Annotated in this window: 51 protein-coding genes and 1 pseudogene (1 of these 52 only partly in view); 23 read left to right on the top strand and 29 right to left on the bottom strand. The window is 44.4% G+C overall.

Features of this window, described 5'->3' with window-relative positions:
• Positions 1-315 precede the first annotated feature (315 nt).
• Positions 316-561: a hypothetical protein gene (locus tag CWO08_RS06875; protein WP_004737054.1), complete on the bottom strand. Its 246-nt coding sequence runs from the start codon at positions 559-561 to the stop codon at positions 316-318.
• Positions 562-584: 23 nt separating this feature from the next.
• Positions 585-1,454: a GyrI-like domain-containing protein gene (locus CWO08_RS06870; protein ID WP_102426003.1), complete on the bottom strand. Its 870-nt coding sequence runs from the start codon at positions 1,452-1,454 to the stop codon at positions 585-587.
• Between the two features lie 115 nt (positions 1,455-1,569).
• Here CWO08_RS06870 and CWO08_RS06865 point away from each other — a divergent pair, with 115 nt between their 5' ends.
• The 3 genes from CWO08_RS06865 to CWO08_RS06855 all read left to right on the top strand — a co-directional run bounded on the left by CWO08_RS06865 (position 1,570) and on the right by CWO08_RS06855 (position 4,481).
• Positions 1,570-2,718, top strand: coding sequence for a PLP-dependent aminotransferase family protein (locus tag CWO08_RS06865; protein WP_107898608.1), 1,149 nt, complete (start codon positions 1,570-1,572; stop codon positions 2,716-2,718).
• A gap of 314 nt (positions 2,719-3,032) precedes the next feature.
• Positions 3,033-4,022, top strand: a complete 990-nt coding sequence (locus CWO08_RS06860; protein WP_108020150.1) for a rhodanese-related sulfurtransferase — start codon at positions 3,033-3,035, stop codon at positions 4,020-4,022.
• A 201-nt stretch (positions 4,023-4,223) separates the two neighbouring features.
• Positions 4,224-4,481 carry a YdcH family protein gene (locus tag CWO08_RS06855; protein WP_009846137.1) on the top strand — a complete coding sequence of 86 codons (258 nt, stop codon included), beginning with the start codon at positions 4,224-4,226 and terminating at the stop codon, positions 4,479-4,481.
• Positions 4,482-4,555: 74 nt separating this feature from the next.
• Here CWO08_RS06855 and CWO08_RS06850 read toward each other — a convergent pair whose 3' ends face one another.
• Together CWO08_RS06850 and CWO08_RS06845 are read right to left on the bottom strand one after the other, a co-directional pair.
• Positions 4,556-5,833: a HAMP domain-containing sensor histidine kinase gene (locus CWO08_RS06850; RefSeq protein WP_108020149.1), complete on the bottom strand. Its 1,278-nt coding sequence runs from the start codon at positions 5,831-5,833 to the stop codon at positions 4,556-4,558.
• Positions 5,805-6,473, bottom strand: coding sequence for a response regulator transcription factor (locus tag CWO08_RS06845; protein WP_108020148.1), 669 nt, complete (start codon positions 6,471-6,473; stop codon positions 5,805-5,807). The genes CWO08_RS06850 and CWO08_RS06845 overlap by 29 nt, the downstream gene beginning before the upstream one ends.
• 84 nt (positions 6,474-6,557) lie before the next feature.
• On the opposite strand from CWO08_RS06845, the gene CWO08_RS06840 reads away from it, so the two are divergent.
• Positions 6,558-7,733 carry a DUF5666 domain-containing protein gene (locus CWO08_RS06840; protein WP_108020147.1) on the top strand — a complete coding sequence of 392 codons (1,176 nt, stop codon included), beginning with the start codon at positions 6,558-6,560 and terminating at the stop codon, positions 7,731-7,733.
• A 167-nt stretch (positions 7,734-7,900) separates the two neighbouring features.
• Positions 7,901-8,356, top strand: a complete 456-nt coding sequence (locus CWO08_RS06835; protein WP_102432146.1) for an N-acetyltransferase — start codon at positions 7,901-7,903, stop codon at positions 8,354-8,356.
• Positions 8,357-8,400: 44 nt separating this feature from the next.
• On the opposite strand, the gene CWO08_RS06830 is transcribed toward CWO08_RS06835, so the two are convergent.
• Positions 8,401-11,316 (bottom strand): alkaline phosphatase family protein, encoded by a 2,916-nt coding sequence (locus tag CWO08_RS06830; protein ID WP_108020146.1) that lies wholly within the window; start codon positions 11,314-11,316, stop codon positions 8,401-8,403.
• A 398-nt stretch (positions 11,317-11,714) separates the two neighbouring features.
• Here CWO08_RS06830 and CWO08_RS06825 point away from each other — a divergent pair, with 398 nt between their 5' ends.
• Positions 11,715-14,396, top strand: coding sequence for a hypothetical protein (locus tag CWO08_RS06825; RefSeq protein WP_102480485.1), 2,682 nt, complete (start codon positions 11,715-11,717; stop codon positions 14,394-14,396).
• A gap of 116 nt (positions 14,397-14,512) precedes the next feature.
• On the opposite strand, the gene manA is transcribed toward CWO08_RS06825, so the two are convergent.
• The 6 genes from manA to CWO08_RS06795 form a co-directional block, all read right to left on the bottom strand.
• A complete protein-coding gene (manA, locus tag CWO08_RS06820) occupies positions 14,513-15,718 on the bottom strand; it encodes a mannose-6-phosphate isomerase, class I (RefSeq protein ID WP_102480483.1) in 1,206 nt (401 codons plus the stop codon).
• A 298-nt stretch (positions 15,719-16,016) separates the two neighbouring features.
• On the bottom strand, positions 16,017-17,357 hold the full coding sequence (locus CWO08_RS06815; RefSeq protein WP_102432099.1) for an MFS transporter: 1,341 nt from the start codon (positions 17,355-17,357) through the stop codon (positions 16,017-16,019).
• Positions 17,358-17,365: 8 nt separating this feature from the next.
• Positions 17,366-18,862, bottom strand: a complete 1,497-nt coding sequence (uhpB, locus tag CWO08_RS06810; protein ID WP_048663903.1) for a signal transduction histidine-protein kinase/phosphatase UhpB — start codon at positions 18,860-18,862, stop codon at positions 17,366-17,368.
• The gene (uhpA, locus tag CWO08_RS06805; RefSeq protein ID WP_108020145.1) at positions 18,862-19,470 is read right to left on the bottom strand and encodes a transcriptional regulator UhpA; all 609 of its coding nucleotides are present in this window, start codon (positions 19,468-19,470) and stop codon (positions 18,862-18,864) included. The genes uhpB and uhpA overlap by 1 nt, the downstream gene beginning before the upstream one ends.
• A 189-nt stretch (positions 19,471-19,659) precedes the next feature.
• Positions 19,660-21,054: a hexose-6-phosphate:phosphate antiporter gene (uhpT, locus tag CWO08_RS06800; RefSeq protein ID WP_048660632.1), complete on the bottom strand. Its 1,395-nt coding sequence runs from the start codon at positions 21,052-21,054 to the stop codon at positions 19,660-19,662.
• A 394-nt stretch (positions 21,055-21,448) separates the two neighbouring features.
• A complete protein-coding gene (locus tag CWO08_RS06795) occupies positions 21,449-21,787 on the bottom strand; it encodes a DUF1840 domain-containing protein (RefSeq protein ID WP_108020144.1) in 339 nt (112 codons plus the stop codon).
• Positions 21,788-22,102: 315 nt separating this feature from the next.
• On the opposite strand from CWO08_RS06795, the gene CWO08_RS06790 reads away from it, so the two are divergent.
• Positions 22,103-23,293 (top strand): GGDEF domain-containing protein, encoded by a 1,191-nt coding sequence (locus CWO08_RS06790; protein WP_108020189.1) that lies wholly within the window; start codon positions 22,103-22,105, stop codon positions 23,291-23,293.
• Positions 23,294-23,318: 25 nt separating this feature from the next.
• Here the strand turns inward: CWO08_RS06790 and CWO08_RS06785 are convergent, their stop codons facing one another.
• Complete coding sequence (locus CWO08_RS06785) at positions 23,319-23,603, bottom strand: hypothetical protein (protein ID WP_048614058.1); 285 nt, start codon at positions 23,601-23,603, stop codon at positions 23,319-23,321.
• 158 nt (positions 23,604-23,761) lie between these two features.
• Here CWO08_RS06785 and CWO08_RS06780 point away from each other — a divergent pair, with 158 nt between their 5' ends.
• Complete coding sequence (locus tag CWO08_RS06780) at positions 23,762-24,634, top strand: pirin family protein (RefSeq protein WP_108020143.1); 873 nt, start codon at positions 23,762-23,764, stop codon at positions 24,632-24,634.
• A 231-nt stretch (positions 24,635-24,865) separates the two neighbouring features.
• Here the strand turns inward: CWO08_RS06780 and CWO08_RS06775 are convergent, their stop codons facing one another.
• Complete coding sequence (locus CWO08_RS06775; RefSeq protein WP_017057600.1) at positions 24,866-25,147, bottom strand: pyrimidine/purine nucleoside phosphorylase; 282 nt, start codon at positions 25,145-25,147, stop codon at positions 24,866-24,868.
• A 307-nt stretch (positions 25,148-25,454) separates the two neighbouring features.
• Between CWO08_RS06775 and CWO08_RS06770 the strand changes: the two genes are divergently transcribed.
• Together CWO08_RS06770 and CWO08_RS06765 are read left to right on the top strand one after the other, a co-directional pair.
• Positions 25,455-25,919: a DUF2850 domain-containing protein gene (locus CWO08_RS06770; protein ID WP_102480479.1), complete on the top strand. Its 465-nt coding sequence runs from the start codon at positions 25,455-25,457 to the stop codon at positions 25,917-25,919.
• A 394-nt stretch (positions 25,920-26,313) separates the two neighbouring features.
• The gene (locus CWO08_RS06765) at positions 26,314-28,860 is read left to right on the top strand and encodes a glycosyl hydrolase family 18 protein (protein WP_108020142.1); all 2,547 of its coding nucleotides are present in this window, start codon (positions 26,314-26,316) and stop codon (positions 28,858-28,860) included.
• A 138-nt stretch (positions 28,861-28,998) separates the two neighbouring features.
• On the opposite strand, the gene CWO08_RS06760 is transcribed toward CWO08_RS06765, so the two are convergent.
• Together CWO08_RS06760 and CWO08_RS06755 are read right to left on the bottom strand one after the other, a co-directional pair.
• Complete coding sequence (locus CWO08_RS06760) at positions 28,999-29,847, bottom strand: alpha/beta hydrolase (RefSeq protein ID WP_108020141.1); 849 nt, start codon at positions 29,845-29,847, stop codon at positions 28,999-29,001.
• Between the two features lie 221 nt (positions 29,848-30,068).
• Positions 30,069-30,662, bottom strand: coding sequence for a TetR/AcrR family transcriptional regulator (locus tag CWO08_RS06755; protein WP_008216752.1), 594 nt, complete (start codon positions 30,660-30,662; stop codon positions 30,069-30,071).
• Positions 30,663-30,822: 160 nt separating this feature from the next.
• Here CWO08_RS06755 and CWO08_RS06750 point away from each other — a divergent pair, with 160 nt between their 5' ends.
• Complete coding sequence (locus tag CWO08_RS06750; protein ID WP_048663911.1) at positions 30,823-31,779, top strand: AEC family transporter; 957 nt, start codon at positions 30,823-30,825, stop codon at positions 31,777-31,779.
• Positions 31,780-31,901: 122 nt separating this feature from the next.
• A complete protein-coding gene (locus CWO08_RS06745) occupies positions 31,902-32,942 on the top strand; it encodes an acyltransferase (protein WP_102432107.1) in 1,041 nt (346 codons plus the stop codon).
• A gap of 96 nt (positions 32,943-33,038) precedes the next feature.
• Here CWO08_RS06745 and CWO08_RS06740 read toward each other — a convergent pair whose 3' ends face one another.
• Positions 33,039-33,917, bottom strand: a complete 879-nt coding sequence (locus CWO08_RS06740) for a 6-carboxytetrahydropterin synthase (protein WP_102432108.1) — start codon at positions 33,915-33,917, stop codon at positions 33,039-33,041.
• 230 nt (positions 33,918-34,147) lie between these two features.
• Positions 34,148-34,972, bottom strand: coding sequence for an AraC family transcriptional regulator (locus CWO08_RS06735; protein ID WP_048663918.1), 825 nt, complete (start codon positions 34,970-34,972; stop codon positions 34,148-34,150).
• Positions 34,973-35,082: 110 nt separating this feature from the next.
• Between CWO08_RS06735 and CWO08_RS06730 the strand changes: the two genes are divergently transcribed.
• Complete coding sequence (locus CWO08_RS06730; protein ID WP_048610296.1) at positions 35,083-35,559, top strand: YHS domain-containing (seleno)protein; 477 nt, start codon at positions 35,083-35,085, stop codon at positions 35,557-35,559.
• Between the two features lie 188 nt (positions 35,560-35,747).
• Positions 35,748-36,383: an START domain-containing protein gene (locus CWO08_RS06725; RefSeq protein ID WP_048663921.1), complete on the top strand. Its 636-nt coding sequence runs from the start codon at positions 35,748-35,750 to the stop codon at positions 36,381-36,383.
• 42 nt (positions 36,384-36,425) lie between these two features.
• Here CWO08_RS06725 and CWO08_RS06720 read toward each other — a convergent pair whose 3' ends face one another.
• The 4 genes from CWO08_RS06720 to CWO08_RS06705 form a co-directional block, all read right to left on the bottom strand.
• Positions 36,426-36,950, bottom strand: coding sequence for a hypothetical protein (locus tag CWO08_RS06720; RefSeq protein WP_060980902.1), 525 nt, complete (start codon positions 36,948-36,950; stop codon positions 36,426-36,428).
• A gap of 8 nt (positions 36,951-36,958) precedes the next feature.
• Positions 36,959-37,345 (bottom strand): MAPEG family protein, encoded by a 387-nt coding sequence (locus CWO08_RS06715; RefSeq protein ID WP_102432110.1) that lies wholly within the window; start codon positions 37,343-37,345, stop codon positions 36,959-36,961.
• Between the two features lie 619 nt (positions 37,346-37,964).
• Positions 37,965-38,432, bottom strand: a complete 468-nt coding sequence (locus tag CWO08_RS06710) for a YjiG family protein (protein ID WP_004737023.1) — start codon at positions 38,430-38,432, stop codon at positions 37,965-37,967.
• The gene (locus CWO08_RS06705; protein ID WP_102432111.1) at positions 38,432-39,169 is read right to left on the bottom strand and encodes a nucleoside recognition domain-containing protein; all 738 of its coding nucleotides are present in this window, start codon (positions 39,167-39,169) and stop codon (positions 38,432-38,434) included. The genes CWO08_RS06710 and CWO08_RS06705 overlap by 1 nt, the downstream gene beginning before the upstream one ends.
• A gap of 526 nt (positions 39,170-39,695) precedes the next feature.
• On the opposite strand from CWO08_RS06705, the gene CWO08_RS23945 reads away from it, so the two are divergent.
• Complete coding sequence (locus tag CWO08_RS23945) at positions 39,696-39,872, top strand: hypothetical protein (RefSeq protein WP_017061524.1); 177 nt, start codon at positions 39,696-39,698, stop codon at positions 39,870-39,872.
• Between the two features lie 228 nt (positions 39,873-40,100).
• Positions 40,101-41,540, top strand: a complete 1,440-nt coding sequence (gene nhaD, locus CWO08_RS06700) for a sodium:proton antiporter NhaD (protein ID WP_108020140.1) — start codon at positions 40,101-40,103, stop codon at positions 41,538-41,540.
• Here nhaD and CWO08_RS06695 read toward each other — a convergent pair.
• From CWO08_RS06695 to CWO08_RS06685, 3 genes are all read right to left on the bottom strand, one after another.
• The gene (locus CWO08_RS06695; protein WP_102432112.1) at positions 41,537-41,923 is read right to left on the bottom strand and encodes a hypothetical protein; all 387 of its coding nucleotides are present in this window, start codon (positions 41,921-41,923) and stop codon (positions 41,537-41,539) included. The two genes, nhaD and CWO08_RS06695, sit on opposite strands and share 4 nt — an antisense overlap.
• Before the next feature lie 171 nt (positions 41,924-42,094).
• Entirely contained in the window at positions 42,095-42,577 is a 483-nt protein-coding gene (locus tag CWO08_RS06690; protein WP_102432113.1) for a methylated-DNA--[protein]-cysteine S-methyltransferase, read from the bottom strand.
• A 62-nt stretch (positions 42,578-42,639) separates the two neighbouring features.
• On the bottom strand, positions 42,640-44,016 hold the full coding sequence (locus CWO08_RS06685) for an AlkA N-terminal domain-containing protein (protein WP_102480396.1): 1,377 nt from the start codon (positions 44,014-44,016) through the stop codon (positions 42,640-42,642).
• A 236-nt stretch (positions 44,017-44,252) separates the two neighbouring features.
• On the opposite strand from CWO08_RS06685, the gene CWO08_RS06680 reads away from it, so the two are divergent.
• Positions 44,253-44,456 (top strand): hypothetical protein, encoded by a 204-nt coding sequence (locus tag CWO08_RS06680; protein WP_048660610.1) that lies wholly within the window; start codon positions 44,253-44,255, stop codon positions 44,454-44,456.
• Between the two features lie 190 nt (positions 44,457-44,646).
• Here the strand turns inward: CWO08_RS06680 and CWO08_RS06675 are convergent, their stop codons facing one another.
• The gene (locus CWO08_RS06675; protein ID WP_102432115.1) at positions 44,647-45,537 is read right to left on the bottom strand and encodes a LysR family transcriptional regulator; all 891 of its coding nucleotides are present in this window, start codon (positions 45,535-45,537) and stop codon (positions 44,647-44,649) included.
• 154 nt (positions 45,538-45,691) lie between these two features.
• Here CWO08_RS06675 and CWO08_RS06670 point away from each other — a divergent pair, with 154 nt between their 5' ends.
• On the top strand, positions 45,692-46,045 hold the full coding sequence (locus CWO08_RS06670; RefSeq protein WP_019819999.1) for a DUF413 domain-containing protein: 354 nt from the start codon (positions 45,692-45,694) through the stop codon (positions 46,043-46,045).
• A gap of 580 nt (positions 46,046-46,625) precedes the next feature.
• Positions 46,626-47,426, top strand: a complete 801-nt coding sequence (gene nagB, locus CWO08_RS06665; protein ID WP_008216780.1) for a glucosamine-6-phosphate deaminase — start codon at positions 46,626-46,628, stop codon at positions 47,424-47,426.
• 298 nt (positions 47,427-47,724) lie between these two features.
• On the opposite strand, the gene CWO08_RS06660 is transcribed toward nagB, so the two are convergent.
• The 3 genes from CWO08_RS06660 to CWO08_RS06650 form a co-directional block, all read right to left on the bottom strand.
• A complete protein-coding gene (locus CWO08_RS06660) occupies positions 47,725-48,261 on the bottom strand; it encodes an MltR family transcriptional regulator (RefSeq protein WP_196303849.1) in 537 nt (178 codons plus the stop codon).
• A 50-nt stretch (positions 48,262-48,311) separates the two neighbouring features.
• The gene (locus tag CWO08_RS06655; RefSeq protein WP_102432116.1) at positions 48,312-49,460 is read right to left on the bottom strand and encodes a mannitol-1-phosphate 5-dehydrogenase; all 1,149 of its coding nucleotides are present in this window, start codon (positions 49,458-49,460) and stop codon (positions 48,312-48,314) included.
• Positions 49,461-49,645: 185 nt separating this feature from the next.
• Positions 49,646-51,538, bottom strand: a complete 1,893-nt coding sequence (locus CWO08_RS06650; RefSeq protein ID WP_102432117.1) for a PTS mannitol transporter subunit IICBA — start codon at positions 51,536-51,538, stop codon at positions 49,646-49,648.
• Between the two features lie 576 nt (positions 51,539-52,114).
• Here CWO08_RS06650 and CWO08_RS06645 point away from each other — a divergent pair.
• From CWO08_RS06645 to norW, 4 genes and pseudogenes are all read left to right on the top strand, one after another.
• Positions 52,115-52,981, top strand: coding sequence for a glycerol kinase (locus tag CWO08_RS06645; RefSeq protein WP_108020139.1), 867 nt, complete (start codon positions 52,115-52,117; stop codon positions 52,979-52,981).
• A gap of 291 nt (positions 52,982-53,272) precedes the next feature.
• Positions 53,273-53,929, top strand: coding sequence for an NAD(P)H-dependent oxidoreductase (locus CWO08_RS06640; RefSeq protein WP_102432119.1), 657 nt, complete (start codon positions 53,273-53,275; stop codon positions 53,927-53,929).
• A gap of 293 nt (positions 53,930-54,222) precedes the next feature.
• A complete protein-coding gene (gene norV, locus CWO08_RS06635) occupies positions 54,223-55,722 on the top strand; it encodes an anaerobic nitric oxide reductase flavorubredoxin (protein WP_108020138.1) in 1,500 nt (499 codons plus the stop codon).
• Position 55,723: 1 nt separating this feature from the next.
• Positions 55,724-56,903: pseudogene (gene norW / locus CWO08_RS06630) on the top strand (NADH:flavorubredoxin reductase NorW).
• A 113-nt stretch (positions 56,904-57,016) separates the two neighbouring features.
• Here the strand turns inward: norW and gltS are convergent.
• A protein-coding gene (gene gltS, locus CWO08_RS06625; protein ID WP_102480387.1) for a sodium/glutamate symporter crosses the window boundary here: on the bottom strand, positions 57,017-57,671 show its 3' portion. It continues 572 nt past the right edge of the window; only the last 655 of its 1,227 coding nucleotides appear in the window; its start codon lies beyond the right edge, outside the window; its stop codon occupies positions 57,017-57,019.

Raw genomic sequence — 57,671 nt, 5'->3', positions numbered from 1 at the left:
CAACATGAGTTGTATCAGTGCGGCCAAAATGGTTGTTTTCTTCATTACTGTTTTTCCCAATGTATACTGAAACAGAGAGCCCTTAAAATTTAAGTATATTAAAGCTGGCTCACTCCGAAGAACCATACTATTCAGAACTTTAAACATGAATGCCCATTTCTTAAAAAAGACAATGGAAGACTCAAAGCCGCATGAACTTTCTTTGAATAATGACTACCAGTCCGAACCAAGCTAAGTTTAGTGATAAGCGATATTAAGGATTTTCAATATGTTACAATGCACTTTGTTTAAACGAGACCATACTCATCGCTATGGTTACGCACTAATGAGTGTCGCTAACTCTTGCGCAGAATAGTGCTCAGCCTCTTGACCTCTGCTGACCAAATCAATCACTTGAAGTTCACTCATATCACCAAACTCTTTGGCCAAGTAATCACGAAACGCTTTTTCGTTCGGCCATTTTCCTCGCACGATATAACCCTCTTCTTTGTCGAAATCTTCCGTTTCAAAGAAAGAAAAATCAGTCATACCAATATTGTGACAATACAAAACTAGATACATGTTTACTCCTCAAAATGGGTGGATTAATAAAAACTTACCGGAAGATAGAAATCAAGTTCAAACACTTCATCACTATTTAGGAAATGATTCTGATGATAATGCACATAGGCGGGAGTTGAACGCTGCTTGAAGCCTGATGTAGGTAACCATTTTTCTAATACCATACTGATTTGTGGTAGCAACTCTCCATAACGGCCATTGAGTCGAAACACGGCATGCAAACCACCGGGAATCACCATCTGATTAACCACGCTACGGTACTTAATCGGTTCACTGATCGCGATACACGCCACATAGCGACACTGGTCCATCTCGACCCAAGCAGGGTTTGAATGGTGCAAACCAAACTGGGTCGAAAAATCACGTTGCTCAGAGTTCGCCCACGCTTTCAATATCAACCACGCATTGCGAATAGAACGGTTATAGCCAGTGTGGCGAACATAGGCTGCCATACGTTCAGGTGTTTCCACTATTTTGGGTTCGGGTAGTATCCGCTGTGCGACATTTTGATAACCCGCCGCCACTTCAGGATCTTTCAAATAAGGCTTTTCGGCGATCTGTAAATCGTGTTTGCGCCACTCGCCCGGAGACATATTAAAGGTCGCTTTAAACGCTCGGCTAAACGAAGACACCGAACTGAAACCACATTTATTGGCTATCTCAACCACCGACGAGCGGGTATCGAACATCAACTGATTAGCGGCATACTCCATTCGGGTACGTCGAATGTATTGATGTAACGACTCCCCCACCACACTTTTGAACGTGCGATGAAAATGTTGCTCTGAGTAAGCCGCAATCTCAGATAGCGCTTTGGCAGACAACGGCTGACTGATGTCTTGATGAATATGGAACAGAACATCATTGATTCGAGATATATGTTGACGTGACATCGTTTAAATAGCATAAATGGACATGTTTAAGAGCATAAATGGACACGCTAGTTTTTACAATTGCCGTGTAATATCAAGCGATAGAATAAAAACGGAAAACGACGAGACACAACACATGGAAATCGCACAGTCATTACAACAAATTCAATCTTCATATATTCGAGAGATCCTCGCTGCAGCAAGCGATCCAAACGTCATCTCACTGGCCGGTGGTCTGCCGGATGAGAAAACATTCCCAATCGATTTAATGAAGCCAACGCTAGAAAATCTAGCGAACATGCCTGAAGTTTTCCAATACGGCTCTACGGCTGGTTACGGCCCATTGCTTGACCATCTAACGCAAAGCTACCAATTGCCAGAAACTCACACAGCGATGATCTGTACAGGCTCTCAGCAAGGTCTAGATTTGATTGCTCGTGCATATGTTGACCCGAATGATGTAGTTGTGATGGAAGCGCCGAGCTACTTAGGTGCGATGCAAGTGTTTGGCTTGGTTCAAGCAAACATTGTGACTGTGTCTCAAACTGAATTTGGTCCGAACTTAGACGAACTAGAAACGTGCTTTGCACAGCAATCTCCGAAGATGTTCTATGCGGTGCCAGATTTCCATAACCCGACTGGCGTTTGTTGGACAACAGAAACTCGTCAAAAAGTAGCTGAGCTTTGTATCAAATACAACGTGGCATTTATTGAAGATGCGCCTTACCGTGAGCTACGTTTCACAGGTACGGAACTGCCGTTGGTCTCTTCATTCTGCCCTGATAACTCTATCGTTCTTCGTTCATTCTCTAAGATTGCATCGCCAGGCTTACGTATTGGTGCTGTGACAGGTAAACGCAGCTACCTTGAACCACTGATTAAAGTGAAGCAAGGCGCGGATTTGCACTCAAGCGTTCCTATGCAAGCATTGCTTGTTGGTCTTCTAAAACATGAAGATTTCAACCTGCACATGGAAAACATTCGTACTTTGTACAAGTCTCGTTATGAGGTGCTGTTCTCAGAACTAGAGAAACAGCTGCCTGCTGACTGTGTATTGAAAGCCGTTGATGGCGGGATGTTCATTTGGGTTGAGATCCCTGAGTGCGACACCTTCGAATTGGCTAAAACTCTACTATCGAATGGTGTGGCGGTTGTACCAAGCCCAGTATTTTATCCAAAGGCCGATGAAGCGAAAGCCGCACTGCGCCTAAACTTCACTAACGCCAACCCAGAAGAGTTGACTGAAGCGGTGAAACGCTTAGCTGAAGTACTTAACCAAGCGTAATCACCGATTAAGTAAAACGGACTAGATACCAAGGCCCTGCTGTATTGTTACAGCAGGGCCTTTTTGGTTTGGGAATACGTGTTGTAATTCGAAGCAGATAAAACGGTTTCATTGCATTTTCTAGCCCATAAACCACACAAATAGAAATGATAAATAGCCCTACTTTTGGTTGGTTTTTGTCCATCCTTGGCTTGGTTATACTGCGGCGGATTTTAATAAGCCAATATGAGCAAACCTGAGTGAATTAAACTCAGTCTGCATCATAAAAGGCAACCGCTCTGGATTTACGTTCCAGCTCGCAGAAAGGAAAAACCATGTCTCAATATGTTGTATGTGCTCTGTATAAATTCGTAGCACTTGATGATTACCAAGAAATTCGCCAACCACTCACTGACGTGTTAGAAGCTAACCAAATCCGCGGTACTTTGCTACTTGCAAGCGAAGGTATCAACGGTACTGTTGCAGGTAAGCGCGAATCTATCGACGCTCTTCTTCAATGGTTCAAACAAGATTCTCGTTTGGCTGATGTTGTTTACAAAGAGTCGTTCAACGAAGAACAACCATTCAACCGCACCAAGGTTAAGCTTAAGAAAGAGATCGTAACCATGGGCGTTGAAGGCATCGACCCTCGCCACGTCGTCGGCACTTACGTGAAGCCGAACGAATGGAACGACCTTATCTCTGATCCAGATGTGATCTTGGTTGATACTCGTAACGATTACGAAGTCGATATCGGCACATTCAAAAATGCCGTAAACCCAAACACGGAAACCTTCCGTGAATTCCCTCAGTACGTTGAAGAAAATCTTGATCCTAAGAAGCACAAGAAAGTCGCGATGTTCTGTACTGGCGGTATTCGTTGCGAAAAATCAACAGCCTACATGAAAGAGCAAGGCTTTGATGAGGTTTATCACCTTGAAGGCGGCATTCTTAAGTACCTAGAAGAAGTACCAGAAGAAGAGAGCATGTGGGAAGGCGACTGCTACGTATTTGATGGTCGTGTTGCAGTTAACCACCAGCTAGAGAAGAGCGGTTACGACGTGTGTAACGCTTGTCGCCTGCCAATCACAGACGAAGACAAAGCGTCTGAGCACTTTGAGAAAGGCGTAAGCTGCCCTAAATGTTTTGACAAGCACAGTGACGAGCAGAAAGCGCGTTTCCGTGAACGTGAAAAGCAAGTTCAGCTATCAAATGCACGTGGCGAAACCCACGTAGGTGGCGAAGCTGCTCACCTTATCGAGCAACGTAAAAAAGAGAAGCTTGCACACAAAGAGCAGCAACGCTCTGGCAAGAAAGCAAAGTAAACTTTCTGCTTTAAACTCTTATAGTTCTAAACATATAACTATAAATAGTTAGCTATATACATACAAAAGGGCGCAAGTTCGAGGATGATCCCTCGAGTTTGTGCCCTTTTTTGATCGCTTTACGGCTTTGTGTTTTGAACCACATTTATCTTCAAAAATAGGCTCTATACTGAAGTTAATTAGACAAGTGAGGAAGTGCCAATGCTCAATGAAAACCATGCCTTTATCTTAGATTTCCCAGATCTTAAATTAGACATTGTTCAGCTCAACCACGACGACGAAAAATTCAAAGCAGACATGCAGAAGTACCACCAACTCGACTACGACATCCGTCAGCTAGAAATCTCTGGCAGCCCTATCGATGACGACAGCATGCACAACCTCAAAGTAGAACGCATGGAGCTCAAAGACTCGCTACACAAACAGCTCACGCGCCATCACGCGCTTAAGATCGTATAACAACTCATATGCTAGTGTGGCTAACTTAGCCACACTACTCTCCTTCTCAATGGGTTCATTTTTTGTAATCGAAACTACCTGCTACCCACCTGATTATTCACAGAGAAATCTAAGTAAGTACTGAATTGAAGCCCATCATCTTGAGTTTCAAAACTCCAACCCATTCGCTCACAAATTCGTTGCACAATCACTAGGCCACAACCATAGCCAGCATTGTAAGTCTCATTGCCATCATGACGGTTAGTGATCACTAATTGAGAACCTGTCACCACAATTCCAACATCGCCAACACTGTAGCTAAACGCATTTTTAATTAAGTTATTCAATACAATAGTAATAAAGCTCTCTGGCGCATACACAGTGACAGTCCCTTTTACGTCTAGGTTATAACTCGCATCCTGCTTGGCAAACAAAGGCGCCATTTCAAGCAGCTGATTCTGAACTTCGACTTCCAGGTCATAGTGACCGAAATGGTGCTCATCGATACTCTCTTTACCAAGCAGCAAAAACATTTCAGTCAGCACTCGCATCTGTTCACTCGCTTCTTGCAAGCGATTAATCGCTTTTAACGCAACAGGAGGTTGATTGGGTACTTTAGTTAGCAGATCAGCCGACCCTTTAATCACCATAATCGGGGTTCTAAGTTCATGAGAGGCAAATCGATTGAACTCCTCTTCCCGCTGAAAAAAACCTGAAATGTGATTCTTTGAATCTAAAAGCGTTTGCTCAATGTGTCGTGTTTCAGCGTAAGACGTCTCGACTTCAAAACTTGGCTGCTCAGGGTGCATTTGCCTAATTTTCTTTTCTATCTGATTGAGTGGCTTCGACAGCGATCGCACAACATAGATTCCATACAAAACCATAAAAATGGACGTTAAACCGCCAAGTATGAGGGTGTAGTTGTGGAGGCTCCATTCATACTCGTCGAGGTAGTCGTCAGCGTCATCTTGAAACAAGATATACATCAACCCTTCGCCTGATGGGTGCTCGAATACGTAAAAGTGTTTATCTTCCGTACCCAACAGATGTTCATAGAAGCCGGGCTGTTTGTATCGAGCTAACCAATTGGGCAGTTCCGCCTCACTCCAATAACTCGAAAACTCGTTTTGATTCGGCAACAACGCATCTTCGCCAAGCAACTGATATTCAGACGTATAACGGTTAGCTTCAGTGTCTAGCCAGTGATGGAGGCTGATCACTTCCATCTGGTTTTCAGCGATATAAATCACTGTCCAAAAAAGCCCGAACATGACCAAGGTCATCAAGCCAAAACTACGGCGGATTTTTCGGTAGATGCTCGGGTAATCGCCGTGGCTTGAGCCGTTATGCTTTGAGTCGGTAACCTTGTCCATGAATAGTCTCTAATCGTGAATGTTCAAACCCTTTATCGAGCGCGTTACGCAGGCCATAAATATGACTTCGCAGTGCATCACTGCTTGGCGATTCATCACCCCAAATAGAATCAATCACTTCAGTTCTTGAAACAATCGCTGGTGCATGACGCATAAGGACTTTTAGTATCTTGAGCTGAATACGACTCAACTTAATAAGCCTACCTTCTCGGTATACCTCGTCGGTCTGCGAGTTGAGAGAGATATCGGCAAAACTCAGGTTTCCTATATCTTGGCGTGGCCCTCGGCTTGCCAATGCGTTGAGCCTTAAACTGAGCTCTTGCATGGCGAAAGGCTTAACCAAGTAATCATCTCCGCCCGCTTGAAAGGCCGCAATCTTGTCGTCCAACCTATCTTTAGCGGTTAAAAAAAGAATTGGCGTAGGGCATTGCACTTCTTCTCGTAACTTTTTGACAGCAGAAATACCGTCCAATTTAGGCATCATGATGTCCATGATAATCACGTCATAATGATTCTCAGACGCTAACTTCAATGCCGCTTCACCATGATAAGCACAATCGATCACCATCCCTTCCAGCTCTAGGTAATCGGCAATGGTTTCTGCAACATTGTGGCTGTCATCAACGATCAAAACTTTCATCGATTTATTTCACCTTTCTTCACGAGTGCTTCACGTTTGAGTTTATAAGATACACCCTCAATAAACTAAATAAAGAGTATATAGATGAAAAAGTTAGCGCTGATTTCAGCTGTCGGTTTAATTCTAACTGGCTGTGGCGGTAGTGACAGCAATAGCAATGGAAGCAACGATAACAACACGCAAGCTCCATCAGCAGTTCAAGGTACCATTGACTCTGTTTCTGGCAACACCATTGTTGTGAATGGCTATAGCTATCAAGTAGACAGTGCGAACTATGCAGGCGAAGACGTGGCAATTGCAGACCTAGAAAAAAACATGATGGTCTCTATTTCATCTATTGCTCGCAGCGCTTCAACTCACACTGGCGGGACTCAAGTTGGCCTTGAGCCGACCATCGTTGGTCTTATTTCAGACACCAACCATAATAATGGTACATTTAAAGTCAATGGCATCGCATTGACCTTTACAAATCTGTCAGGTGAAATTGAAAATGGCGATTGGGTTATGGTCTCTTCTTTACCGACAGCGAATGCAGGTTACAAAGTACTTTCTGTTGTTAAGTTTGAGCACTCTAACTTAACTGAATCGGTTGAAGTTGAAGGGCTAATCAGTGATTTAAATGAATCGAATTTCAAACTCGGTGCAAACCTCAGCGTTGACTATTCCAATGCTCACATCGATAACGACGATAGCAACACAGGGTTGTCGAATGGTCTTTGGGTTGAAGTGACAGGCTCAATGGTTGACTCTATATTGAAAGCAGAAGAAGTGGAAGTCGAAGACTTTAGCGAAGTAAGCAATGACACGGAAATCGAAGGCATTATTACTTGGGTAGCTAACGACAAATCAACATTTGATTTAAGCTACAAAGGTCGCTTTGTTGTCAATGACAATACTCGTTACGAAGACGGCAACAAGTCAAATTTAACTGTAGGTACAGAAGTCGAAGTAACAACGAAACAAGCTAACGGCGAAAATGTTGCTACCGAAGTCGAATTTGAACACGACGATGATTCACAAGATTGGAATGATAATGACGTTGATTTTGAAGGCACAGTGCAAGATATCAACCTAGAAGACAACAACTTTGAAATGACATCACTACATGGTAATAAGATTATTCATGTAAACAAAAACACTCAATTTGAAGATGGCCTAACTTTTGAGAATCTTACTATTGGAGACCTTATTGAGGTTGAAGCCTACAAGGTCAACAGTCAGTACATTGCAATCGAGATCGAAGCTGAAGACAATGACTAACGCATAGAATATTCTTGATATTAAGTATAGAAGCCACGCACTACGCGTGGCTTTTTTGCATCAAAACAACCCACACCTAAAGTGCAGCCTACCTTTTCAATTATGTTACTGTTTGCTTATTCAAAAGGCGTTTAAAAAGGAAGTAAAGTGGCAAGAAAGAAGAGAATATACAACTCCAACTCGTTTCCAGTTCTGAATTCGAGGAACTGTTTGCGTGTGTGAAACAAGGCATATTCATACACGTAGATGACGTTTTCGGCTGGGATGACGACTTCCAACGCCAACGACTTTTAAACGATTACCGTCCCTCTTGGTTTCATTGGGTATACCTAGGAAAACAAAGGGTTGGACTTGTGTGTTTTAAGCCTTATGACAACGCATACCATGTTCATTTGCTGATCATTTTCCCTCAATACCAAGATCAGTCTCTTGGTAAAAAAGTCATGTCACGCATCCACGAAAAAGCCCATCAAGAACAACGAAACCAAGTCACTCTGTCGAGTTTTAGAAGTAACACTCGCGCCATTAGTTTTTATCAGTCACTTGGCTACCGAGTTGTTGATGACAACGATGATGATTTTGTGGGATTGGCTCTCACCCTAGCTAACTCTCAGCCTCGCTAACCATAGAGAAAATACAGATAGCGAGTAGGTAGAGAGCGCTTACTTTAGCGCGCGCTTGAAATATCTAGTTTCTCAATCAACGACGGAAAACCCCAACCGTTCTCGCCTTCGACCACAGGTTCTCCGGTCAAATACTCAAACAGCGTTGGCGCTAAAGATCCATTAGCTTCGATTTTCAATTGCTGAGAGTTATCGCCAATTGGCGCTCCCCAGAATCCGATGAAGGCATCTTTCTCTAAGTAATCCTCACCAGCATGACGCCCCGGTACCTTGGTGTTGTAACCAATGCCGGCTTTAGGGAACAAGTTAACCGTACCAGCCCTATCTTCAAGGTAGATATTAGCCAGTTGATTAACTGAATCTGGTCGAGGTGTTGGTTGCGTTAATACGGTCCATTCTGCACTGCTACACCATGTTGTCACATCCGCCTTAATCGCTCGGTTAATACACTTCTCTACCAATTGAGAATACCGCGCAAAATCAACTTCGCTTGGCGATGCAAGATATGGATTGAGCCTTTGGGTATTAAGCAAAATCGGCGCTCGGTTGTCTTCCAATGACTCATAAAAAAGCTTGTCACCTTCACGTGTGATCAATTCATCGACCCGTTTTAAATCACGATTGCCAATCACACGAACAGCGCAGCGTTGTTGATCACATGTACTTTCTCTTACGACCATATAATCAAGACTTTCAGGCAAGCGCTGCGCTATCTGATTAATGATGTCTATATTCTGACCATCTGGCGCTGCAATCGGAGACCACTGCGTGAGTTCTTGGTAAACCGGCTGAACCTGCCACCCGTGAGCCGAATTAAAGAAGTCCATCATGAAATTACCACCAGCAGTAGAAGCAACCACAACATCCAACGCCTTTGAACTTGGGTAGCTTAGTGCATTGGTAATTTTAGGCCCTTCCCCCTCGTCTGAAGATATCTTCTTAACCACAATTGGATACGCTAGCTCTGCTTGTAAGCCTTCAAATACCTGCTTTTCGGGGTTGAGCGCGTAGAACACCGGCGTTAAACCATGATCCCCTGCCATGCCCCATAGCGTTTTATCGTAAACGCCGGCACTGCGGTAGGTCGCTTCAATCTGGCGAATCCAATAGTCCAGTCGATTGAGCTCTCCCGTCGGCATCAGAATTTCGTCACTAAAAGGACCCGTGAAGTGTGCGAAGTGATCCGGCCATGGGTTATACACCAAGGTGTAGTCTGGCATTCCTTTTCCATCTAACTCGGCAAACTGAGTGATCGACTGTTTAACCTGAGCTCTCTTTGAAAACTTAGTAAAAAAATCAAAGCCAGATATAGACTGATACGCTTCAATATCTTCAATCAAAGCTTGACGCTTTTCTTGCAAAACCACTTCGACTTCTGAACGTTCTTGAAGCTCTTTAACGCAGCGTTTCTCACCATAATCACGCAGTGACTCACCCAAACCTAGGTTTACTAGCCCGTCGTAAGTGGTGTGAGCATTCCAATCATATTGAGCGTTGCAGTTCAGCGTTTTAAGGTAATCAAGGCGATCAAACATGGTCTGCACCTTGTTGTTTTCCATCAACACATCCAACTGCAGGGCATCATTACCAAAGAAGTAATACGCTCGGTCGATCTCTCGGTCGACAAAGTGGAAATTAGGAATGCCAGTGCCACCTTGCCCCGATACTTTCGCGCCCGTTTTAATGATCGGTAGATTGCGTACGCTGATTGTTGGAGTTGAAGAGATACCAACTCGGCTAATATTGTCTCGATGCTCTTGATAGAGATTTTTGAAGAACGGAAGATAATTCGGATCACGGTAGGTTTGTTCAGACAGAACTTCCATGAACCTCACCTGCTGTTGATGTTCAGGTTCAATCACTTCTTCTAGCTGAGGTTTATATTGCGCTCGGTTTTTATGATTCTGATAAGCAACCGAAATGAAAGGTGAATCTTCATCAACCAACCCCTCAATCAATCCTTGCTGTAAACCATCGACGGTCACTTGAACCGCAAAACGTTTGTGCTGTTGGGATTCTAAGAATTGAATGAGCGCATCAGGCTGGTCACTGAACGCTTGCTGCATCCAATCATCAAGCGCTTCTGCACGTTCTTCTTTAAACACAAACTGTCGGTAGGCTTTCAGCAAGTTTAAGCGCACAAAATCAATAAGCGTGATGGTAAGAGCTTGTGCTTTATTGTTCGGCTTATCAGCGTTTTCTGGTTTACCATCTTCTGCAATCGCCAACATTGCAGACTTCATGTCGCCGTCATCCATTCCCAATGCCGCTTTACCGATCAAATCAACGATGATCGGTTGAATCTGAGCGATGATCGCTAGATCTGCAGAGCTATTGGTTAAGTATGTGTAATTCGCAGGGAGCGTGTCCATATCCTGCCAAACACCAATTTCGAATAACGCATCATAGATAACCACCATATTGGCAATGAACTGTTCATCGATGCGAATACCTTCATGATGTCCCGTCGCTTCAGTCGAGGTATCTGGCTCGTGATGCTCTGAGGTTGGCTTATCTCCAACATGATAGAGGCTATGTTCAAAGCCCTTTAGTGTCTGCTTATCATAAACCGTCGACAAGTAAGATTTGAACACATCTTCACTGCCCAAGCCTGAATAGCGGTCGTAATAACTATAGAGAAAATAACCCAAAGGAATTGAGTACGTCGGGTTGGATAACTGAGCGATGACTCGAGCTTTGGTTTTAGCATCTAATGGAAGTGCGAGAATATACGCATCTAATGTAACGCCACCAATGGTGAAAAGAGCCGCATCACGAGTGAGTTTGGCAGAATAACTTAGGCTTGAAAGCACCTGATTTTTCAACACTTCACTGGAGCTAAACACGCCACCAATGACGGGCGTTGTTGATATATCAGCGACACTCGGAGCTGACGCAACCGCCAACGATAAGGCACTGAACAAACTGGCGTAACTGCGAACGTGAGAATAAGAGCTCATCAAATTTCCTTTAGATCAACACACTTCTATAAATACGACTTATTGTTTCAGTTTAAACTGATTAGTCAACTTATGGTCACCTCTGGGTTTTATACAGACAATCAGCACCTATAAATCATACATGAATCTATAAATAACAACCACTTACCCAAAAGATCAATTGACAATAACATCAATTACAAATACCAAACATTCACCATAGATATCACTCGCATATATAACTCCACCAATTAGATATGTCTCTAGAATAAATACACCCGCTATTTCCACTACATTCCGTTTTGATACATTTCTCACCAATGGCATTCAATTTATAAATAGTCATATTTATCAATGACATTCTCCCAATTGATTCCAGAGTAGTAAATTTTTATCAATAACTTAATAGGAGAACTAACATGAATGGTCAACGTTCACTGTTAGCAGTGGCAATAGCCCTAGGGATAGCAGGTTGTGGTAGCGATAGTTCGGATAGCTCTACAACTGATACTGGCGGTTCAACAGCAACTTCAGCGTCTTTAACAGCAAAGGCCGCTGATGGCTATCTGGTAGGTGCTAATGCATGCTTGGATCTAAACAGCAATAAGGTGTGTGATAAGGATGAGCCAAATGCAGTAACCGGCGACAATGGTGAATTTACCATTGAGAACTTAACTCAAGAGCAACTAAAACAGAGCACTCTGTTGATTGAAGTTGTAGCAGGACAAACCATCGACACTGATAACCCTGGTGTTGTGTTGAACAAAAGTTACCGCTTAACGGCTCCGCCACAATCAGAGTTTATTAGCCCGTTAACCACACTTATACAAAATGAAATTGAAAGTGGCGCATCATTAGATGAGGCCAAAGCAACTATTCAAGAGAAGTTAGGTACAACGCTCGACTTAACTCAAGATTACATTGAGGCCAAAAATAACGACAAGCTAGCAGACTCACAAAAAGCAGCTTTTGAGAACCTACACCGCGTTGCTCAAGTCACCGCATCGGTCATGGCAGAGAATACTGACGCCCTATCAGAAACTGCAGCGGGTGCTGGTATTTCTGTAGAAGCGCTCACGGCGTTGATCAATGAAGAAGTGACTCGAGTCCTAGATGAAGTCGTCAAAAATATTGAAGCAGCGGGAGAGAACTTCAACCCGAGCGACATTGCTGGCAGCATTAATCGCGATCACATCGCCATTGATGACTCTAATCTTGAAGATAAAATTAAAGAAAACGAGGCAAATAAAGGCTCTAAGAAAGCCGACCTTGCGAAGCTCATTAAAACGGATGGCATCAATTGGTTTGGCGGTGCGAATGAGGAAAATACAGACTTAGTGGTCGCTTATGGGACACTAAAAGCAGATTCCGATAATTCAGTCAGCGAAATCAGCTACATCTATGACTACTTTGCAGAACAGTTTGTTGAAGTTAAAAGCACTCCTGACGCTAATGACATGGTTTTGGGTCAAAGCGGTTGGGAAACAAGTAATGACACCTTAACTAGCATCAAGCCAAATAAAGATGGTAGTGTCATTCTCGAGTCGAACAGCTCAATTTTTAATGAAATTGCTAGCGCTAAGCAGTTGGATATCAGTGGTCTTAATGTTCGCTCAATCATGGACCAAACCGATGGTGAGAACGTTTGGTCTCTAATTATGCCTGCAGGATTAAAATTCCCTGACAACACAACGGCATACAAATTATCTGTAGAAGACATCAACGACAACATTTATACCTTTTACAAGGGTGATTGGTGTGCGGAACACGATTCAGACCGCTACCAAGCACTTAATAACTCGTGTAACGGAATTAGCGCCTTCAAGAATGGCAGCGATACGTGGCTTGCGACTTTAGCATCGACCATCGCTGAAGATGAATCGGATCGTCATGACACGGCATATAACAACCATGCAGATCTAATTCCAATGGCAGGAATAGAGGGTGCTGAAATATTTGCACAGCTTCTGCCCGACGGTACCGTGGTTTATTATTCGAGAGCCTGGGAGCTAGACTCTACATTCTCCAGATTATCAGAACTCGGTTCGTGGGAAGATCAATCAGTGAATGGCGAGGTATTACGTCAAGTAACAATTCCTGAATCCATCCACTCGCAAACCACATGGTCAAACTATCAAAGACAAGATAACTCTGCTTACCTATCTGTTGTCGACGGGTTTGTACGAATTACCTACAAAGAGACCGAAGAGATTGATAGTGAGGCCTATATCTTTGATGAAGCGACTAAACAGTTCATTTTGGATAACGCATTAACACCACAGCCTCTGCACCCTCTTAACCTACAGGCTTGTCTTGATTCATTGCCGGATGCTGGGTTCATTGCGACGGCTAATGACGTCACGGTTTACGATGTACAGCGCACACCGATATGGGATCCTGAGCCAGTAACACAGAACCTAACTTATGAGTTTATCTATCTTGGGAATACTTTCTCTTGGCTGAATGACGTTCCGTTGGTCACCGGGCTACCAAGTTGGATTTCGGACTTAGCAGGTAGCTTAGAAAAAACGCGTATCGATATCAAAGATCCGGAAGGTACTTTAATGGGGTATGAGTATTCATATAGCTCTGAAGATCACTATCTAGGTCAAGAGGGCTTTAATTCTGATGACTCACTAGGTTGGGGGTCGGCTAAAGCATTATTACCACTGACGATTACTGACAACCAGAAAATCATCAATCAAACGGTAGACTTTGGAACGTCAACTAACGCACCACTTGCCTCTCAGTTTGATTATTGGTTTGACGAGATCAGCGGTGAAGAGTTCGTAACTGAGTACCCTGGATTAAGAACCGTTTCTGTAGAGACCTCACTAAACGATATTATCAACGGACAACCTTACTTTCTGCCCACTTTCAACTACCAAGAAACCTACCTAGGTAAAGAAGAAGTTACTGTGCCTGCGGGTACCTTTGCTGCATGTAAAGTAACAAGTGAGACACAATTCGAAAATGACGGACCTCGTGACACTCAAATAACTTGGCTTACAAACCGAGGATCAATTAAATCCATTCGAGAGGAGTCCTCTTGGGGTATGTCGATTAATATGGAAGCGACAAGCTTACCGACTATTAAGTAATCGATAGGCAACATGAACAAGCCAATATCTTATTGGCTTGTTTTTTTTCGTATTAGTTCTTTAAGCCAATATCTCCATTCCCAAAACTTGATAGCATTTCAAGCTCATCACTTCCCCTAATTAAACGCCCTAGCCACTCGTCCTTTACTGCTCAATTCATAATGACCAATATAGGCTGGGATAAATACCGATTGCCCTTTCGTAAGGGTTAAGTGCTCACCTCTTTGGCTCACTAGCGTTAAATCATCATCTATTGCCATTAAGATTTCAGCGCCACTTGTGATGACTTCTTCTTGCTTGGGGCTATGAAAGATATTGAAATTAAAGTCACTGACCGGGATATCATAGCTATCACATTGACCCAGCTTGGAGGGCGCCAATAACAAGTGTTTAAACGGAATTGGCGTAAACTCTGTGCAAGCGACCAATTCAGGGACATCAATGTGTTTTGGCGTTAAACCGGCTCTTAGCACGTTGTCTGAATTTGCCATGATCTCGAGCCCGGTTCCCTTAATGTAAGCATGCGGAGTGTTCGCATTCAAATACATCGCTTCACCCGGCTTCAATGTGATCAAGTTCAGCAACAGAGCACAAAACAGACCGATGTCGTTCGGGTACTGATGGCTAAGCTCAACAACCAAAGCAAACTCAGATTGATCTTGGTGAGCGACTGCATAAGTCAGAAGTTGCTCTAATGCTCGGTGTTTATGTTGGTCATCTAGAGTTAAAAGGTCACGGAAAAACGTTTCTAAACCTAGAGAATCAAGATTGTTACCAAACTCATCGACCAAACCAGCCAGCTCGCTCGAATCTAACTTTTTGAACAAACCTAATATTTCATCGAACTCTCGAAAGCCATTCATCGCTTGATATTCAGTGATCGCATAGACCAATTCAGGTTTGTGGTTCGAGTCTTGGTAATTGCGGTGCCCTGCAGTCAAAGGAATGCTTGCCTGTTCCTCTCTTGCAAAGCCAATTTCAGCTTGGCGCTTATTCGGATGGACCTGAACCGATAGCGCTTTTTCTGCCGCTAAGATCTTAAACAAGAACGGCAGTTCACCAAACTCCTGCGCAATATCGTTTGATAAATAGGCCGGTTTATTCTTGTTAATCAGCTCAGAGAGAGGCACCAAATGTTGGTCCAGCTTGACCATTGAGCAACCTTTCGGATGCGCTCCCATCCAAACTTCCGCTTGTGGCTCTTGTGACTCATTCTTAAAACCAAACAGTTCACGTATCGAAGAGATGCTCCCCCATGCATAATTCTGGATGGTGTTTTCCATTGGGAAAAATGAGTGTTCTGAGAAGTGGCTGAGTGACATGGCGTTTTCCGTAGTGAGCCCTTTGAACACAATTCAGAGAGCTGATTTCTAATAACGTAAATAATTAGAAAGACTACAGAGAGCAGCTAGAACCCACATGAGATGAGGTCTTAGACGCAATAGGAAAATTTCTTAGAAACAGGTGAGAACGATGAAAAGCGTGAAAAGAGTCACATTTGAATATCACGCATAGAAAGCGCCGAAAATAAGATAGCGGCTTGTATCACACTGGTTACAGCAGTGATACAAGCTTCTACAATGCAAACACTAGTGACTATCTTGTTATCGAGAAGGGTCCTTAAAAGCCAGAACGAGCCTCAGCACTTTTCTGAGGTGATTGAGCTTGTAGAAAAGGCAGTAACAGTAACCCGATGACCGCCGCACAAGTAGAGATGGTAATGAAGAATCCACTCCAGCCATAAGTTTCTAGAACGAGCGCTAATGGGTAACCAGAGAGAGCTGCACCCATGTAAGCAAACAAGCCAACGAAGCCTGTCGCCGCACCGGCAGAGTCTTTATGTGAGCATTCGGCCGCCGCCATACCAATAAGCATTTGAGGTCCAAAAACAAAAAAGCCTACACAAAACAACCCAGCAGCTTGAAACACAAAGTTGGTCAAAGGCATCAACCACAATGCAGAAACTGAAAGAAATATGCCGATGGCAAACAAAATATTCATCGGGCCACGGTTGCCACCAAACAACCTGTCAGATCCCCACCCAGCAACAAGTGAACCAACGAAACCGCCAATCTCGAACAGAGATAAGGCAGCGTTGGCATTGATCAAACTGTAATGGTGTTCTTCGGTTAGGTATAAGTTACCCCAGTCGTTAACCGCCGTTCTTACGATGTAAACCAGCACATAGCTAAAAGCGAGCAACCAAATGTACTTGTTGCTGAATACGTAAGTTTTCAGGATTTCTCGATAGCTTAACCCTTGTCCATGGCTCTCTTGCGCCAACTCTAAATGGTCATGACGCCACTTCCCTACAGTCGGAAGTCCCATGGTGGTGGGCTTGTCACGTAAGCGCCAGCAAACGATAAGACCGATAAAAACACCAATCACACCCGGCCAGATAAACCCTGCTCGCCAGCTGAATTGCAGCGTCAGATAACCAACAAGAATAGGAATTAGCGCCCCACCAACGTTGTGTGCTGTATTCCAGATTGCCCAACGAAAACCTCTTTCGGAGCGAGAATACCAAGTCGTCAATAACTTAGAACACGATGGCCAGCCCCAACCTTGGAACCATGCATTAAGCACCCACAGCGAGATGAAAGCCGCTAACGAACTCGAAAAGCCAAACGCGATGTTTATCAGACCAGTCGCGATTAAGCCAAGTCCCATAAAGTAACGTGGGTTTGAACGATCCGATATCGTGCCTGATATAAATTTCGATAAGCCATAAGAAAGATAAAAGAGCGTGCCAATTAAGCCAATATCGCCTTTGTCCAAGCCAAGGTCAGTAATCATCGCTGGCGCGGCATAATTAAAGGTTTTACGGGTGAAGTAAAAACCTGCATAGCCGACATACATTCCTATCATAATGTGAAGGCGCCAGTAGCGATAACTCTGATTGACTTCATCATCAGTTAGAGCATGAGTATTTGACGTTGTTGAGCGCAGAAATCCAAACATATTCGTTCTCACACTTTAGGTAATGTAACGCTGATATTGGTACCCGAAGATGAGCCATTCGCGTTAATTGTCATCTTGCCGCCGAGCGCCTGAACACGCTCTTGCATACCACGAACACCCATTCCTTTGAGAAGATCTTGCGCTGTAAAACCAACGCCATTATCTGATATCTGAAGATAAGCCTGATCATCTAAAATCAGTTCAATTTTAATCTCGCTCGCACTCGCGTATTTATGGGCATTGTTTAAGGATTCTTGGCACAGCCTGAAGATAGTGACCTTGAGCGTGTCACTCAAACACGAGTAATCACCTTGCCAATCTAACTGGATATCAACGCCGTGATCCGAAAACTCCATCTCTCGAATTAGCTGTTCAACAGAATCTTTTAGATCGAGGTCGTCCAACATCTTAGGTCTTAGTTTTGTAAGTAGACGTTTGGTGGTGTCATAAACATTCAAAGACAATGACTCAATCGTCCCCGCACAGCGAACGCTCATCTCAGCGGCATCGACGCGTTTAATAATGCTTGCCTGAGTACGAATTGCCGTGATGTTTTGGCCGATTTCATCATGCAGCTCACGCGCAATATCACGACGAACCGATTCTTCAGCTGTCACTAACTGGCGTGAAAGGTTTTGATTTCTGGAGAGCTCACTTCGTAGTTTCGCATTGAGATCTTTTTGTTTTTGAACCGCAAGTCCAAGCAAAATACCGGTGATGGTTTGAGCAGACAGAGACAAGAGTAAATCGGTAATTTCGAGTTTAGATGTTCCACTGTGAGCAGCAATCAACGCGACACTATTTAACAGGGTCGCCAGTAAAGCACCTTGCCACCCGTAACGAACCGCGAGCAAGATGATAGGGATCGCCATACAGAATGGGGCGAAGCGTCTTAGTTCATCAGGCAAACTGGTTTGTATCAAAATACTGGTGACCAACAAGACGCTGTACAAAGCGATGTGGCGGATTTTGAACTCAACGACATTGTTGATTAAGTAAGAGCTCAGTGGCGCCCACTTGTTTTGGAATAGGTAGTTCCAGACCAGATAACACATCGGCACCAACATCAATCCGCCAGTGATACTCACCAACCACACCATGTAAACAGCCGGAACATGAGAACCCACCACTGCAACATTAATGAATGCTGTAACCATGATTAAGCTCGCCATCACTAACAAGTGACGATTCTGGTCACCATAATAATAACGCTTGGCAATTAGAGTGGCAGGAATACTCAATCCACTGGCGATGAGTATCGTCAGCCATTGAGGCTCATCAAGCAGTAAAGCTAAAGCGATAGCAAGCCCCCACTCTGCAATATAGATAGCAGGCCAATAATGAGTGCGAGTGTGCAGCGTCATTCCCAGTCGAAGTGAAAATGGGAAAAGCAGAATGGCTAACTCAGGGTCATTAATGAAATAGAAGGCAATAACCCACAAACAGAACCATGCACAACCAGCCATAAAAACCCCACATAGGGAGGTGGCTAGATAGGAACGCATTAGTACTGGTCTTGTGTGAACAATTTAGCTAACTCAACGTTGTTCTTAACATTGAGTTTGTCCATCGCATTGGCACGGTGTACATGCACCGTTTTATGGCTAACCCCTAGCTCAACGGCGATAGATTTTACATCGAGCCCTGTTGCCAATAACTGACACACTTCACTCTCTCTGCGGGTAAGTTGATTTAAAGAGGCATTATTCTTCATGGGTGTCGCAAGCTTGATAGCGATATCGGGTGTGAGATAACAGCCACCATTTGCGCTCGTGTGTACGGCTTGGATTAGCTCATCGGGGCTGCAGCGCTTGCTGAGATAACCTTTGGCTCCTAACTCTAATGACTTCTCAACCATCGCCGGAGAATCGTGAACGCTCAACATGATGCTGGCAATGCCTGATGGAATCTCTTCCAATAAGCTCAAACCACTTTCGTCTTGCATCGAGATATCCAAGATCACGACATCAGGGTGACAGCTTGGCAGTCCGAGACGAGCTTCTGCCGCAGAGTTGAATTCACCCACGACCGTAATATCAGCTTCAAGACTGAGTAATTGAGCAAAGCCAGATCGAACAATGACGTGGTCATCAACAAGCGCAACATTAATCATGATATTAACCAAAATTAAGAGTAAGAAAGAAAAATAGCCCCAACAGGAGCTATATAAAATTAAGTTTATTGATAGAGATGATACTGAATCGAACTAACGATTGGTATGATCTCACGTGCTTTAAAGCAATAAAGCACGTGAGACTATCTACCCGAAACTGTGCTTGCGAAAACAAGTCCGCGAGACAAGCTAGGCGTTTTGAGCCGCTAAGTGCATTTTCTTAGCGTGGCGAATCTTCTTCTCTTCTGCAACGGCAACGAACAAGAGCAATACGATACAAATAGCCGCTGAGGTATCTAGTGCAGCGAACGTTCCTTTCCAACCTGTTAAGCCGAAAATAGGTGTTCCGTCCGCAATCATACCTAAGCCAAGTTTTGCAAAGCTGTCACCAATCAAGTAAGCAAATGTGCCTTTCACACCATCCGCAACACTGATTGCTTTCTTAGGCACGAAACCTACCGCAGCAACACCAATCAGCAACTGAGGGCCAAACACTAGGAAGCCAAGCACAAACAGGGATGCTAGGTACATGAACTCACTTGTTGCATGCTGGTAGAACTCTAGAGAAACGATAATCAACCCAAGCGATACACAAGCAACTAGAGCACGGCGTCCATTCGCAAGATCAGATAAATAACCCCACATTAGCGTGCCGACTAGTGCCCCAACTTCAAACAGCGTGAAACCTGAAATCGCGGTTTCTTTTGATAGACCTAGCTCTTGATACGCATAAACGGTAGACCATTGATCGATACCGATACGAACAATGTATAAGAAGATATTCGCGAAACAGAGCAACCAAATCACTTTGTTTTTAAGGATGTATTCAACAAAGATCTCTTTCTTAGTCATTTGATTTTCTTCAGCAGCGGTATCTTCTTCGCTGACTTCTTCATCAAACAACTCTTCAACCGTACCTAAGCCGTATGCTTCTGGAGAGTCATTACCAAAGCGCATACCAATAAAACCAACCACAATCGCAATGATCGATGGGAACACGAACATACCAATCACGTTGCCATCAAATAGGTAGTTTGCACCAAACAGAGCAACACCAGCAGCACCTGCACCACCCACGTTATGTGACATGTTCCAAAGGCCTAAATAAGAACCACGCTTGTTACGAGGCGTCCATTTAGTGATGGTTGAGTAACTTGAAGGTCCACCTGTACTTTGGAAGAAGCCACTCAATGCATAGAAGGCAACCATCATGAATAAGCTAGCACTGCCGCCACCCATACTGAAGCTGAAGCCCAACATGGCAATACCAGAAAGGACAAGCATAAATGGCAGGAACTGCTTAGTGTTTTTACCATCGGCGTAGTAGGAAACGACGGTTTTACCGATACCGTAAGTGATAGAGAAACCCAGACCGATAAGACCTAGATCCGTCATCGATAACCCATAAGTAGAAATCATGTCGTTTTGTGCGACATTGAAGTTCTTACGGATCAAATACATGGTTAGATAACCAATGAACACCACTAGGTAAGATTGCAGGAATGGTTTAAACCACATTTTTCTTCTGGTTTCGACCGGAAGATCCAGTGTCGGTTTTCGAACCTGATCTAGGAACTTTAACATTGTGAACTCTCTTATTTTTTGTGAGGTCTGCACGGCATAATTGCGGCCATGCAATCTTTGTTAGTTGACCGTGAAATAATAAGGAGTCTAAAAATCGACCGCATGAGAGAGGGTCTTAGAATAACTAGGAAAAATTCTTAGTTCAGAATTGGGAGTCAAGAAAGCGTGAACAGCATCACTTTGTTTACGATCTGTTATGGATTGATATTACGATAACAAAAGTAACTCATCTCAAGGCTGATTAACCTTTTAAACAAACAGAAGCAAGCCAAACACTGCGCAACAAACAAAGCGCCAGTATCGATTCATCACCATCAACCCCCAAGGTGTGACCGATACTGACTCAACATTCATGCCTATTAAAATAGATCCAATAGGCTTTTTACGAATAGTACTACAGTCGTTTACCGCTGCCGTCTTCCCACATCACTTCGCACTCATCTTTGATGGCTGATTTTAATAGTTCCACCAGTGGGAATGCTCGGCTACCGAGATTAACAGGCGCTTCAACAACCTCTTCTTCATTGTCGTCATCAGTATTTTCTTGCTCTGTCTGCTTGCTCTGCTCAGAGGCGATCGAAGCACGTAAATTATCCAGAGCTTGAGAAACTTCTGAAACATCAATGGCACCTGGGACGGTACCGCTATGCCCAAGCATCTTGATGAACTGAAGACCGACTTCCCCAAACATCGTAACGCTAGCATGAGCCTTGCAACTAAAGGTAATTAACATTATGAGCCTCTCTAAATTTTGGTTACCAACAAACTATGTTGAGTAACTCTCTGGAAAGCAAGTAGATAATCGCCAAGCCGCTTCTTATAACTCGAACCTTGATAGTCTCATTTTCGAATGGGTCTGCACCGTCAGTGATACACATCACGATTAATTACTGGTTGATTATTTTTTAATATGAAACCTTGAGTACAATCACACTAAATAGCTATCTAAACCTCCGCGTAGCTCATTATTTAATCTACTATTAACACCATTATCAAAATCTTTGGCACAAATCACATGAAAAGGCTGGTCGGCAGACACCTAGAAGAAATGGCGGACATACGATCCACCCGTAAACAAAAAATTGTCCACTCCTTTTCACTGACTGCCGCTGCGTTGTTCATTTTCTATACTTGGGCTTACTTCCAAGGCCAACACTATACCCTTTCAATTTTCGAGCTGTGCTTCGCGATTATTACCATCTCCAATGCATTCTATGTGAGAAAAGTAGCCAACTCTGATTATTCCGAATTGATTCTGAGTAGTGTTCTTCTTGTACAGAGCGTCATCCTATTCTTGTACAGTCACGCCATCCCCGACCGAATACTTTGGCTCTACCCAATTCTAGCAGCGGTCATTTTCATTAATGATTTCAGAATTGGTATTATCTTCAGCACCTCATTTTGCTTGTTTATCAGCACCTTGATTACCGCCATGCCAAACAACTTTTCTTTACCCTTTAACAGCACACACAGATTTATCCTTAGCTTATTTACCATGAGCTTGGTGTGCCACACATCCGCCTATTACTACACCAAAGCCGTCAGTTATATCCAACGTCTGTATAAAGAAGGCATCGAAGATCTGGCCTACAGAGACCAACTTACCGGCTTAGCTAACCGTTGGAGCTTTGAACGCTGGGCGACAGAAAAATTAATTACGGTGGATAGTGAGCGATCACTTACCGCACTGGTCTTTTTGGATATTGATGACTTTAAAGGCATTAACGACAGCTACGGACACGACGTTGGGGACAGTGTCTTGCAGCATTTTGCCAATCGCTTGAGCAACAATATTCGAACCCGAGACAGAAAAAGCCATGAATACGATTATTCGATTGCGCGTTTTGCTGGAGACGAGTTTGTTTTGATGCTCTACGATGTACCCTCTCGTAAAGATCTAGACGGTATTTTAGATAGGATTTGCGGGCTGTTCGAAAGTGGTTGCCAGACAAACGAGAGAATCAAGGAATTGACGCTAAGTGTTGGGGTTGCTTTATACCCACAAGACGCCCAAGAATTACATGAGCTGACGAGATGTGCTGATAAAGCGATGTATGTCGCCAAGCATTCAGGAAAAAACCGATACGCTTATTATCACGACAACCCAGTATCAACCTTGATAGAAGAACTACCGACGAATCTAACCTGCTCAGGGTCAGATTCTTCTGAACTTGAAGATTGTCTTGAAGCAAAGGTCGAAGGGAACAATGTTACGCTATTAAAAACCCGTCAACGCTAGCCAGCCCTATAACTTAGCGGCGCTGCTAACCTGCAAGGTACATAAGCCAAAGGCTCACTAACCCGATCATAATAATCCATATGACTTGCCGTGTTCGGTTTGGGTTATTACCTTTAGGTCGCCTCACCACTGTTTTAAAAGCAGCTTGCTTAGCCGACTGAATAAACGGTGCTTCAATCTCACGTTTTTTGACGCGGCGTTTAACCGCGCTGTTTGCAACTTCTGTAAAACGCTGACTTTGCTCCGTTGTAAAGTCGTTATCAAAACCCATCCGACCATGCCTTTCGCCATGTTTTTGCTGAACTGCCATAGCGGCCTCCTTGGCGGTCTACTCTCTATTCAAGTATAGACATAATTTCATATTGTTACCTGTTCAAGATTTTCGAATAAGTCACTCAACGCTGTGCCATCTTCTTTTTCAATCAAATTACATAAACTACAGCTATTCAAGTATATGAGGGTTTCAAAATGACGAATGTAAGAGCAGTAGATCATGTGATTGCAGCCCATGCCACCTCAGACGGTGATGGTGTCAAAATCCAACGACTCACGGGTTTTAATAACACGCGCTTCTCTCCATTTTTGATGATTGATGAACTTAAATCGGATGAAAGCAAAGACTATGTTGGCGGCTTTCCTCCACACCCTCACCGTGGGATAGAAACGCTCACTTACATGCTCCAAGGTCACTTCCAACACAAAGACCATATGGGGAATGTTGGAGAGCTACGCAGCGGTGGCGCACAGTGGATGGCCGCAGGCCGTGGTGTTATTCACAGCGAAATGCCAATGATGGAAGAAGGCGCGCTGCATGGTTTTCAGATTTGGATAAACCAACCTGCGACACACAAAATGCAGCCAGCGCAATATCACGACTTCCAAAATGAAAGCATCGCGGAACATCAAAGTGAACAAAGTGGTTTGTTGAGAGTGATTGCCGGAGGGTTTGAACTGCACAACCAAACAGACGATGGTTCAGAGGCTTTACGATCGCAGGGGCCATTACAGAAAACAGGTGTGCCGTTAAGCGTTGCGGATTGGCGCTCTCATTCTGGGCAAAAAGTTACGTTAAGGACTAATGTTAATCATAATGCCATGACTTACGTGTACCGAGGCAGTATTAAGATCGGCGACAAAGTGATCAACCAAGGTCAACTTGCCCTGCTTACCAAAGCTGACTTGCTGTCTTTGGGTAGCTTGGAAGATTCAGGGGTACTGATTTTTTCCGGTGAACCGATTAATGAACCTGTTGTTCACTATGGTCCGTTTGTCATGAACTCGATGGAAGAGATTGAACAGACAATTCAAGACTACAACAACGGTGTGTTTGAGACTTACTGATGTCTTGGCTATGAGCTTTGAGCTTTGAGCTTTGAGCTTTGAGCTTTGAGCTTTGAAGATTGAAGAGATTTTGCAACGAACAACGATTTGGTCATCCATTTGATGACTACAAAAACAAGTGACACTATCCACTGCCGGTTACTATCACTTATTTAACCACGCTCCTAGAGCGTGGTTTTCTCTATTCAAGCAGAGACAAACGATGCCCTGATTGAACAAATTTAGACCTGATTACAAGTACTCACACAGGTAAGCCGTCGCTTCTTTTACCTGTAGGTCGAATGAAGAGTCACCCGCAACGTCAAAAGACTCACCAGATTGGTATGTCGTCCAATCATCATCGCCAACACGCTTTACAATCAAAGCACCTTTAACAACGGTCATCTTTTCTGGAGCTGCAGTACCAAACGTGTACTCACCAGCCGCCATTACACCAACACTCACATCAGCACCAGACTGGTTAAACGCTAACGACTTAACGCCACCTTCAAAGTATGTATTTTCTTTAATCATTGTACTTCCTTGTTATCTTCAAATTGCACTTATTGAGCTCACCGAGTAAGCCTATGCGTAAATTTAGGTGATAATTGTTTTAACCAATTCGAGACTTTCCTACAAGAAATAAATACGCATAGCTTAAGCATTTCTGGAATTCGCTTTCATTGATAACGTAAATACTGAGGAGCAAGGCTAAAAACCACTAACGCAACCAAATTTATTAGAACATTCGATCCTGCTTCTAACTCTTAGAACAATTTTTGCAAACTAAGGTTTTAGTTAATAGAATCTAAAACAATATCAGTCGAAAAATGAAGAGATAATGGCAAAAAAGCCGACTAAAAGCAGAGATCTATTTGCCAACTCGTTACTCTACGGCTTCCTATTAGCTGGCTTTATGGTTGCCCTCACCGCCGGCTATTTTGCTTACCAAGCCCACCAGCAATCGGTCAGCCCAAGCAACGTCTATGGCACATGGATAGAGATTGCGGCGCCACCTTACAACACCGATATCCTGACACTTTCAGACAAAGGTGTGATGATGAATCATCGTCTTATCACTACCTCATTCGATTTTGACGGTAAGATTGTCACGATCAACACAGGATCTGGAACCACCGTTTACACCATCAGCGGCACCTATGATTCACCTCGCTTGAAGCGACTAGAGCCAAGCGTACCGTCTCAGCAATTTGTTAAAGAAGGCTACGAAGATACTGCAATTGGTGATACCCATAGTGTCATGCAACAACGACGTGCTTCCCTAGCTGAGCAATTCAAAAGATAAACCTCCTCTTCTCCTTGCTTCCAGAAGCATTAGCCTACTCGTCGATTGGCCTCGCTCGCTCAACACACTTCACTTTGTGATTCTGCTTCAATTCACAGTATTTTCTTATAGTTTGTCGCACCTTTTCATAACTTCATGTCGTGAATTTTCACTTGTGAGATTTTCCTACTGAAGGATGTTTTATTTTATAAAACATGGACTCAGCATCTCACTCATTAAGCAACAGAATTGTAACAAGATACAATTTTTTAGTTGTCCATCGAAAACGGATTTATTTTCAGTTATAAAATTAAAACTCTCTCGAATACTGACTGGGAAGCTCCTTCAAAACTGACTGGAGCCGTTTTATGGGGCCATTTGGTTCTCGTAACCTTCAAGGAATGAGAGAAAAAGTATGATTCGTATAAATACCTGTGCTGCGAGCATTGCTCTAGCGCTATCTGGTACAGCATTAGCTGCTCCAACAGCACCTAGCATCGACATGTACGGTTCCAACAACCTGCAATTTTCCAAAATTGAACTCGCGATGGAAACCACCTCTGGCTACAACCAGATGGTGAAATATCACGATAAAGCAAAGGTCGACGTCAAGTTCAACCAATGGAGCGGAACGTCAGGAAACACGTACAACATTTACTTTGATGGCGTTAAAGTGGCCACCGGCCCAATCACTGGCAGCCAAACCACAGCTTCTTTCGAATACGGCCAAGGCGGCTTATTTGCGATGGAAATCGAAGCATGTGATGAAACAGGATGTAGCAAGAGCGCACCTGCTCAAATCACGATCGCTGATACCGATGGCTCACACTTGGCGCCACTTGCGATGAATGTGGATCCGAACAACAAGTCATACAACACAGATCCAAACACGGTAGTCGGTACTTACTTTGTGGAGTGGGGTATTTACGGCCGTGACTACACCGTTGATAACCTACCCGCTGACAACTTGACCCATATCCTTTATGGTTTCATCCCAATTTGTGGTCCGAACGAATCAGTTAAATCAGTAGGCGGTAACAGCTACAACGCACTCATGACAGCTTGTCAGGGTGTTAACGATTACGAAGTGGTGATTCATGACCCTTGGGCGGCTTTCCAGAAAAGCTTCCCTCAAGCGGGACACGAATACAGCTCACCGATCAAGGGGAACTATGCAATGATGATGGCGCTAAAACAGCGTAATCCTGATTTGAAGATCATCCCATCGATTGGTGGCTGGACGCTATCTGACCCGTTCTTTGATTTCACAACCAAAGCCAACCGTGACACCTTCGTTGCGTCTGTTAAGAAATTCCTCAACACATGGAAATTCTACGACGGTGTAGATATCGATTGGGAATTCCCTGGTGGAGGCGGTGCGGCGCCAGACCTTGGTGATCCTGTAAATGACGGCCCAGCTTACATTGCACTGATGGCAGAGTTACGCGTGATGCTAGATGAGCTAGAAGCGGAAAACGGCCGTACTTACGAGCTAACATCTGCCATCGGTGTTGGTCACGATAAGATTGAAGACGTGAACTACGGTGATGCTATCCAGTACATGGATTACATCTTCGCAATGACTTACGACTTCTACGGCGGTTGGAACAACGTGTTAGGTCATCAAACAGCGCTCAACTGCGGTAACTTCATGCGCCCTGGTCAATGTGATGGCACAGGCCTTGATGAAAATGGCGAACAATACACAGGCCCAGCTTACACCACAGACAACGGCATCCAACTGTTGCTTGAGCAAGGTGTTCCAGCGAACAAGCTTGTGGTTGGTACAGCGATGTACGGTCGAGGTTGGGAAGGCGTATTACCATCATCACTCACCGATCCGAGCGACCCTATGACAGGCGTTGGTAACGGCAAACTGAAAGGCAGCTCTGCGCAAGGCGTATGGGAAGATGGCGTTATTGATTACAAAGGCATTAAAGCAAACATGCTTGGCGCGAATAACCAAGGCATCAACGGCTTCGAATATGGCTATGACGAAATGGCAGAAGCGCCTTACGTTTGGAACCGCACTTCAGGTCAGCTAATCACATTTGATGATGATCGCTCTGTAAAAGCAAAAGGCGCGTACGTTCGTAGCCTTGGCCTTGCGGGTCTATTCTCTTGGGAAATTGATGCAGATAACGGCGACATCCTGAATGCAATGCATGAAGGCCTAGCGGGCGGTACAACTGATCCTGTCAACCGCAAACCAACGGCAGCTGCAGGTGCAGACCAATCGGTTGAAGGCCCAGCTTCTGTTTCTCTAGATGGCAGCGCTTCAAAAGACAGCGACGGTACAATCGCGAGCTACGCTTGGTCTCAAGTGGGCGGTACAGCAGTAACACTGGCTAACGCTAATGCTGCGGTTGCGAGCTTCGATGTTGTTGAAGTCGCTCAGCAAGAAACACTAACCTTCAGCCTAACGGTAACGGACAACGAAGGTGCTACTTCTACTGACACCGTTGTTGTAACAGTAAACCCTAAAGATACAGGCCCAGTAAACACAGCACCAGTAGCAGTGGTTACGGCTCCGGCTGAAGTTAATGCGGGTGATGTAGTCGTGGTTGATGCTTCGGCTTCAAGCGATGCAGACCAAGACACATTGACCTTCACATGGGATGTACCTGCTGGTATTGATGCAACGGTTCAAGGTTCTTCAGTGAGCTTTGTCGCGGCGGAATACACGCAAGATACAACGCTGAACTTCTCTGTTACGGTCAGCGATGGCACAGAGACATCAGTAGCGGCTACTTCAGTGAAAGTTATTAAGAAAACCACAGGCGGCGGTACGTGTACTAACGCTTGGGATTCAGGCGCGGTTTACACTGGTGGCGACCAAGTGACTCAAGGCGGTAAGGTTTGGGAAGCGAAATGGTGGACAACCGGTGAAGATCCAACAACGACAGGTCAATGGGGCGTGTGGAAAGAGATCGGCCCAGCAAGCTGTGCTGACTACAAATAGGGTTGAGCTAAACACCAACTAAGCACCTAAAAGCAAGGCCAACCAGATAATGTCTGGTTGGCCTTTTTAATGTTTGTTTTCTTAGCTTTGAGCTTACGATCTTTTTACTGGCGTCCTACTGACTTGCGCTCGTTGTGCTTAGCCAATTAAGTTATCAAAGCTCTCGAACACTTGTGGGCACTTCATTACTCGCCCGTGGCCCTGTCCTTGAGTCGAAATCAAGGTAACGCGACCCATTTCATTAGCCGCACGCTGAGACACATCAAACTTAGTAAACTTGTCTTGCTCATCATGAACGATGATCGTCTGAGACTCACGAAGCGCTAGCTTTCCATAGGGATCAACAGACTGAATTGGGTAGTTAAACTGCTCTTCGACTTCTCCAACTACCGCCTCGAATAGTTTCATTGAGTAGCCAGAACGCGCGACGCTGCCAAATAGGTTTTCTAGATAATCCAGTACAGGTGCAATCAGCAATAATGGCTTGTTTTCCAATTTAACGTGCTTACATTCCAACGCAGAGGCCGTCCCCATACTGTGACCGACCAAACCTGCTACCTCACCCACCGAATCGAGAATCGCTTCAAGGCCGTTCACAAACGCAGGAATATGACCATGTACACCATCACTGCCACCATGAGCAGGATGGTCGTAAGCCAGAGCCGTAAAACCTTTAGCGGCGATATGTTCCATCAGAGGGAAAAACTGACTCGCGGTGCCAGACCAACCATGAGTCAGCACCCAAACAGGCCCCGTACCCAAAGAATAGGTTTTTAAAACGCCATCACGACCTGTAATTTCACTCTTGATAAGCCCTTGGGGATCAGCATTTTTTTGCTCAGTACGCATTGGAGTGAGCAGCAGCTTACGTGCTGTTTTCTTCGCATGACTCGGCGCGAGAATGTAATGCAGGTTAGTTGTTGCACCAATCAAGCTGCGCTTGAAGCTGAATTTGTTCGATGTATTAAAATAGATTTTGTCACTCATGACCGTTCCTTGTATCGCCATCATCATTGGCGGATCGAGCCCGGCCCGAAAAATCGAACGACCGTGCTATTTATTAATATAAAAAATGGCGATAGCGCTTTTTATGACTGCTTGCCGCCACTTCTCTTAAAATTGTTAGACCTTACATCAGCAAAGCTCACATGCTTTTCTAACTCTATGTTTTGCGAGCTAAGTGGTTTACGAACTAAACGGCTTACTCGTTAAACCGCTTTCCAGCTAGCAATTAAGCGCTCGACACCACTCCAAAAATGAGTGTGGCTCGCTTGTTGGCCTCGTAACGAGTAGAACAAGTTCGCACTCAAATAAAGACCGTATAACTCGAAGGTTGCCTGTTTCGGGTCTAAATCGGCTCTGAACTGTTTGCTCTCCACCGCTTTTGCTACCTGAATCGTCAAGTAATCAATCCACACTGAAATGGTTTTCTGCAGCGCTTTCTGAATCACAGACGTTTCACTGCCTGCATCTTTCCAAGCATCAATAAACATGCAGCTGCCTTGGAATGAATGATTCCAACCCAACCAGTTATCGAGCAGTTGTTTAAGCTTGGCTTCAATATCACCGTCGCCCAACTCTCTCGCCGGAATGATGACTCTTTCGGTGAATATGGCGTTGGAATATTCGAGTACAGAGAGTTGCAGGTTCTCTTTAGAGTTGAAGTGTGCAAACAAGCCACTCTTAGACATACCACACTGCTTGGCTAATTCACCAATCGTTAAACTCTCAAGCCCGTTCTCACTCGCAAGCGCGAATGCATGACTCAAAATATACTCTTTGGTTATCTTTCCTTTGCTCATTATTCACCAATGATAAATCTGATGGTTTATTTTTAGCACGTTCGTTCTTTTTTTCAAAGTTTTTTGCCTAACCACTGGGAATTAATTTCTCTTGTCTAATAATTGTGGAAAAATGCGACAGTATTCAAGGAAATTGAAATCGACTAACAAAGGAAAAAGAATGAACACACTTTGGGAACAGTTTGCGTTTTCGGCGTCAGTAACGGGCCCTATCTGTTTAATGCTGTTTCTTGGTGTGATGCTCAAGCGAATTGGCTTAATCAATGACAATTTCATTGATGTCGCATCCAAGGTGGTGTTTCAAGTCACTCTACCCGCGATGTTATTCCTCAGCATTGTTCAATCTAACCACGATTTTGCCGCCAGTGGAAAGCTCGTCATCTTTGGCTTATTAGCCAACCTTGCCTTCTTCGTGTTCACCACTGTCAGCACTAAAATTACCTTTAAAAAGCCTCAAGACCAAGGTGTGATAGTGCAAGGTGGATTTCGTGCCAACACTGCTATTATCGGGCTTGCTTACGTCGCCAATATATACGGCAACGATGGTGTCGCACTCGCAGCACTTTATGTCGCCTCCTTGACGGTTCTCTATAATATTCAGGCCGTTATCGCGCTCACTCCAAAGGGCCAGGAGTCGGGTGACAAAGCCATTCAAGTAATCGTTAAAACACTCACCAAAAACCCTTTGATTATCTCGATCGCCTCAGGTGTCTTGTTCTACTTACTATCGATCCCAGTACCGAAAATGGTGACTGATGCAGGGCAATATTTCGCAAACATGACGTTACCGTTAGCCCTTTTGTGCACGGGAGGGTCGCTTGATATACGCTCACTAAAAAAAGATAAGGGCCCAACTTGGTTCTCTACCGGATACAAACTGGTTTTAGCTCCGCTACTGATCACGCTTGCTGCCCTGTTCTTTGGTTTTAGAGGATTAGATCTTGGCCTTATCTTCTTGATGAGCGCCGCACCGACCGCAGCTGCGAGCTATGTTATGGCACGTGCGATGGGCGGGAATTCAACATTGGCTGCCAATATTATCGCGCTCACCACCGTCGTTTCACTTATCACTTGCACGCTTGGCATTTTTGCACTTACTGCAATGGATTTAATATAGCTGCGACAGGCTTCAAAGAATCAAGATAAGCCTTAAAACAAAGGTCGCAACCCTTGATTTAGCGCTAACTGGTTCAATAAAAAGGCTGTTAGATTCTACGAAAATTTTCTTAGAGATCTGATATGTCTTCCGTTCAACATACGCCTTCACAACGCATCGCCAGTATTGAGTTGGGTCGAGTGATTGCTATCTTGGCGATCATTGGCTTACATGGCCAAATGGCACTTACTTATTGGCAAATCGATGAAGTGCCTTGGATTGGCTATGTGCTTAACCAAACCGCTCGCTTCGCTGTGCCACTTTTCTTCCTTATCTCAGGTTATCTGATTCAACCTAAGCTGACCGCATCGCCTTGGACAACCTTGGTCAACTACTCTAAACCACTGCTTAAGGTTTGGTTGGTTTGGAGCATCATTTGCCTAGTCATGCCATTCAACCTCGCGAAGGTGGAAGAGTTCGGTTACCTAGGCGAACGCCAAGGCTATTGGGGCTTTTTAATGAACACCCCGCTCAACTCTTTCTTAGAGGGTGGGTTGGTGCACTTGTGGTTTATTCCTGCACTTGTGTGTGCAGTTTTGCTCATCGCTCTAATGGTCGAAATGAAACTCGACAAACTGCTATTACCAACGGCTATTCTGCTTTACGTCTATGGTGTTTTAGCGGGCAGCTACGCGAACTTAACCGACCTGAGCGCACCTTTCTTTACTCGTAACGGCCCGTTCTTTAGCACGTTAATGGTGACCTTAGGCTTCCTCATTCGTCAGAATCAATGGAAGGTGTCGTCAACCAAAGCGTTGGTGTTATTAGTGTTAGGCATGTTGATTCACTTTGCTGAGGGGGCATGGCTAACCACGTTCGACGTCGGATTCAACATGAATGATTTCTTGTTTGGTACGGCACTATGGGGAATGGGCGTGTTTATGTGGCTTTTGGCTAATCCAAACATCGGCGACTATGCGTGGGTTCGCGCGATCTCGAATCGTATGTTAGGCATCTACGTTTGTCATTTGCTGATCATTATCGTGCTGTTCAATGTGTGCGGAGTATTGGGGATTACTGAGTTAGCAAAAGACGTGACCGTATTTTTTGGTACCGTATTGTTGAGCTTCGGGTTGGTTGCTGGGATCGAGAAAACACCACTGCGACGCGTGCTACTTCGCTAAATCAGTTTTAAAGAGCAACAAAAAAGAAAGGCAAGATAACGGATTATCTTGCCTTTCTTTCATCATATTAGAACTGAGATTCTCTCTCGTGAGGTGTTATCGGAACGCCATCGCGCCTTTACCTACCCCTTCATAAGCCACAATTTGTAGTGATTGGTTCTCTGCTAGGCTCGGTTCAACTTGGTCCGCAATATAGCCCGCAAGTAATTCTACCGTGGTATCGGTCGGTAAAATTTCAGTCTCACTCTTAGCAATCGCTAGCTCAAATTCGCCTTGTGGCGCCGTGTAGCTGAAGCCATAGTGACTTTCATCATTAGCACTTTGCGCGTGTTCACTCAGGTTAAGTGAAGAGACCGAAACTTGGTCTTCTTTAGAACCTAAATAAATATCTTCCCAGCGCTGAGCAAATGCTTGTTCACGTTGCTCGTCACGCTGACCATCGACCACAATTTCGACTGGAGAACGGTGGCCATGCGCAATACGCTGACAATTACCATCGTGCTTTTTTAAACCATGGGTATAGTGGTAAAACGCGCCATTAATGTTCTCATGACGAAGGGTGATCTCTAACCCTGTGACGTTACTTGGCAGGTTATCGCGAAGAATATCATAAACGTGTGCGGTCACACTCTCGATAGTGATCGCTTCTGCATCAATCAAGCAATATGCTTCGTCAGGGCAATGTAGGTGGAGGCTCTTGTCACCACGCAACACATCAACCTTAGAGTAGCCCGCTTTGCTCGCTTGAAGAACAATTGCAGCGCTTTGCATTGGCAGCAGCAAACGGTGATCAACGTGCTCATCGACAAGCTGTTTGATCTGCTTTTTGACCTTGCTAAAATCCAGCACCATGCTCATTTCATTAAGTTCACCAGACATGGTGACATCTAAAATCCAACTATCTCCTACGACCCCTCTGTGTTCACAGATGTATGAAGAATCGATAACGGTAAGGTCTCTTACAAATAGGTTCAAGTGGAACTCCTTAGTGCTTTAATGAGATACGGGAGGCTGAATAATGTTCAGCAGGCACTTCGTCTCATTGATGTCTGATAAAATAGGACGGGCAGGATGTTACAACGAGCTTATAAAGTCCACCTTTTTACACCGTCATTCGAGAAATGGACAAACTACGCTCAATTTCCGCTAAAACATAGGCCAGTCTCATGCGAATAGCCATAAAACGCGTTGGGTTGCCCGGCGTTTCACGACACATTTTGCTTCAGCCAAAGACGCGGCGACACTCCGGCAACATGTTGAAAAGCACGTGAGAATCCTGAGTAGCTATTGTAACCCACTTCATCAGCAACCCAATTGATCGGCTTATTTTGCAATAACAAAGATTGAGCCACAGAGACTCGCCACTTTTGCACATAGTCTCCCGGCGTTTCACCCACTTCTCGCTTAAACGCTTCAATAAACTGAGTGCGAGACATCGCGGCCAGTGACGCCATTTCGGCGATCGAATAATGACGAGCAGGTAATCGATGAATAGCCGTGACCACCGAAGCCAATCGCGGGTGAGCAAGAGCCGAGAAAACGCCGCTATCAATTTTCTGTTGTTCAATGAGATGACGGAAAATCAAAGCCATCAAGGCATCACTCAACTTATCCATTAAGTACTGCTGCCCCGACGATTCTTGGCTCGATTCATTAGATAACACCTCAATCACTGGCATTAAGTTAGGCGCATCCTCAAACGGAATCACTATTACGTCAGGCAGAGCCGACAATAAAGGATTCATCTGTCCTGAACGATACTCCACGTTCGCACACACGACCTCCGCACCGTCTCCCACACCTTCAATCGCATGTGGTGTGCTATTCGGCAGATAAACAATGCAAGGCTGCGACAAATGCCGGTGTTCCGTGTGAGCACTAGACAAGCTCAACTCCCCTGCGCTCAATACATGAAGATGCCCCTCTTTACCTTGTTGCGCGTTAAATGACGATACTCCACACAGGTTTCCTGAATAGAAAACGCCAGTGCGTATCGAGAAGTGTTCCATTAATTGTGAAAGCAGATCCATGCATCCTCCGAACGATTCGCTTAGTTTTTAGTTCTTTTGTCCCTCTATAGACCGGGCGAGTGGGCTAAATTATTTCAAACAAGATAACCAACACTGACAAGGAACTTGATATGTCACACATGAAATCGACCAGTCAAAAAATCACTCTATTGGCCGCGTTACTAGGCACCAGCTTTTCGTTAATGGCAGCAGACCTTGATATGAGTGTCGACAGCAATGATCTCGCGATTAAAGGTTATGACCCTGTCGCTTACTTTGCCAATGAAGGCCCAGTAAAAGGCACATCAGAGTTCACAGCGACCTACAAGAATGCGATCTATAACTTTGCGAGCAGTGAAAACAGAGATGAATTTCGAGCCAATCCAGAAGCCTATGCCCCTCAATATGGCGGTTATTGCGCGTTTGGGGTAGCGATGGGTAAGAAGTTTGAAACCGACCCTCTCGCTTGGAAGGTGGAAGATGGGAAGTTGTATCTGAACTTAGACAAATCGGTTCAAAAACGCTGGCTGGAGAACACACAAGAGTTCATCCAAGACGCTAACAGCAACTGGACAACCATCAAAACCGTAGAAGCCTATAAGCTCTAGGTTCTAAGTTCTAAGTTCTCGCCTACAGCACTTATCCATTACCCAAGAATAAAACGGAAGCGGCCGAACGCTTCCGTTTTCATTGTGATTTTTCCAAAAGAGGTGAACCCAAAGCGATAGGTAACACCTACCAAGCCCATTTTATTCTATACTCCTAGCAGATAAGCTTTTCTTTTTATGGAAGAATAATGACATTACCTAGGATTTTGGTACTCGGCCTCTGCGCCCTATCGACACTGAGTTATGCCAACCCATGGCAGTTCGTCAAAAGTGAAGATGGCATCATGATTGATAAAAGGCCACACCGTGAAGGCTTGGTCGAAATACGAGCGCAAATGCAAACGCCCACCACTTACTCCGGTTTTCTGTTGTTGCTTGAAGACAGCGAGAACGTGCCAAACTGGATAGATAATGTGTCGCAAAGCCGTGTGTTGATGCAGATATCTGAAGATGAAAACATCGTCTATACCCAATTCAAAGCACCTTGGCCTGCCAGAGATAGAGACATGGTGACTTACTCAAAATACAGTATCGAGGATGGGCAATTTGTCTTGTCGATAAAGGATGCGTCGAACTATTTGGCGAAAGAGTCGGGGTACATTCGAATCTATGATGTGGACGCACTTTGGACACTGCAACCGCTGACTAATGGCAATACCTACATCACCTACACCGCTTATGCGAACGCAGGTGGCATCCTACCGAATTGGTTGATGAACAAGTTATCGATAGGCAGTGCACTGAGCACGTTTAAGGGACTGAAAGAACAGTTACCAAAGTACCAAGGCCAACAGCATCCTAACCTGCCAAGTGAGTCTCGCTAACGGTAAAAGTAGACAAGTAAATAGAGGAAATAAAGTTAAAGACTAAGGTCTTCTAGCGAGGTCACGAGCTAAGATAAGCGCCAAACCAAACACCTGAAGAAACAAGGCAATATTCTTATAGAAAGCCATTTTCTCATCAAGCCTTTGGATTAATTCAACTAAGGTCAGGTTATCCAAATAGTAGTCATCGATTCGAGTTCGTTGCGATTCTTGAGCACTGTTTATCAGCATCATCAGTTTCGGCAAGTTAGCCAAAGAGATATTTGGCACTTCGCTACTCACCCAACGCCTAAGTTGCCCGCGCAGTGCTTCATCAAGAACAGTGGTAGGCTGCACCGTTTCTGGTTTATCAAGGTGAATCAGAATCGCTTCGCGCTTGCGCTCTAGGGTTTCGATCGTATTCCAAGCAAGCTGTATTGAGTACACATTGCCGAATTTTCGATCGTTATATTCCGCTTTCTCAGCTTCAATTTTATCGAGCACCAAGCTCGACATGACAATCGCCATGATGTTGAGTATCAAGCCTGCGAGGACAATCGCCCAAGCAGGTGGAAGGCGCAACGCCATAATGCTTCCTAGAACATTTTATCAAAAGGTAGGTAAGCTAAGTTTAGGACAACTAAAGATACCATGCTGGCAAAGGTCAAATACATGCCTTGCTTTCTTCCCTTTAGACTGCGAGCAAGAATACTTTTTCCATGAACAATACGCCCAATAACAAAAGCAATACCAATAACATGGATCAGCCACACATTAGAACCGTTGAACTCTAGCAACGCCATCAGTATCACTGTAATCGGAATATAATCCATAGCATTACTTTGAGCGGAACGAGCCACTTGTAACGATTCAATACCACCATCTGCGTGTGCCACTTGATTCTTTCTTCTTTGCTTAATCACTTCAATGGAAAGCCATAGCATAACCAAAGTGAGCAACGCAGCATATAACGCTGTAACCATTATCATTTCCTACTGGTTAGTTTATTCGGCGGGCTACCTCATAGTATCTGTATTCATAAAATAATGAGCATTCACGCCCGCGCACGTGTAAGAGATCTCTCACAAAAAACGTAAGAGATTACAATCAAGCTTCGCAGAAAAATCCTAGATTACAAACCCAAGCCCTTGTTTTGTATGAGTCCGCACAGTTTTCTTTGGATAAACCTGCAGATTATTTGCTTGAGGTGGATTGTGAGTAAAGCCTCTGCAGTGTTTAATACACATGTCGACAGGGAGTTGGCAGGAACAGGAAAAAGCCTAACGGATTAGGTATCTTCAGGATGAAGATTTGGTGGCTTAGGATGAGTTATCAGCAAGGAAGTTATGCTCTAGGATAGAGCCGCTTATCTGGATGATGAGTTTGCAAGGACACCGCTAGGAAGGCGATGAATTGGATAGGTTAAAGGATTTAGCCACGTCAAGGAACGATGCAGGGAGCACTAGTTACCTATTGAAAGATAAGTAACGCGCAGTAGCAGGATGGCTACGAAAAGAATAGACCCCGTTTGGTGAAACCCAAACGGGGTTTCCTTTTTTATAACGCCGAAAAGCGATTAGTAGCTAGCCGTTAAAAGTTACGTTACAAAATAATGTTCATCAGGAACATTGCACCAAAGGCATTCAATACCGAAATCGCGATCATCACCGGGATGTAGCGACCTTCAGTACCAATTGGTCCCATGATACGACCCATGTATTGCACTTGAGAACCCATCAAGTAGATAGCTGGCGCCAAAATAGCGATATGATTGCCGTTCAAAATGCCTTGGTCAAACAGCGTAATAACCACGCCCACTGCGCCACCCATCGACATCCACGCACCGATCAATACCGCTGCCGCTTCGCCAGGTAAACCAAATACCGCCATGATTGGAGCAAATACGCTGCCCATCAGATCCAACGCGCCCGTAATCTGCAATGCCTTGATGATCACAAACGCCATCAGAACATTCGGTACTGTAGAAGTAGTCGCAATAACCCAGCCTTTCTTAGCACCTTCAACGAAAATATCAGTAACCATTGGTTTCTTTGCTTTAACTTCGCTCATTATGCTACTTCCTCTTCCAGTTTTTGTTCTTTGTCTGATTTTGGTTTGTCTTCTTTGCCTTCAGTAATATTCAGGTAGATACGAAACAGGTTCGCACCGACAAACTTAAAGATAAACATCACAGCTACAGCCAAACCAATTGACGATGTCACCGCTAAAGAGCCATCCATCGCGGTTAGAGTGAACAACACCGCACCCGACGAGAAGAAGTTAACGATCGCCGCACCCGCCGTGAATTGGAACATAGTGAATACATCGGTTTCGCGCTTGGTTAGGTGCCCTTCGTCTTTCAGTTGACGTGTCATCGCAGCACCCGCATCGGTACTTTGCAAAGACGCGATCAGTGCCAAGCCTGAGTTACCCGGAATGCCCATTAAAGGGCGAAGCAGAGGTGTCAGCAGTTTACGAGCGGCATCCAGTGCTCCGTAATGCTCAAGTACGTTGATCATACCTAGTGCAAACATCACGGTCGGAATAAGTGTCAAAGCAAAAATGAAACCGTCACGAGCACCACTACCGCCTTTACCACGCAGTGACGTCGTTGCTGCTTGAATACCATCGGCCGTTTCACTCACATCGTAAGCGACCTTACCGAATGAACCGTTGAGCGTTGTAAAATCGAACACTCCATACCATTCATTGGACTGCATTAAGCCTGAAAAGAACACAATCGCGAAAGCGAGTGCGATATAGCTGCCGATCGTGACTTTACGATCGGCTTTGGTTGGATTAGTCATAAGGACCTCTATACATCTCGTTTATGTGGAACAGAACACGTATAGATAGTGCAAACTAATGAGCGAAAGGTTAATGACCAAAATCAAATAGCGTATCGGTTTGAATAAAAGAAACACAGCAACATATAAAACTGTGATTTGGATTTAAAAGCAGGACCATACGCTAAATAAATTAGAATATTTCACATACAAAACTAAACAAATCTTGCTTCAACAGCGCAACTAAAAACGCACACAATCGCCACAAAAATCTGGCTTCTAGTGAAAATTTTTCACCTAGTGCAATCTCTGGTAATGTTGTAAGAGATCTCTTACATTGCTTTTCTGTTAAATTTTAATTCAATTATAATACAGACACTTAAATGGTTACTTCGCTTCCAAAATACAACCGTTTACCCTTAGTTGATTGAGTTTTGAGCCAGGCTCAAACAGTGAGCCATTTTATAAAGCATTTGAGCTTGATTCGAAATTTCAGCCCTCAGAGGTGCTATAGACTTCGCGCTGCCAATATAGAAGGAGAACGGTGATGACTATGGAAATGAGAACGCTTAAATATCAAGTAATGGGCAAAGGCATGTGGATCACTGCAACGGTATCTCGCGTAGTAGCGGACAAACTTGCGCTTGAATACCAATCCTATGGCTGGCCTGTTGAAGTATGTGCTGCAGAACAAACACTGACGTTTGATCTCAATGCTGCATAGTATTGGCAATTCCGAGTAAGCTCTATCGGCATTAAATCCGATAGAGCTTTTTCTCTTTTCTCTTTTCTCTTTTCTCTTTTCTCTTCAAACAAGTATTTCGTTTTCATCACAGTCTATTGCTTTCACTATAATCTATTGAATTATTAAGATATCTATCACACTGCACATGATTATTTAGGTCTACGCTTTTACCCGTGTTAATAACTTATTAACTTCGGAGCGTAATCCATGTTAGGTATCCAGCTTTCTGCTGTTTTCTCTTTATTCTTCTTTTCTTCGGTTGCGGGCGCGACTACCTCTCAGTTAGGAGATCCTCTCAAGCTAACTAACTCATTTGTTGGCTACCTATCACTGACCATTTTTGTTATTGCCTACATTGTGGTGATGATGGAAGAGTACCTAAAACTCCGGAAATCCAAACCTGTGTTACTTGCGGCAGGCCTGATCTGGATAATCATCGGTTTTACCTACCAAGAGTACAACCTTGTTGAAGTGGCTAAACAAGCGCTCGAACACAACTTACTCGAATACGCCGAGCTGTTACTTTTCCTACTCGTCGCCATGACCTACATCAGCGCCATGGAAGAGAGAAGACTGTTTGATGCACTGCAAGCGTGGATGGTGGGCAAAGGCTTTAATTTCCGCTCTCTGTTCTGGTTAACCGGTATTCTGGCATTCTTTATCTCACCTATCGCCGACAACCTCACGACAGCTCTATTGATGTGTGCAGTAGTTCTTAAGGTCGCAGGTTCTAACCCTAAATTCGTTAACCTAGCCTGTGTGAATATCGTGATCGCCGCGAATGCTGGAGGCGCATTCAGTCCCTTCGGTGATATCACAACGCTAATGGTATGGCAGGCTGGCTATGTGAGTTTCAGTGAGTTCATTCCCTTATTTATTCCTTCGGTAATGAATTACCTCGTCCCCGCATTGATCATGTCTTACTTTGTACCAACAACCCAACCCGATACGGTTCATCAACACGTTGAATTAAAACGCGGTGCTAGACGCATCGTGTTCTTGTTCGTCATGACCATCGCGACTGCGGTTGCTTTCCATGCCGTGCTCCACTTCCCACCAGTGATGGGCATGATGATGGGACTGGCGTATCTACAGTTCTTTGGGTATTTCTTGCGTAAGACCTTACCGAATTCACTAGCGAAGAAAAAGGCAGTGGCGATTGCCAATAATGATGAGGGGGCATTGAAACGACTCGGTTCAGTCGTGCCCTTTGATGTATTTCGGAGAGTGTCGCATGCCGAATGGGACACCCTGCTGTTCTTCTACGGCGTGGTGATGTGTGTCGGTGGCTTAAGCTTGCTTGGTTACTTGGAACTCGCGTCTGGTGTGATGTATAGCCAATGGGATCCAATTTGGGCCAACATTATGGTCGGGATTCTATCTGCGATTGTCGATAACATTCCGGTAATGTTTGCCGTGTTATCCATGGAGCCACAAATGTCGATGGGCAACTGGCTACTGATCACCTTAACCGCTGGAGTTGGTGGTAGCTTATTATCTATTGGTAGTGCAGCTGGAGTAGCATTAATGGGGGCAGCGCATGGCAAATACACCTTCTTTGGCCACTTGAAATGGATGCCAGTGATCATGATTGGCTATGCCGTCAGTATCGCTGCTCACTTATGGCTAAATGGCGGGCTTTTCTAATTCGATGATCCTTTCAAAGGTTGTTCAACGCGTGTCCAGACGTTGCTTAACTGCATCGCTGGACACCGATTGCAGGTTAGCACCGCGCCTTCGTGTTGTATTCGCATCACCAAGCCAGAATCTGATCGGCTATTCGCTGAATTCAACTTAATGTTGAGCAAATCACCTTCAATACGATAGGTTCGAGTCACGGAATTATTCGTTGTTTGATAAATCACTTGTCCCGACTCGAAATACAAATAGCTGTCATTGTCAGCGTTCTCGTACACGCCTTTAAACATAACAAGTTGTGGGACCTCGAAAGGTCGGCTGGTATCAGTTAAGCAACCTGTCAGCAATAATGCGCAGCTGCAGCCAGATATTAATAAGGGAAATCTATTCATTTGGGCATCCTTGCCTAGAGAACATAGTCAAAGAATATGCAACCAAATAGATATTTTCCAGAAAGCGTTGATTTTAATGCAAAGTCACATTTTAAGAACTATTAGCCTTTGTCCTTGAGTGCTACGTAAGCCTCAGCCAGCATCACGACAGGCTCGTTGCCAAATCGCTTTCTAGTCTTGCGATCTTCCCTCAATTACCAATAAGCGCTGTTTGCGTTCTACACCACCCGCATAACCCGTCAGCTTGCCATTTTTGCCAATCACACGGTGACACGGCACAATCACAGAAACCGGATTTTTGCCATTCGCTAAGCCAACAGCACGAACGGCTTTCGGATTACCTATCGCATCAGCCAGTTGTGCATAGCTCCAAGTCTCTCCATAAGGAATGGTAGTCAGCGCCTGCCAAACCGACTGCTGAAATGGAGTGCCTTTGGCTGCGATCGGCACAGAAAATTGGATAGCTTCGCCTGAGAAATAGCGATTAAGCTGCTCGATCGCCACTACAAAGATTGGAAAGCTATCATCTTGAACGCCTAACTGTTCAGGCTTAGTGGTATGCGTTTCAAACCAAAGGCCGAGCAAGCCCTCATTGTTCGCCTGTAAAGTTACGGTTCCCAATGGGCTCTCATAATATGTAAAACGGTTAGCCATAATATCTCCCAGCGTGGTACTGCAAATGTTTGTGGATTGCTCATGTTCGCGGGTTGCTTCTATTAAGACTGATTCCAGCAATGGAACGTGGCGTAGCTCCCCCAAGGTGAAACACTCTCTGTATTAATGGCAGGTCGATGCTCAATAAACTTCTTCACTACCAAATCACCAACCAACAAGTGGTTAGGCTCGCTTAACCCGCGAAGCAGCGCGTATTGAATTGTCCAAGGCCCAATGCCTTTTAGCTCAATCCATTTAGAAGGATGCTCAGTTTCATTGTCGACCATGTATTCGGCAAAACGCTTTAGGGTCTCTTTGCGGCTTCCCGGCATTCTTAAAAAGCTAACATCGGCCTCCGCTATCTGCTTAGGCGTTGGGAAATACGCTTTCTCGGATGCATCAGAAAGCTCTTTAACCAATAAGTTGAGCTGGCCAATCGCTGCGGTTACCGAGACTTGCTGCCCGAGGATCGCTCTCACTCCTGCTTCCCAAGGATTCCATACGCCAGGAATACGGATACCACTCTTGGCCACCAAGTTAGGATCGATAGTCTCAAAGAAGGCCTCGACCTTTGCAATATCGACATCAAGATCGAACATACGTCGAATATTCGCAATCAAGCTTCTTAAATGGCTTATATCGTCCAACTCAAATTCAATATCCAAGCGGTTATCTTTAGCCAGAGTCGCCTGGAACCAGCCCTTCGACCCGTTCACATTTACCGTTCGCTGGTAATAGTCCTCACCTACCTCTTCTAAGCCTTCAATCATTCTTCGTCGATAGAAAGCTAACAGGTGCTTCCAATCCAAAGGACCGTGAAAACCAAGCTGAATATGATTACTCACACTATCACTTAGCTTTGCCCGCCGAATTTGACTTGGCGAAAGCTGCAGTTCTTTTTGAAAGGCATCATTGAAACGACGTGTGCTATTAAAGCCACTCGCAAAACCTACATCGGTAATGCTCATGCTACTGGTATGCAGCAACTGCTTAGCAAACATCAACTGGCTATAAAGGCTATATTGCTTGGGTGACACGCCGATGTAATTGTCGAACAGGGTTCGTAAATAACGATCTGAAATACCTAACCGCGTTGCAAGATCGACGATGGATCCTGAATTCAGCGCGCCATTATCAATCAACTGCATCGCACGTAAGAAAGTGGTTTCGACGCCCTTCCAAGCTGGAGAAAAAGGTGCGCTGTCTGGTCGACAACGTAAACAAGGGCGATACCCAGCCTTTAGCGCCTGAGCTTGATGGGAAAAGTATTCGACGTTTTCCTCTTTAGGTGGCGTTGCTGGGCAAATCGGGCGACAAAATATCCCTGTCGTTTTCACCGCTGTGAAAAACATTCCATCAAAGCGAGCATCTCGCGCATATCGAGCCAGATGACACTGCTCGTTCGTTAAGGTGCTGTTGTGATTGATATTTTTCGACATGCTGTACTCTTCCCATTTGCCATCGCTTTCGATCCGATAACTAAAAGTTTACCGTGAACCACCATAGTCGCTAGCCACTTTCGGAACTGAAGGTTAGATAAATCACAAAAAAGGGTTTTAATTTTATTCAATTCGACTAAATTTAACCTAGAGAAGGCATTCTTCTCACAACGTCAACGATCGGTACTTAGCACGCCAAGATGCAGAGACCTATCGAATATAAAAAGGAAAAGGCTATGGTTCTACACACATGTCGTATTGTTTTATCAAACCAACAGGTTCTCACCAGTCAATCAGTCGAGCAATCTCTTTGCTTTCTTGAAAACAAAGCAGATAACGGGATTTCTAAGATTGAGATTGACGCAACGGATGGCCACACAATCCATTCGTACATGTCACACTCTCTCGAAGAGTCTATTGAGAATCTAATGAACCTATAAGTGTGTTAACACTATAGAGCCTTAAAATAGGGCTAGATATACCAGGCTTAAACGATTTTATTGGAATGAGAAACGATCTCTAGTTCCGAAAAGAAGTACATCTCTGGTTTAAAACAAAAATGGCTCCCAACTATATAACTAGTTAGGAGCCATTTTTTATTTAATCTAAACATGGTTATAGCAAATGCCGTTACTCAGGAGCTTGTTCAGCGGCTTGTTGCAGCGTGTAAGCGGTCGATGGGTCAATCTCATTAACCAATTTCTCAACCTGCATGATCGCCTCCACCGAGGTGCTGCTCTTGCGGTAACTCAGATAAATTGGGCGATACCAGTCTTCCACCCCTTTCACCTTGTGCAGCTGACCCGAATCGATAAAAGGTTCAACTAGAGATACCGGAAGATATGCACTACCACCTTTCTCTAAAATGAAATCAAGGGCGATACGAGCCGTAGAGGTACGAAGATACGGCGCTGGCACTTTAGGGTGACGTTCTGCGTGTTCAGAACCAAAACGCGTTCCCCAATCCACATACACATACTTATGTTGGAATACAGATTCCAGGTCATCTTGCTGCGTTGATACCAACACCAAAACCAAATCAGCGACTTTTTTACAGTTCAGCTCTTCCGCTTTGATCTGATCGAACGCGAAAGCCATATCTAAGGTTCGTTCTAACAAATTACGGTTCAGTTGCTCGCGCCCCATCACCTCTGCCATAAAGCCATAACCACCAAAAGAGTCGGTCACAACACTTAAACAGTTTTGCAGATACGCATCCCAAATATTCGGCGTGCCGCCCAGCGTTAACTGCAAGGCTTTACCACTCTCTAACGACAGCTCAAATTTCGCTTGTTGTAAGGTGGAAACCATCACTTCAGCATAACCAATCAAACGTTCACCGGAAGATGTGAGTTTGATGTTATTGCGGTCACGAATGAAGAGTTGAGTATCAAAATAGCCTTCAAGCTGCTTGATTCGCGCACTCACCGCCGCTTGCGTTAAATACAAGTTTTCAGCTGCACGCCCAAAATGGCGCACCCTTGCAACCTCAAGAAAGGTTCTAAATACTTTCACATCCATCAAATACATCTCTGTAATAAATCTGCTAACTAGCCGATCTAGGATTGTTTATCGTAAAGGCAAAAACGTTTTGTTTCCTATTTTAGCCTTTTAACAATATTTTCGCGTGAGCAATAAACACTAATTTCTATCTAACCACATTACTGAGGCTGATATGTCTGAGACCGAATTCCGTCACGGAAAAAAACGTTTTTATGACACCATTAAATTCCCACGAGGGTTCGCTAAGTCGGGTGATTTTACTCTGTCAGAAGAGGAAATCCTAACCTTGTTTGGTGACACTATGCTTGCACTTGAAACTGGTGAACTAGCACCAATCAATGCAGAAGAAAAACACTTCATTAAAGTGTTGTCTCACCCTCATAAGGCAAAGTCCAAGTTAGAGCGTGTTTGGTTGAAGTACATTCAACTAGCTCGTGGACGCCGTCGCTTTCATACCCTAAACGGCTGCAAACGCGGCGAAGTGCCTAGGGAAGAATACGAAAGTGAGTTAGTGTTAGAAGATTAGTAAAATCGCTCAAGGTGATACCTCATCACTTTGGGCTTTTTTTTCCTTCAATGTTTACACTTCAAGCTCGCTTTTTCTTCTTAGTTGGTAAGTTTAGCTAACCTGTTCGGATTTACCAATATTTATAGATAATTCATAGCGATAGCGTGAATCAACATCTATTCTAGTCACCCTAAGTGTGTCTAACCCGACTAAATTCTTCGAACCTCGCTCAACAACTTCCTTTTATCACGATAGTGGCACATTGCCATCATTATTTTTCACGCCTCAACTATACTCTCAAAGCCAGTGAGTACGCAGCAGCTCTTTAATACGCCAAAGCTTATAAATCTGCAGAAACGCACAGACCCTTTCAGGCACTGAATCAAATCAACATTCCTGTATATGACAAGCGTATTAATCTTGTTTAACGCCACCAAATATCCATACAATTATTGTGCAATTTTGAGAGTTCTAGTCACAGATACAACGAAAAAGGCAAAAAATTGACCTAAAACAATAGCGGAACCTGATAACTTATTTTATAATGCGAATTAATGTTTCAGAACACTATAAAATTTTATTTCTAGGGGCAAAATCAATGAGACTTATTCCATTAAGCAACAAAGCAAAAGTAGGTAAATGGGCTGCTCGTCATATCGCAGATTCGATCAACAAATTCGCTCCAACTGCTGAGCGTCCATTTGTACTAGGTCTTCCTACTGGTAGCACACCTCTAACTACTTATGCTGAGCTAATTGAACTTTACAAAGCTGGCGAAGTTAGCTTCAAGCACGTTGTAACATTCAACATGGATGAGTACGTTGGTATCGACCCTAACCACCCAGAGTCTTACCGCACATTCATGCACGAGAACTTCTTCAACCACGTTGATATCCAAGCAGAAAACATCAACCTGCTAGACGGTCAAGCTGAAGACATCGATGCTCACTGTGCAGCATACGAAGAGAAAATCCGTTCATACGGCAAAATCAACCTGTTCATGGGCGGCGTAGGCATCGACGGTCACATCGCATTCAACGAACCAGGTTCTTCTCTATCTTCACGCACTCGTATCAAAACGTTAACTGAAGACACTCGTATCGCGAACTCTCGTTTCTTCGATGGCGACATCAACCAAGTTCCTAAATACGCACTAACTATCGGTGTTGCTACTCTTCTAGATTCAGAAGAAGTAATGATCCTTTCTCTAGGCCACAACAAAGCTCAAGCACTTCAAATGGCTATCGAAGGTTCTGTAAACCACATGTGGACTGTTACAGCTCTACAGATGCACCGTAAAGCTATCATCGTTGCTGATGAGCCTGCTCAACAAGAGCTAAAAGTTAAGACTCTACGCTACTTCCAAGAGCTAGAAGCTGAAAACATCCAAGACCTATAATCTCAGGTTTTGTTGAGACAAAAAGCCACATTATGTGGCTTTTTTTGTACCTGAATTTCGCAGTCAAGGTACAAGACTATCCAACGATTAAAACAAAACGTGCAGATTGTAATCGACATAAGAATCGTCAATTTGTGTCATGCTTAGCTCGGAAGAAATAGGAGGGCTGGAGTGAATACAAAAAAGCGATTTCTCAAACTAGAGAAACCGCCATCATTTTAAATTTTGGATTGAAACGAACGAACAGCTACAAGATATGTAGGATGCAAAACAAGATAAGCAAGACTATAAACTAAAGCTAAGAACTCAGCGCGTTATCTCGGCACAAGGTAGTGATAATGTCAGTGATAGCTAAAACGATCGTCGACTTCACTTTTTGATTATGTCGCCCCAAAAACATTTCAAGCATTGGACCAGACATGGTCTCCACCATCTCCACATCATATTCGATTGGCATAATACGCTGAATCGCGTGTACCTTATTAAGCTCAAATATAATGTCGACTTCTGTGAAACTGGTGTCGTCACCCTGTATTTTCGCCCACTCTTTCAAGGTAACGAAAACCTCTAAATCGTCATAAAGCTCTTTACTGATGACACCAAGCCCTAATAGTAGCTTAGCGCGAATCATAATCTCGCCTAACGGGCCACCGCTGTTAAGAAGAGGTTCTACAACGAACTTAATTGCAGTGTCATCTTTCTTAAAGATATTCTTTAATACGGCATCTACCGTGTCATCCAATGCATCGTAAGCAGCCATTAGGCAGGCGCCAGCACTCTCAGCTTCTGATAGGGCTTCAAGTAATTCAGTTTCATGGCTAGTTTGTATTGGCATAACGGCTCGGCAATAAGAAAGTGCCACCGGGGTGGCACTTTGATGATTTATCATTTCAATGCTAGATAAGCTTGTTCCGCTAGTTTAACAACTTCTGAATCGATATTCAGCTCAGAATAATGCGCTAATGTCTCAGCAAAACCTTTTTCTGCGAACATTGCTTGAAGTTCAACCGCTTGTGGGTCGTCTTCATTCTTGTAAAGGAATGCTGCAGCAATCGCTTTTACTAAGTGAGCGTTCGGAAGATCGTACTCTAATGTACCGTTCAATGGCTTAACTAAGCGGTCTTGTGGGCTCAGTTTACGAATAGGCTGACGGCCCACGCGGTCTACTTCATCACGCAGGAATGGGTTTGCAAAACGGCCAAGAATTTTCAAAATGTAAGCGGCATGTGCATCTCGATCAAAGCCGTAACGCTTGATCAGAACTTCACCACTCTCTTCCATTGTTGCTTTTACTTCAGAGTAGATCGATTGGTCTTCAATAGCATCTTTAATTGTCTCGTGACCAGCAAGTACACCCAGGTATGCTGTTACTAGGTGGCCTGTATTTAATGTGAACAGTTTACGCTCAACGAAAGCCATTAGGTTATCAGTGCATTCCATACCAGGGATGTTTGGAATATCACCTTTGAATTGTGTTTGGTCTACGATCCACTCGCTGAACGTTTCAACTGTTACTGCTAGTGGGTCTGTTTCGCCTGCTTCTGCTGGTGGTACGATACGGTCAACCGCTGAATCAACAAAGCCAATATGCGCTTCAGTGAACGCTTTCATTTCGTCAGAAAGGTGCTCTAAAACCGCAGCTTTAAGCTGGCTAGTACCACGAACCATGTTCTCTGCTGCGATGATGTTCATTGGCGCGGTGTTGTTTGCCGCTGCACGCTTTTCAATGCCTTGAGCAATAGACTTAGAGATAATTTTAAGAACCGTTGGACCAACCGCAGTGGTCACAATGTCAGACTCAGCAAGGCTATCTACCACAGCGCTTGTTGCTGAGTTTACTGCCGTCACGTTCTTAACGATTTCAACAACACACTCTTCACCAACAATCTTCACTGGGTATTCTTGGCGTTCAATTAACGCATTAACAACCGTTTCATTTACGTCAGCAAAAGTAACCTTCATACCAGCGTCAGAAAGAAGTTTACCGATGAAGCCACGACCGATATTACCTGCACCAAAATGTAACGCTTTCATAATTTTGACCTTATAAATATTTGAATCTAGATAGCTAACTGCTCAACAACATGCCTTGACGATGTGCCCTAAGCATTAAGCAGTAAGCTATTCAGACTGAATCTTGTTAAGACAGATTTAGACCGAAAATGAGGCCAGTAGGGGGATACCGGCCTCCTTCACTTAAGGAGCTTGACTAGAGCTTTTTAGTTTCCGTTGAGAATACGTAGAACATCAGCAGGGTTTGTTGTGTTCTGTAGGCATTCCACAGCGTCTTCATCATCAAGTGAATTGGTGATAGCCATCAGCACCATGTTGTGCTCATCGCCTTGTGCGGCAATACCGATAACCATCTTCGCGATATCGTCTTCATCTTCGCCCCACTGAATACCTTCAGGGTACTGACAGAATACGATGCCGGTTTTTTGTACGTATTGCTTAGCTTCGATTGTGCCGTGTGGTACTGCGATAGACTCGCCAAGGTAAGTAGATACAAGCTCTTCACGAGCAAACATGCCATCTACGTACTCTGGAGATACATTGCCAAGTTTTACTAATTGGTCGCCAGCAAACTTGATTACGTCTTCTTTTTGAGTCGCTTTAAGGCCAAGGAAAATGCTATCGTTAGTAAGTGCAAGCTTGCTGCCGTCTTGTGCTGGAGCCGCTGCAGGAACCGGAGCTTCTACCTTCGCTTCACCACTTTGTGCTTCAACCAGTTCTGCTACTAGGTTGTCGTATACTGCGCCGTCTAAGAAGTTGTTAAGAGACATGTGCATTGCACCAGGAATGGTTTTGCGAGCACGGTCTGTTAGGTCTTTATGCGTAATAACAATTTGCGAATCAGCCGGTAGGTTGTTGATGGCGTAGTTGGTTACTTCAATATCTAGACCAACCGTTGCTACTTTCTTACGTAGTAGACCCGCACCCATAGCACTTGAACCCATACCCGCATCACACGCTACATAAACTGCTTTTACATCCGCTAGGTTTACGTTTGCTTCTGATGCTGCACCTTTTGAAGACGCTTTCATGCCTTTCATTTGTGCAGAAGCTTTTTCTAGAGAATCTTCTTCGTCATCTTGAGCTGAAGTCTTAAGTAGAATTGAAGCGACTACGAAAGATACTGCTGTTGCAGCGATAACAGAAAGAACAACACCAATGTAAGAGCCTTTTGGCGTCATCAGTAAGATTGCAAAGATAGAACCTGGTGATGCTGGAGAGATAAGACCAGAGTCGAACACTACGTTAGTGAATACACCAGCCATACCACCTGCGATTACCGCAAGGATTAGACGTGGGTTCATTAGAACGTAAGGGAAGTAAATTTCGTGGATACCACCTAAGAAGTGGATGATAGATGCACCAGCAGCAGATTGCTTTGCGCTACCTTTACCAAACACCATGTAAGCAAGTAGTAGACCTAGACCTGGACCTGGGTTCGCTTCGATTAGGAAGAAGATTGAACGGCCGATCTCTTCAGATTGCTGAATACCTAGTGGAGAGAAGATACCGTGATTGATTGCGTTATTTAGGAATAGGATTTTCGCCGGTTCAACAAAGATAGATGCTAGAGGTAGTGCACCCGCTTCAACCATTACGTTAACGCCAGCCGCTAACCCAGAAGATAGAACTTTAACTGCAGGGCCAATCACGATGAACGCGATGATCGCGCAGATCATGCCGATGATACCAGCGGAGAAGTTGTTCACTAGCATTTCGAAACCACTCTTCACTTTGCCGTGAACAGCTTCATCGAATTTCTTGATTGCGATACCACCTAGTGGACCTACAATCATTGCACCCATGAACATTGGGATATCAGTACCAACGATAACACCCATTGTTGTGATAGCGCCGACTACCGCACCGCGGTCACCACCAACCATTTTACCACCGGTGTAACCAATCAATAGTGGCAGTAGGTATGTAATCATAGGACCAACCATTGATGCTAACGTTTCGTTAGGCCACCAACCTGTTGGGATAAATAGTGCAGTAATGAAACCCCACGCAATAAATGCGCCGATGTTTGGCATTACCATATTGGATAAGAAACGACCAAAGTTTTGAACCTTGATCTTCGCTTCTGGTGATAACATAGGTAGAACCCCGTAGTGTATTGGTTGGTCAAATGACCGAAAGTGTGTGCTCAAAAGTTGATTAAAATGTATCACAACATTTCCAAAATGCACCCTAGCCCAACTTTCGTGACAAACATCACGCATAAAAAACACTTTGGGGTTAACAGCAACGCTTTAGATCACAAAAATGTCATGAATCTAAATTACAAAGTAAAATTAATGAGAATAATTCTAATTCATGAGAGATATAGATCACACTAATTAACTCGACAGTCAAAAATAATTAGAGATCAAGATCACACTTAATGAAAGGTGCATCTTAAAAACTATAAACCATGTATGAAGGAACGCCATTCCAAGTGTGTTTTCTATGCACTCAGATGAATTAAACCCATCATCATGTAATTTAATTACAGAATGTAATAAAGGACTTTCTTGATGCTTTTTTAGAGAACCCTTCCCCCAAAAGCTCAAAATACATGAACAATGAGGAAGCGGAATTGCGTAAAGTAGATGTGTTATTCTAGTAATCAGTTCCTGTGTAATTCCGACCCCACATTATCCAGTAGTCAAATGACGACTTAAGAGAAGACTATGTCAGACAAGATCTCCACATCGGCACTCGCTAAACAAAAAGGCATAGAAGCTAAAACTCTATTTAGTGACCTAAAAACGGCTGGCTATATCGTACGTTCAGAAGACCGCTGGGTGCTGACCGAGCGAGGAGAAAGCTTTGGGGGGGAGTATGTAGAACACAAAAAATTTGGTGTCTTTATTGTGTGGCCAGAGAAACTGCTTATCGACTTAGAGTCATTCTCTGGCAAAACATTAACCGCGACGCAATTAGGTCACGCCTTTGATCTCAGCGCCAAGAAGATCAACTTATTGTTCAATGAACTTGGGTGGATAAAGAAAGAAGAAGACGGTTGGCATGTCACCTCTACAGGCTTAAAAGCCGGTGGTGAACAAAGAGAAGATAAAGCGACTCAAAATTTATTCGTGGTATGGCACGACTCACTGGTTCGCAATAAACGTTTAAAGCAGTCTGTCGTTGAATTCCTGGGGCATGATGCTGAAAGCCACTCGACCGATGTGTCATTCTCCAGTTTTCGTCAGAAATTTGAGGCGAAGCACCGAAGCTTGGATGGGCATTATGTACGTTCAAAGGGAGAGCTGATCATCGATAACTGGCTTTATATGGCAGGAGTGGTTCATGCGTACGAGCGTCCGCTGCCAATATCAAAAGAAGTGATCAGCGATTTTTATCTACCAAGTGGCAAAGTGTACATCCAGTTCTGGGGAACCGATTCTGCGCCAATCGCCGAAGATAAACGTGAAGCTACGAGAAAAATCTATGAAGAGCATGGTTTTGGTTTAATCGAAATCACGCCAGAAGATATCCCCAACCTAGACAGCGTACTTCCGCCATTATTGCGCCAATATGGTATCAAGGCGTACTAAGCTACTGAATCTTGAGATTCCACCGCAATTAAGATCACACTTATCGAATCATTGTGGACATTATTATCCATAGTGATTTGATATGTTCGCTATTTTTCCCGAGTCATTCTTCTATTATCTTACACCCATCGACTTGAGCTACCGCAGATACTCGATTTATTGGGGCATGTTCGATAACTATTTAGACGTTCAATCTATTGAGATTCGTTTAAATTGGTTATCCGTTTATTGTTGACGTGACTGAACATAAAACCCTACAACATTTATTATTGATAGATATTAGGATTCAACATGACTCATCCAATCATTACTGATCTAAACACTCGTTACACAGCTAAAAAATACGATGCAGAAAAACGCATCTCTGCGGAAGACATGGAAGTAATCAAAGAAGCACTTCGCTTGTCAGCTTCTTCTATCAACTCTCAGCCTTGGAAATTCATCATCATTGAGAGTGACGCAGCAAAACAACGCTTCCACAATACTTTCGAAAACATGTTCCAGTTTAACCAACCACATGCGAAAGAAGCGTCACACACGATCCTGTTTGCTCACGATCCTAAGTACACTAAAGAGAAATTCGCGAAGCGTGCAGATACAGAAGTAAGCTCTGGTCACCTACCAGCTGAAATGTACGAGCAATTCTTAGGTGCTTACGCATTTGCAGAAATGAACACAGACGAGACTGGTTTCAACGGAAGCTGGACTAAGTCTCAAGTGTACATCGCACTAGGTAACATACTGCACACGCTAGCTCGTCTTGGCATCGCTTCAACACCGATGGAAGGTGTAGACGCAGCTATGATCGGCGAAGAGTTTTCTGACGAACTAGAAGGCCACGTTGTTGATGTTGCACTGGCTATCGGCTACCACAAAGACGGCGAAGACTACAACCACGGTAAACCAAAAGCGCGTCTAGCTCTTGATGAAGTCGTTACCACGCTATAACAGTTACCGCGCTATAATAGGCACAACGCTGTAATAGCTGAAACAAACAAATCGCACTGCTTTATTTGGCCAGACTCTCATCTGGCCTTTTTTATATCTGTTATTTATCCAAGCCACTACCCACCAGCAAGTCATAAAGACACGTTAAAATCAATATGATTACAAAAACTAAAAAGTCATAAAGACACAAATAAGAGCTCAAAAATCAAAAAAAACAGCCAAAACAATAATTTAGAAACATGGCACAACTAGTGCAATGAGAGCCTTAGATATTTCAATAAGGTACTATCATTATGACTATTCACGTTAAATCAAATGTGCACTGGGTCGGCGTCCACGATTGGGAAACCGAGCACTTCCACGGTAAGGAATACCACATGAACAAAGGTACGAGTTATAACTCGTACCTGATCCGTGAAGAGAAGACAGTGCTTGTCGATACTGTCGATCATCGCTTTACTGAGCAATTCCTTGCAAACCTAGAGATGGAAATCGATATCAACGAGATCGACTACATCATTTGTCAGCACGCTGAAGAAGACCACTCAGGCGCGCTCTCTGCGCTGCTTGCTAAAATCCCGAACACGCCGGTTTATTGTACTGAAGCGGGTGTAAACTCCATTGTTGGTCACCACCACCAACCAGACTGGAACTTCAGAACCGTCAAAACTGGTGACACTCTTGATGTCGGTAACGGCAAGCAACTTATCTTCGTTGAGATGAAAATGCTGCACTGGCCAGACTCAATGGCGACTTACTTAACCGGTGATGAAATCCTGTTTAGTAACGACGCTTTCGGCCAACACTACTGCGACGAAAACCTATTCAATGACCAGCTAGACCAAGTCGAACTGCATGAACAATGTCTGCGTTACTTCTCGAACATCCTGACGCCGTTTGCGCCGCTGGTTAAAGCAAAGATTGAAGAAGTGCTGAGCTTAGGCGTACCGATCGATGTCATTGCTACTTCTCACGGCTGTATTTGGCGCGATAATGCGACTCAAATCGTTGAGCAATATTACGAGTGGTCGAAAGCCTACAAAGAAGATCGCATCACGATTGTCTACGACACCATGTCCAACAACACCCGCATGATGGCTGACGCGATCGCAAAGGGTATCCGTAAAGGAAGCCCAGAAACAGCAATCAAGGTCTTCAATATTTCTAAGCACGACAAGAATGACATCCTTGCCAATATCTTCCGTTCAAAGGGTGTGCTTGTTGGCTCATCGACCATGAACAACGTGATGATGCCGCAAATCGCCGCGCTACTTGAAGAAATACACGGCCTGCGCTTTGCAGAAAAAAGAGCCGCAGCATTTGGTTCTTCAGGTTGGACTGGCGGCGCAGTAAAACGCATCGATGCTCGCTTACGTGAAGCCAACTTCGAAGTGAGCGCACCTCAGCATATTCACTGGAAACCGGATACCGACGCACTTCGCCAATGTATTGATTACGGGATGACACTGGCCGAGGTTTGGCGCACCGATGCGAACGAGGTTCGTGAGCCTAAGCAAGTTGAGCGCAACGTTCAACGTATTGAATCAGCACCAACAAGCCCCCCAACAGAGCTAAAAGACACGGCAGAGCAGAAGCCAGAAAAAGCGCAAGATAAGCCTGTACATAGCGCAGATTGCACTTGCTGGCGCTGTACTGTGTGTGAATGGGTGTACGACCCACAATTGGGTGAACCCTACCAAGGCGTTGAACCGGGAACACCATGGGCACAAGTGCCGGATGATTTCCTTTGCCCAGAATGCCATTTAGGCAAAGAAGTATTTGTGGAGAAGTAACATGTCGAATATTGTGATTGTGGGTGGCGGTTTCGCTGCCCTACAAACTATCAAGATGGTACGTAAGCTCGACCAAGATATCGCGATCACCATGATCACGGCAGATTCGGGGGGTTGAGTACAGTAAGCCAAATCTTTCGCATGCGTTTAGTCAGGCGCAAACGCCAGAGACACTCTTAATACATAACGCTCAACAGTTGGCTGAGCAGTACAACTTGGTTATCAAGACCAAAGCACAGGTCAGAGAAATCGATATTGAGCAACAATGTGTTCATGTCGGCGATGACACCATTCACTATTCGAAGTTGGTATTAGCAACAGGAGCAACAGGAGCAACACCATTTATTCCACCAGCAGAAGGGCTTAAACGCAGCGAGACCATTACGTTAAATAGCTTGGAAGAGTTCGAGAAACACAAAGCTCAGATCGATGACGCCCAACGCATCACTGTGATTGGGGGAGGCTTGATTGGGGTCGAGCTCGCATTCGATCTTCAAACTGCGGGCAAAGATGTCACGATCATCGAACCCGCGAGCTATCTATTGAGCAGCTTGGTGCCACCTTTCGTTTCTCTAGAGTTGGAGCAAATGTTAAGACAATCAGGGGTGACCGTTGAAACAGACTCTGCCGTTTGTCGAGCGACTTACCTCAAAGAGGACATAAGGTTACAAACCACCTCTTCTCGATTAATACGAACCGATGCGGTGATTGCAGCAGCAGGGCTGAAACCGAACACGACATTGGCGACACAAGCCGGAGTCACCGTCAACAAGGGGATCGTTGTCGACCAAACCATGACAACCAGTGCTAACAATGTGTATGCGATTGGTGATTGCGCCGAAATTGAAGGGCGTATCATGGCTTATCTCCAGCCCGCGATCTTGTCTGCTAATGTGTTGGCAAAGCAGCTCATTACGAGTGATGGCATGCCCGAGGAAGCTGACATCAAACTCAAGTTACCTCATATCATTACAAAGGTGAAGACCCCAAGCTACCCGATTCAGCTTGCAGGCCGAGATCTGCACACAGCTCAAAGCTGGGAGACCCGCTTTGACCCGAAAGGCATTATCGCAAAAGGCTTCAATGCAGATAATCAATTGGTTGGGTTTATCGTCACTGGAGAGCATACCAAAGCTGCATTCCCACTACTCAAAGAGCTGCAGACAAGCGCACCCACTTAATCTCAATGACATAAGCCCAATAGCTCAAACTCAATAACATAAGCAGTATCCTACAAAACGAAAAAAGCCAGTCAATAGACTGGCTTTTTTATGCGTTAAGCGAGGTGTTCACATTAACCGATAAACGAGATGTAACCTTGCAGGATAATCAAGTTAACGATATCAATGAAGAATGCGCCGACGATTGGCACCACCATAAACGCCTGTGGTGATGGACCGAATCGGTTCACCAAAGAGCCCATGTTCATTACCGCTGTAGGTGTTGCACCTAGGCCGAAACCACAGTGACCACCCGACATAACCGCTGCGTCGTAGTTTGAACCCATTACTTTAAACGTCACAAAGTAAGAGAACAGACCAAGTACCACGGCTTGAACACTCAAGATCACCAAGAACGGGATCGCAAGGTCGAAGATGTTCCACAGTTTCAGGCTCATTAACGCCATCGCTAAGAATAGAGACAGTGACACAGTACCCAGAATATCAACGGTTTCGCTGTCGGTTTTATGCAGCTTAGTCACTTCAAACACGTTAGTGATGAACACACCGATAAACAGAGCGTAAACAAAGTCAGGAATCGTCAACCAAGAAATTTCAAAAGTCGCCACCCATTGCTCTAGGTATTGCGCACATGTGATACAGATAAGGAGAATGAACAATACTTCAATCACCTTCTTGGCTGTCACTTTGTCTTCTTCATACTCGTTATACGTCACCAGCTCAGGGAAACGCTCGTGCGTTTGTGTACCTGTGCCGTACTCTGATTCA

This window comes from Vibrio sp. 10N.286.48.B8 (assembly GCF_003050085.1).
GTDB lineage: Bacteria > Pseudomonadota > Gammaproteobacteria > Enterobacterales > Vibrionaceae > Vibrio > Vibrio crassostreae.
This window is presented reverse-complemented; position numbering and strand designations above follow the sequence as displayed.

Coding starts and splice junctions, on each gene's coding strand:
- uhpA (WP_108020145.1), bottom strand. CDS start 19,470: ATGATTAATGTTGCGCTTGTTGATGACCACGTCATTGTTCGATCTGGC.
- CWO08_RS06760 (WP_108020141.1), bottom strand. CDS start 29,847: ATGAGTGACAAAATCTATTTTAATACATCGAACAAATTCAGCTTCAAG.
- CWO08_RS06750 (WP_048663911.1), top strand. CDS start 30,823: ATGAACACACTTTGGGAACAGTTTGCGTTTTCGGCGTCAGTAACGGGC.
- CWO08_RS06690 (WP_102432113.1), bottom strand. CDS start 42,577: ATGGCTAACCGTTTTACATATTATGAGAGCCCATTGGGAACCGTAACT.
- CWO08_RS23945 (WP_017061524.1), top strand. CDS start 39,696: ATGACTATGGAAATGAGAACGCTTAAATATCAAGTAATGGGCAAAGGC.
- CWO08_RS06785 (WP_048614058.1), bottom strand. CDS start 23,603: ATGGCAGTTCAGCAAAAACATGGCGAAAGGCATGGTCGGATGGGTTTT.
- CWO08_RS06680 (WP_048660610.1), top strand. CDS start 44,253: ATGGTTCTACACACATGTCGTATTGTTTTATCAAACCAACAGGTTCTC.
- CWO08_RS06720 (WP_060980902.1), bottom strand. CDS start 36,950: ATGGCGTTGCGCCTTCCACCTGCTTGGGCGATTGTCCTCGCAGGCTTG.
- CWO08_RS06870 (WP_102426003.1), bottom strand. CDS start 1,454: ATGTCACGTCAACATATATCTCGAATCAATGATGTTCTGTTCCATATT.
- CWO08_RS06705 (WP_102432111.1), bottom strand. CDS start 39,169: ATGACTAATCCAACCAAAGCCGATCGTAAAGTCACGATCGGCAGCTAT.
- uhpB (WP_048663903.1), bottom strand. CDS start 18,862: ATGCGTTCCTATCTAGCCACCTCCCTATGTGGGGTTTTTATGGCTGGT.
- CWO08_RS06790 (WP_108020189.1), top strand. CDS start 22,103: ATGGCGGACATACGATCCACCCGTAAACAAAAAATTGTCCACTCCTTT.
- CWO08_RS06715 (WP_102432110.1), bottom strand. CDS start 37,345: ATGGTTACAGCGTTATATGCTGCGTTGCTCACTTTGGTTATGCTATGG.
- manA (WP_102480483.1), bottom strand. CDS start 15,718: ATGTCACTCAGCCACTTCTCAGAACACTCATTTTTCCCAATGGAAAAC.
- nagB (WP_008216780.1), top strand. CDS start 46,626: ATGAGACTTATTCCATTAAGCAACAAAGCAAAAGTAGGTAAATGGGCT.
- CWO08_RS06855 (WP_009846137.1), top strand. CDS start 4,224: ATGCTCAATGAAAACCATGCCTTTATCTTAGATTTCCCAGATCTTAAA.
- CWO08_RS06725 (WP_048663921.1), top strand. CDS start 35,748: ATGACATTACCTAGGATTTTGGTACTCGGCCTCTGCGCCCTATCGACA.
- CWO08_RS06775 (WP_017057600.1), bottom strand. CDS start 25,147: ATGATTAAAGAAAATACATACTTTGAAGGTGGCGTTAAGTCGTTAGCG.
- CWO08_RS06830 (WP_108020146.1), bottom strand. CDS start 11,316: ATGAGCTCTTATTCTCACGTTCGCAGTTACGCCAGTTTGTTCAGTGCC.
- CWO08_RS06865 (WP_107898608.1), top strand. CDS start 1,570: ATGGAAATCGCACAGTCATTACAACAAATTCAATCTTCATATATTCGA.
- CWO08_RS06780 (WP_108020143.1), top strand. CDS start 23,762: ATGACGAATGTAAGAGCAGTAGATCATGTGATTGCAGCCCATGCCACC.
- CWO08_RS06640 (WP_102432119.1), top strand. CDS start 53,273: ATGACTCATCCAATCATTACTGATCTAAACACTCGTTACACAGCTAAA.
- norV (WP_108020138.1), top strand. CDS start 54,223: ATGACTATTCACGTTAAATCAAATGTGCACTGGGTCGGCGTCCACGAT.
- CWO08_RS06745 (WP_102432107.1), top strand. CDS start 31,902: ATGTCTTCCGTTCAACATACGCCTTCACAACGCATCGCCAGTATTGAG.
- CWO08_RS06650 (WP_102432117.1), bottom strand. CDS start 51,538: ATGTTATCACCAGAAGCGAAGATCAAGGTTCAAAACTTTGGTCGTTTC.
- CWO08_RS06735 (WP_048663918.1), bottom strand. CDS start 34,972: ATGGATCTGCTTTCACAATTAATGGAACACTTCTCGATACGCACTGGC.
- CWO08_RS06850 (WP_108020149.1), bottom strand. CDS start 5,833: ATGGACAAGGTTACCGACTCAAAGCATAACGGCTCAAGCCACGGCGAT.
- CWO08_RS06860 (WP_108020150.1), top strand. CDS start 3,033: ATGTCTCAATATGTTGTATGTGCTCTGTATAAATTCGTAGCACTTGAT.
- uhpT (WP_048660632.1), bottom strand. CDS start 21,054: ATGTTAAAGTTCCTAGATCAGGTTCGAAAACCGACACTGGATCTTCCG.
- CWO08_RS06695 (WP_102432112.1), bottom strand. CDS start 41,923: ATGAATAGATTTCCCTTATTAATATCTGGCTGCAGCTGCGCATTATTG.
- nhaD (WP_108020140.1), top strand. CDS start 40,101: ATGTTAGGTATCCAGCTTTCTGCTGTTTTCTCTTTATTCTTCTTTTCT.
- CWO08_RS06730 (WP_048610296.1), top strand. CDS start 35,083: ATGTCACACATGAAATCGACCAGTCAAAAAATCACTCTATTGGCCGCG.
- CWO08_RS06655 (WP_102432116.1), bottom strand. CDS start 49,460: ATGAAAGCGTTACATTTTGGTGCAGGTAATATCGGTCGTGGCTTCATC.
- CWO08_RS06875 (WP_004737054.1), bottom strand. CDS start 561: ATGTATCTAGTTTTGTATTGTCACAATATTGGTATGACTGATTTTTCT.
- CWO08_RS06660 (WP_196303849.1), bottom strand. CDS start 48,261: ATGCCAATACAAACTAGCCATGAAACTGAATTACTTGAAGCCCTATCA.
- CWO08_RS06765 (WP_108020142.1), top strand. CDS start 26,314: ATGATTCGTATAAATACCTGTGCTGCGAGCATTGCTCTAGCGCTATCT.
- CWO08_RS06795 (WP_108020144.1), bottom strand. CDS start 21,787: ATGTTAATTACCTTTAGTTGCAAGGCTCATGCTAGCGTTACGATGTTT.
- CWO08_RS06685 (WP_102480396.1), bottom strand. CDS start 44,016: ATGTCGAAAAATATCAATCACAACAGCACCTTAACGAACGAGCAGTGT.
- CWO08_RS06710 (WP_004737023.1), bottom strand. CDS start 38,432: ATGAGCGAAGTTAAAGCAAAGAAACCAATGGTTACTGATATTTTCGTT.
- CWO08_RS06770 (WP_102480479.1), top strand. CDS start 25,455: ATGGCAAAAAAGCCGACTAAAAGCAGAGATCTATTTGCCAACTCGTTA.
- CWO08_RS06645 (WP_108020139.1), top strand. CDS start 52,115: ATGTCAGACAAGATCTCCACATCGGCACTCGCTAAACAAAAAGGCATA.
- CWO08_RS06815 (WP_102432099.1), bottom strand. CDS start 17,357: ATGTTTGGATTTCTGCGCTCAACAACGTCAAATACTCATGCTCTAACT.
- CWO08_RS06845 (WP_108020148.1), bottom strand. CDS start 6,473: ATGAAAGTTTTGATCGTTGATGACAGCCACAATGTTGCAGAAACCATT.
- CWO08_RS06840 (WP_108020147.1), top strand. CDS start 6,558: ATGAAAAAGTTAGCGCTGATTTCAGCTGTCGGTTTAATTCTAACTGGC.
- CWO08_RS06755 (WP_008216752.1), bottom strand. CDS start 30,662: ATGAGCAAAGGAAAGATAACCAAAGAGTATATTTTGAGTCATGCATTC.
- CWO08_RS06825 (WP_102480485.1), top strand. CDS start 11,715: ATGAATGGTCAACGTTCACTGTTAGCAGTGGCAATAGCCCTAGGGATA.
- CWO08_RS06675 (WP_102432115.1), bottom strand. CDS start 45,537: ATGGATGTGAAAGTATTTAGAACCTTTCTTGAGGTTGCAAGGGTGCGC.
- CWO08_RS06670 (WP_019819999.1), top strand. CDS start 45,692: ATGTCTGAGACCGAATTCCGTCACGGAAAAAAACGTTTTTATGACACC.